General features: G+C 71.0%; 52 protein-coding genes and 3 pseudogenes. 15 read left to right on the top strand and 40 right to left on the bottom strand.

Annotated features, from left to right (window positions below; all coding sequences use genetic code 11):
• Positions 1–23 precede the first annotated feature (23 nt).
• Complete coding sequence (locus tag Vlu01_RS22100; protein ID WP_204002722.1) at positions 24–779, bottom strand: isocitrate lyase/PEP mutase family protein; 756 nt, start codon at positions 777–779, stop codon at positions 24–26.
• The gene (locus Vlu01_RS22095) at positions 776–1,438 is read right to left on the bottom strand and encodes a hypothetical protein (RefSeq protein WP_204002720.1); all 663 of its coding nucleotides are present in this window, start codon (positions 1,436–1,438) and stop codon (positions 776–778) included. The genes Vlu01_RS22100 and Vlu01_RS22095 overlap by 4 nt, the downstream gene beginning before the upstream one ends.
• Before the next feature lie 63 nt (positions 1,439–1,501).
• Here Vlu01_RS22095 and Vlu01_RS22090 point away from each other — a divergent pair, with 63 nt between their 5' ends.
• Complete coding sequence (locus Vlu01_RS22090) at positions 1,502–2,194, top strand: ArsR/SmtB family transcription factor (RefSeq protein ID WP_239096050.1); 693 nt, start codon at positions 1,502–1,504, stop codon at positions 2,192–2,194.
• A gap of 27 nt (positions 2,195–2,221) precedes the next feature.
• Here Vlu01_RS22090 and Vlu01_RS22085 read toward each other — a convergent pair whose 3' ends face one another.
• Genes Vlu01_RS22085 through Vlu01_RS22065 form a run of 5 tightly spaced genes read right to left on the bottom strand, consistent with a single transcriptional unit; the run spans position 2,222 to position 7,298 of the window.
• Entirely contained in the window at positions 2,222–3,181 is a 960-nt protein-coding gene (locus tag Vlu01_RS22085) for a carbohydrate ABC transporter permease (RefSeq protein ID WP_204002959.1), read from the bottom strand.
• 13 nt (positions 3,182–3,194) lie between these two features.
• The gene (locus tag Vlu01_RS22080; RefSeq protein WP_204002718.1) at positions 3,195–4,136 is read right to left on the bottom strand and encodes a carbohydrate ABC transporter permease; all 942 of its coding nucleotides are present in this window, start codon (positions 4,134–4,136) and stop codon (positions 3,195–3,197) included.
• Between the two features lie 23 nt (positions 4,137–4,159).
• A complete protein-coding gene (gene ngcE / locus Vlu01_RS22075) occupies positions 4,160–5,563 on the bottom strand; it encodes an N-acetylglucosamine/diacetylchitobiose ABC transporter substrate-binding protein (protein WP_204002716.1) in 1,404 nt (467 codons plus the stop codon).
• A 26-nt stretch (positions 5,564–5,589) separates the two neighbouring features.
• Positions 5,590–6,339: a sugar isomerase domain-containing protein gene (locus Vlu01_RS22070; RefSeq protein WP_204002714.1), complete on the bottom strand. Its 750-nt coding sequence runs from the start codon at positions 6,337–6,339 to the stop codon at positions 5,590–5,592.
• Complete coding sequence (locus tag Vlu01_RS22065) at positions 6,336–7,298, bottom strand: MurR/RpiR family transcriptional regulator (protein WP_204002712.1); 963 nt, start codon at positions 7,296–7,298, stop codon at positions 6,336–6,338. Before Vlu01_RS22065 ends, Vlu01_RS22070 begins: the two co-directional genes overlap by 4 nt.
• Positions 7,299–7,580: 282 nt before the next feature.
• Between Vlu01_RS22065 and Vlu01_RS22060 the strand changes: the two genes are divergently transcribed.
• Entirely contained in the window at positions 7,581–8,945 is a 1,365-nt protein-coding gene (locus tag Vlu01_RS22060; RefSeq protein ID WP_204002710.1) for an acyltransferase family protein, read from the top strand.
• A 9-nt stretch (positions 8,946–8,954) separates the two neighbouring features.
• Here Vlu01_RS22060 and Vlu01_RS22055 read toward each other — a convergent pair whose 3' ends face one another.
• The 3 genes from Vlu01_RS22055 to murD all read right to left on the bottom strand — a co-directional run bounded on the left by Vlu01_RS22055 (position 8,955) and on the right by murD (position 12,062).
• On the bottom strand, positions 8,955–9,710 hold the full coding sequence (locus tag Vlu01_RS22055; RefSeq protein ID WP_204002708.1) for a hypothetical protein: 756 nt from the start codon (positions 9,708–9,710) through the stop codon (positions 8,955–8,957).
• 7 nt (positions 9,711–9,717) lie between these two features.
• A complete protein-coding gene (locus Vlu01_RS22050) occupies positions 9,718–10,563 on the bottom strand; it encodes a hypothetical protein (protein ID WP_204002706.1) in 846 nt (281 codons plus the stop codon).
• Between the two features lie 149 nt (positions 10,564–10,712).
• On the bottom strand, positions 10,713–12,062 hold the full coding sequence (gene murD, locus Vlu01_RS22045; RefSeq protein ID WP_204002705.1) for a UDP-N-acetylmuramoyl-L-alanine--D-glutamate ligase: 1,350 nt from the start codon (positions 12,060–12,062) through the stop codon (positions 10,713–10,715).
• 83 nt (positions 12,063–12,145) lie between these two features.
• Between murD and Vlu01_RS22040 the strand changes: the two genes are divergently transcribed.
• Complete coding sequence (locus Vlu01_RS22040) at positions 12,146–13,501, top strand: MurL-like N-terminal domain-containing (RefSeq protein WP_204002704.1); 1,356 nt, start codon at positions 12,146–12,148, stop codon at positions 13,499–13,501.
• A gap of 235 nt (positions 13,502–13,736) precedes the next feature.
• Here Vlu01_RS22040 and Vlu01_RS28080 read toward each other — a convergent pair.
• The 7 genes and pseudogenes from Vlu01_RS28080 to Vlu01_RS22010 all read right to left on the bottom strand — a co-directional run.
• Positions 13,737–14,702 (bottom strand): annotated as a pseudogene (locus Vlu01_RS28080) (PucR family transcriptional regulator); the annotation flags it as partial.
• Positions 14,703–14,819: 117 nt separating this feature from the next.
• Positions 14,820–15,536 (bottom strand): annotated as a pseudogene (locus Vlu01_RS28075) (PucR family transcriptional regulator ligand-binding domain-containing protein); the annotation flags it as partial.
• 46 nt (positions 15,537–15,582) lie between these two features.
• Complete coding sequence (locus Vlu01_RS22030; protein ID WP_239096049.1) at positions 15,583–16,452, bottom strand: TrmH family RNA methyltransferase; 870 nt, start codon at positions 16,450–16,452, stop codon at positions 15,583–15,585.
• A 46-nt stretch (positions 16,453–16,498) separates the two neighbouring features.
• Positions 16,499–16,885 (bottom strand): VOC family protein, encoded by a 387-nt coding sequence (locus Vlu01_RS22025; RefSeq protein ID WP_204002957.1) that lies wholly within the window; start codon positions 16,883–16,885, stop codon positions 16,499–16,501.
• Positions 16,885–17,181, bottom strand: coding sequence for an ArsR/SmtB family transcription factor (locus tag Vlu01_RS22020; protein ID WP_373307491.1), 297 nt, complete (start codon positions 17,179–17,181; stop codon positions 16,885–16,887). The genes Vlu01_RS22025 and Vlu01_RS22020 overlap by 1 nt, the downstream gene beginning before the upstream one ends.
• A 33-nt stretch (positions 17,182–17,214) precedes the next feature.
• Positions 17,215–17,760 (bottom strand): RNA 2'-phosphotransferase, encoded by a 546-nt coding sequence (locus Vlu01_RS22015; protein WP_204002701.1) that lies wholly within the window; start codon positions 17,758–17,760, stop codon positions 17,215–17,217.
• The gene (locus Vlu01_RS22010; protein WP_204002699.1) at positions 17,757–18,620 is read right to left on the bottom strand and encodes a LysR family transcriptional regulator; all 864 of its coding nucleotides are present in this window, start codon (positions 18,618–18,620) and stop codon (positions 17,757–17,759) included. Before Vlu01_RS22010 ends, Vlu01_RS22015 begins: the two co-directional genes overlap by 4 nt.
• Before the next feature lie 70 nt (positions 18,621–18,690).
• Between Vlu01_RS22010 and Vlu01_RS22005 the strand changes: the two genes are divergently transcribed.
• Complete coding sequence (locus Vlu01_RS22005; RefSeq protein WP_204002696.1) at positions 18,691–19,215, top strand: hypothetical protein; 525 nt, start codon at positions 18,691–18,693, stop codon at positions 19,213–19,215.
• Between the two features lie 14 nt (positions 19,216–19,229).
• Here Vlu01_RS22005 and Vlu01_RS22000 read toward each other — a convergent pair whose 3' ends face one another.
• From Vlu01_RS22000 to Vlu01_RS21970, 7 genes are all read right to left on the bottom strand, one after another.
• Entirely contained in the window at positions 19,230–21,470 is a 2,241-nt protein-coding gene (locus tag Vlu01_RS22000) for an ATP-binding protein (protein ID WP_239096047.1), read from the bottom strand.
• 175 nt (positions 21,471–21,645) lie between these two features.
• The gene (locus Vlu01_RS21995; protein WP_204002689.1) at positions 21,646–23,103 is read right to left on the bottom strand and encodes a hypothetical protein; all 1,458 of its coding nucleotides are present in this window, start codon (positions 23,101–23,103) and stop codon (positions 21,646–21,648) included.
• Positions 23,100–24,464, bottom strand: a complete 1,365-nt coding sequence (locus Vlu01_RS21990; RefSeq protein WP_204002687.1) for an MFS transporter — start codon at positions 24,462–24,464, stop codon at positions 23,100–23,102. The genes Vlu01_RS21995 and Vlu01_RS21990 overlap by 4 nt, the downstream gene beginning before the upstream one ends.
• On the bottom strand, positions 24,419–25,159 hold the full coding sequence (locus Vlu01_RS21985; RefSeq protein ID WP_204002684.1) for a sulfotransferase family 2 domain-containing protein: 741 nt from the start codon (positions 25,157–25,159) through the stop codon (positions 24,419–24,421). Before Vlu01_RS21985 ends, Vlu01_RS21990 begins: the two co-directional genes overlap by 46 nt.
• Before the next feature lie 4 nt (positions 25,160–25,163).
• Positions 25,164–25,640: a glycine-rich domain-containing protein gene (locus tag Vlu01_RS21980; RefSeq protein ID WP_204002681.1), complete on the bottom strand. Its 477-nt coding sequence runs from the start codon at positions 25,638–25,640 to the stop codon at positions 25,164–25,166.
• An 80-nt stretch (positions 25,641–25,720) separates the two neighbouring features.
• Complete coding sequence (locus tag Vlu01_RS21975) at positions 25,721–25,858, bottom strand: hypothetical protein (RefSeq protein WP_204002679.1); 138 nt, start codon at positions 25,856–25,858, stop codon at positions 25,721–25,723.
• A 243-nt stretch (positions 25,859–26,101) separates the two neighbouring features.
• Positions 26,102–27,190 (bottom strand): DNA glycosylase AlkZ-like family protein, encoded by a 1,089-nt coding sequence (locus Vlu01_RS21970; protein WP_204002677.1) that lies wholly within the window; start codon positions 27,188–27,190, stop codon positions 26,102–26,104.
• A 112-nt stretch (positions 27,191–27,302) separates the two neighbouring features.
• On the opposite strand from Vlu01_RS21970, the gene Vlu01_RS21965 reads away from it, so the two are divergent.
• A complete protein-coding gene (locus Vlu01_RS21965; protein WP_204002675.1) occupies positions 27,303–29,147 on the top strand; it encodes a thiamine pyrophosphate-requiring protein in 1,845 nt (614 codons plus the stop codon).
• 147 nt (positions 29,148–29,294) lie between these two features.
• Here the strand turns inward: Vlu01_RS21965 and Vlu01_RS21960 are convergent, their stop codons facing one another.
• The 6 genes from Vlu01_RS21960 to Vlu01_RS21935 form a co-directional block, all read right to left on the bottom strand.
• The gene (locus tag Vlu01_RS21960; protein ID WP_204002673.1) at positions 29,295–31,490 is read right to left on the bottom strand and encodes a transglycosylase domain-containing protein; all 2,196 of its coding nucleotides are present in this window, start codon (positions 31,488–31,490) and stop codon (positions 29,295–29,297) included.
• A 157-nt stretch (positions 31,491–31,647) separates the two neighbouring features.
• The gene (locus Vlu01_RS21955) at positions 31,648–32,457 is read right to left on the bottom strand and encodes a hypothetical protein (protein WP_204002671.1); all 810 of its coding nucleotides are present in this window, start codon (positions 32,455–32,457) and stop codon (positions 31,648–31,650) included.
• A 168-nt stretch (positions 32,458–32,625) separates the two neighbouring features.
• The gene (locus tag Vlu01_RS21950) at positions 32,626–33,735 is read right to left on the bottom strand and encodes an SPFH domain-containing protein (RefSeq protein ID WP_204002669.1); all 1,110 of its coding nucleotides are present in this window, start codon (positions 33,733–33,735) and stop codon (positions 32,626–32,628) included.
• A 4-nt stretch (positions 33,736–33,739) separates the two neighbouring features.
• Complete coding sequence (locus Vlu01_RS21945) at positions 33,740–34,210, bottom strand: NfeD family protein (RefSeq protein ID WP_204002667.1); 471 nt, start codon at positions 34,208–34,210, stop codon at positions 33,740–33,742.
• Between the two features lie 135 nt (positions 34,211–34,345).
• Positions 34,346–35,629 (bottom strand): AI-2E family transporter, encoded by a 1,284-nt coding sequence (locus Vlu01_RS21940; RefSeq protein WP_204002665.1) that lies wholly within the window; start codon positions 35,627–35,629, stop codon positions 34,346–34,348.
• Between the two features lie 75 nt (positions 35,630–35,704).
• Positions 35,705–36,517 (bottom strand): DUF3097 domain-containing protein, encoded by an 813-nt coding sequence (locus Vlu01_RS21935; RefSeq protein WP_204002663.1) that lies wholly within the window; start codon positions 36,515–36,517, stop codon positions 35,705–35,707.
• A 204-nt stretch (positions 36,518–36,721) separates the two neighbouring features.
• On the opposite strand from Vlu01_RS21935, the gene Vlu01_RS21930 reads away from it, so the two are divergent.
• A complete protein-coding gene (locus Vlu01_RS21930; protein ID WP_204002661.1) occupies positions 36,722–37,516 on the top strand; it encodes an Rv1486c family protein in 795 nt (264 codons plus the stop codon).
• Positions 37,517–37,534: 18 nt separating this feature from the next.
• On the opposite strand, the gene Vlu01_RS21925 is transcribed toward Vlu01_RS21930, so the two are convergent.
• From Vlu01_RS21925 to fabG, 4 genes are all read right to left on the bottom strand, one after another.
• Entirely contained in the window at positions 37,535–38,314 is a 780-nt protein-coding gene (locus tag Vlu01_RS21925; protein ID WP_093407638.1) for an HAD-IIA family hydrolase, read from the bottom strand.
• A gap of 37 nt (positions 38,315–38,351) precedes the next feature.
• A complete protein-coding gene (locus tag Vlu01_RS21920) occupies positions 38,352–39,383 on the bottom strand; it encodes a ferrochelatase (protein WP_204002660.1) in 1,032 nt (343 codons plus the stop codon).
• A gap of 132 nt (positions 39,384–39,515) precedes the next feature.
• Entirely contained in the window at positions 39,516–40,283 is a 768-nt protein-coding gene (gene fabI / locus Vlu01_RS21915) for an enoyl-ACP reductase FabI (RefSeq protein ID WP_204002659.1), read from the bottom strand.
• 26 nt (positions 40,284–40,309) lie between these two features.
• Entirely contained in the window at positions 40,310–41,014 is a 705-nt protein-coding gene (fabG, locus tag Vlu01_RS21910) for a 3-oxoacyl-ACP reductase FabG (protein ID WP_204002657.1), read from the bottom strand.
• Positions 41,015–41,374: 360 nt separating this feature from the next.
• Between fabG and Vlu01_RS21905 the strand changes: the two genes are divergently transcribed.
• On the top strand, positions 41,375–41,584 hold the full coding sequence (locus Vlu01_RS21905; protein ID WP_204002984.1) for a hypothetical protein: 210 nt from the start codon (positions 41,375–41,377) through the stop codon (positions 41,582–41,584).
• Positions 41,585–41,685: 101 nt separating this feature from the next.
• Here the strand turns inward: Vlu01_RS21905 and Vlu01_RS21900 are convergent, their stop codons facing one another.
• The 3 genes from Vlu01_RS21900 to Vlu01_RS21890 are packed head-to-tail and all read right to left on the bottom strand — an operon-like array spanning position 41,686 to position 44,734.
• Positions 41,686–42,636 (bottom strand): VWA domain-containing protein, encoded by a 951-nt coding sequence (locus Vlu01_RS21900; protein WP_204002656.1) that lies wholly within the window; start codon positions 42,634–42,636, stop codon positions 41,686–41,688.
• On the bottom strand, positions 42,633–43,649 hold the full coding sequence (locus Vlu01_RS21895; protein ID WP_373307490.1) for a DUF58 domain-containing protein: 1,017 nt from the start codon (positions 43,647–43,649) through the stop codon (positions 42,633–42,635). Before Vlu01_RS21895 ends, Vlu01_RS21900 begins: the two co-directional genes overlap by 4 nt.
• Positions 43,628–44,734, bottom strand: coding sequence for an AAA family ATPase (locus Vlu01_RS21890; RefSeq protein WP_204002654.1), 1,107 nt, complete (start codon positions 44,732–44,734; stop codon positions 43,628–43,630). Before Vlu01_RS21890 ends, Vlu01_RS21895 begins: the two co-directional genes overlap by 22 nt.
• Before the next feature lie 237 nt (positions 44,735–44,971).
• Here Vlu01_RS21890 and Vlu01_RS21885 point away from each other — a divergent pair, with 237 nt between their 5' ends.
• From Vlu01_RS21885 to Vlu01_RS21875, 3 genes are all read left to right on the top strand, one after another.
• Entirely contained in the window at positions 44,972–45,238 is a 267-nt protein-coding gene (locus Vlu01_RS21885; RefSeq protein ID WP_204002652.1) for a hypothetical protein, read from the top strand.
• Positions 45,228–45,755: a PH domain-containing protein gene (locus tag Vlu01_RS21880; protein WP_204002650.1), complete on the top strand. Its 528-nt coding sequence runs from the start codon at positions 45,228–45,230 to the stop codon at positions 45,753–45,755. Before Vlu01_RS21885 ends, Vlu01_RS21880 begins: the two co-directional genes overlap by 11 nt.
• A gap of 77 nt (positions 45,756–45,832) precedes the next feature.
• A complete protein-coding gene (locus Vlu01_RS21875; protein WP_239096061.1) occupies positions 45,833–47,170 on the top strand; it encodes a PH domain-containing protein in 1,338 nt (445 codons plus the stop codon).
• 32 nt (positions 47,171–47,202) lie between these two features.
• Here the strand turns inward: Vlu01_RS21875 and Vlu01_RS21870 are convergent, their stop codons facing one another.
• Complete coding sequence (locus Vlu01_RS21870; RefSeq protein WP_204002643.1) at positions 47,203–48,231, bottom strand: phosphatase PAP2 family protein; 1,029 nt, start codon at positions 48,229–48,231, stop codon at positions 47,203–47,205.
• Between the two features lie 124 nt (positions 48,232–48,355).
• Here Vlu01_RS21870 and Vlu01_RS21865 point away from each other — a divergent pair, with 124 nt between their 5' ends.
• A complete protein-coding gene (locus Vlu01_RS21865) occupies positions 48,356–48,760 on the top strand; it encodes a thioesterase family protein (RefSeq protein ID WP_204002642.1) in 405 nt (134 codons plus the stop codon).
• The gene (locus Vlu01_RS21860) at positions 48,757–49,593 is read left to right on the top strand and encodes an MBL fold metallo-hydrolase (protein WP_204002641.1); all 837 of its coding nucleotides are present in this window, start codon (positions 48,757–48,759) and stop codon (positions 49,591–49,593) included. The genes Vlu01_RS21865 and Vlu01_RS21860 overlap by 4 nt, the downstream gene beginning before the upstream one ends.
• A 95-nt stretch (positions 49,594–49,688) precedes the next feature.
• Here Vlu01_RS21860 and Vlu01_RS21855 read toward each other — a convergent pair whose 3' ends face one another.
• Positions 49,689–50,624 (bottom strand): PfkB family carbohydrate kinase, encoded by a 936-nt coding sequence (locus tag Vlu01_RS21855; RefSeq protein WP_204002640.1) that lies wholly within the window; start codon positions 50,622–50,624, stop codon positions 49,689–49,691.
• Positions 50,625–51,023: 399 nt separating this feature from the next.
• Between Vlu01_RS21855 and Vlu01_RS21850 the strand changes: the two genes are divergently transcribed.
• Positions 51,024–52,133: a lytic polysaccharide monooxygenase auxiliary activity family 9 protein gene (locus Vlu01_RS21850; RefSeq protein WP_204002639.1), complete on the top strand. Its 1,110-nt coding sequence runs from the start codon at positions 51,024–51,026 to the stop codon at positions 52,131–52,133.
• A 69-nt stretch (positions 52,134–52,202) separates the two neighbouring features.
• Here the strand turns inward: Vlu01_RS21850 and asnB are convergent, their stop codons facing one another.
• Positions 52,203–54,164 (bottom strand): asparagine synthase (glutamine-hydrolyzing), encoded by a 1,962-nt coding sequence (gene asnB / locus Vlu01_RS21845; RefSeq protein ID WP_204002637.1) that lies wholly within the window; start codon positions 54,162–54,164, stop codon positions 52,203–52,205.
• Between the two features lie 133 nt (positions 54,165–54,297).
• Here asnB and Vlu01_RS21840 point away from each other — a divergent pair, with 133 nt between their 5' ends.
• Positions 54,298–55,779: an aminopeptidase P family protein gene (locus Vlu01_RS21840; protein WP_204002951.1), complete on the top strand. Its 1,482-nt coding sequence runs from the start codon at positions 54,298–54,300 to the stop codon at positions 55,777–55,779.
• A gap of 302 nt (positions 55,780–56,081) precedes the next feature.
• Positions 56,082–56,411: pseudogene (locus tag Vlu01_RS21835) on the top strand (hypothetical protein); the annotation flags it as partial.

The following is a 56,411-nucleotide window of genomic DNA, read 5'->3' as shown; positions in this document are numbered from 1 at the left end:
GCGCGGCTGACCGTGCGACGGTCTCACCGACACTGCAGGCCGGAACGCCCGTCAGACCCGACGTTCACCTCGGCGTACGGCGGGAGGTCGGGGCGTACGATGCGCCCGTCGCGTACCGCTGTCGCGGTGTCCACGACGGCGGCCACGGCCGCCCGGAACAGCAGGGAGCCGCTGCTGATCCGCCGCACACCCAGCTCGGCCAGGGCGGCCACGGTGTGCCGGTCCGGCAGGAACAGGATGTTCACCGGTACGTCCACGGCGGCGACGACCGCCGCGATGTCGGCGGGCTCGGCCAGACCGGGGACGAAGACGCCGTCCGCACCGGCGTCCGCGTAGCGTCGGATTCGACTGATCGCCTCCGTCAGGTCACCGTTCCGCTGCCAGTGCGTGTCGGTACGGGCATTGACGAACAGTCCCGGCGCTTCCCGCTTCACCGACCGGATCAACGCCGCGTGCTCGGGTGCCGGGCCCATCGCGTCCTCCACGTTGACGCCCACCGCGCCGGCCTCGGCCACCGCGACCGCCATGGCGACCGATCCGATCTCGATGTCAACGGTGAGGTGTACCGGCAGTGCCGCCAGCCGGCGCACGAGCGCCAGGGTCTCGGCGCCGGTGGCACCCGCGCCGTCGGGCAGGCCGTTGGTGGCCGCGACGCCGAGACTGGTGGTGCCGAGTGCGGCGAATCCGGCCTCGGCCAGCAACCGGGCCGACGCGACGTCCCAGACATTCGGTAGCACCAGCGGATCACCGGTGCGGTGCAGCGCCGCGAAGCCGCTCATTCGTGTGCTCCAGCCACCAACGCGAGGGCGTGGTCGCGGCCGGGGCAGCGTCGGGGTCCCGCGCCGAACGCCAGGTCACCGGCCAGGGGTACCCGCACGACCTCACCGGCCTCGACGGTCACGCCGGCCACGGTGACGGTGACCGTCGCCTGCCGCCTGGTCGCCGGCACCGGCGGATCGTCGCGCAACACATCGTCGACGCGACGGTACCGGCTCCGGTCGATCAGGGCGGCCGTCGCCTCGCACGCCTGGACGAGTACGCCGATGCGGGCCGCGGTCGGCTCGTCGAACCTGCCACCGAACACCGCCACCAGCCGGTGCACGGCGGCGTCGGCTCGCGATTCGTCGCCGGTGCCGGGCTGGTACGCCTGCGCCACATCGCGGATCAACTCCAGCACGGGATGGGTGACTCCCAGCCGGCGAGCCAGGACCGCCACCGGGTGGGAGTCACCGGCATGGCGTAGCGGCTCCAGCGGGATCGCGTCCAGGATCGCGACGGACAACCCACGCCGCCGCTCGTACTCGATACCCGAACTGAACCGGCCCACCGTGGCGCGCAGCCAGGCGACGCCGGTGGACGCGGGTGGGACGGGCGGCACCACGAAGGTCGGGTCGGTCAACACCGCGCGGGCGGCCGTGCGGCCGAGGATCTCCTGCATGCGGCGAGGCTACGGTCACGATGCTTCGGTGGGCACCGAACTGTCGTACCCGACAATGGGTCGGTGATCTCCGCTGCTGACCTCGCCGGGCTCGCGGCGCTGCTGGCCGACGAGACCCGCGCGGGGATCTGCCTCGCGCTGCTCGACGGTCGGGCGTGGACCGCGAGCGAACTCGCCGCACACGCGGGCGTCGCGCCCTCCACCGCCACCGGGCACCTGCACCGTCTCGTCGAGGGCGGCCTGCTGGTCCAACGGCGTCAGGGTCGGCACCGGTACGTGCAGCTCGCCGACCCCTCGGTGGCGCAACTGCTGGAGGACCTGGCGGCCCGGTTCGAGCCGCGTCCCGCCCGGACCGGTGGGTTGCGGGCGGCCACCGCCAGCGCGGCCCTGCGCCGGGGCCGGACCTGCTACGACCACCTGGCCGGACGCCTCGGCGTGACGGTGACCGAGGCGATGATCGGGCGAGGGCTGCTGGACAGCGTCGGCTTCGCCCTCACTCCGGCCGGCCGGTCCTGGCTGATCGAGCTGCTCGGTTGGGATCCGGCGCAGCCCCGGCCAGGCCGCCGCCCGCTGGTACGAGCTTGCCTCGACTGGACGGAACGACGGGAGCACCTCGGCGGGTTGGTCGGCGCGAAACTGTGCGAGCGGCTCCTCGGCAACGGCTGGGTGGTGCGGATCGGATCCGGCCGTGCCGTACGCCTCACCGCCGCCGGGGATGCCGCCCTCCGCGACCGGCTGGGAATCACCGTCGGCTGACGTGCCTGCCTTCGGCTGCGTGCCGGTTCACTTCCCGACGCCGGCGGTGAGGCCGGACTGCACCTGACGCTGGAAGACGATGTAGACGATGAGCACCGGCAACATCGCCATGGTGACCCCGGCGAACAGACCTGACCAGTCGGAGCGGTAGCCCTGGTTGACCGAGAGCTCGATCAGGCCCTGGGAGATGACCTGGTTCTTCGGCTCGCCGGCCACCGACTGCATGAGCAGGGTCGGCAGGTACCACTGGTTCCACTGGCCCAGGACGTTGAAGATGCCGATGCTGATCAGGCCGGGTTTGGCCATCGGCAGCATCACGCTGAAGAACAACCGGCTGTGCGACGCGCCGTCGACCATGCCCGCCTCGGCGATCGCGTTGGGCAGGGTATGGAAGAACGAGTGCATGAAGAAGACGGTGAACGACAACGACCAGGCCACGTAGACCAGGATCAGCATGATGTGGCTGTTCGGGCCGAGGAACGGCAGCACCACGCCGGTGTTGTAGACGCCCTTGAACAGCGGCACCGCGGCAAGGTAGATCGGCAGGGTCAGCCCGGACAGGAACATGTAGTAGATCAACCGGTTGCCGGGGAAGTCGTAGCGGGCGAGCACGTACGCAGCCATCGAGCCGAGCAGCATGGTGAGAAAGACGCTGCCGGTCAGCACCAGGACGGTGTTGAGGAAGAACGAACCGATCTGCCCCTCGGTCCAGGCGCGGGCGAAGTTGTTCCACTGCAACTGCTCGGGGATCAGCGACAGCGGCTTGCGGATGACCTCGGAGTCGGTCTTGAGCGCCGACATCACCACCCACAGCAGCGGGTAGACCACCATGATCGCCCAGACGGCGAGGAACAGGTGCGAGAAGCCGTTGAAGAACCGTGCTCCGGCCCCGCCGCCGACGGCGGCGCGCGGTGCCGGCGTACGGGTCGGTGGCGGAGTCTGGTCGGGGCCGGCCAGGCCACCCGGGGTGTGGGTCACCGTGCTCATCGTCCAGGTCTCCTCAGTACTCGATCCGCTCACGACGGGTGATCCTCAGCTGGAGAGCGGCCAGCAGGATCGTGAAGATCGCCAACGCCACACCCATCGCGCAGGCGTAGCCGAACTGGCCCTTCTGGAAGGCGGTGAAGTTCAGCACCGACGCGAAGATCTCACTGGCATGGTTGGGGCCGCCCTGGCTGGGCGTCATGACGAACACCAGGGCGTACATGTCCAGGGCGATGAAGCCCAGGTAGACCCAGGCCACCGAGACGGTGTCCCGCAGCAGTGGCAGGGTGATCCGGAAGAACGTGTGGAACCGGCCGGCGCCGTCCAGGATGGCCGCCTCGTAGACGTCCTTCGGGATGGACTGCATCGCCGCGGAGAAGAGCACCATGTAGAAGCCGGCGCCGCTCCAGACCGCGATCAGCAGCAGCCACCACAGCACCGCCGGTACGCCGAGGAACGGCTCCGGGTCGTACATGAAGGTGATCGGGTCGTCCTCGCTGACCAGCCCGATCTTCATCAGCATGCCGTTGATCAGACCCTGGCCGTCGGCGCGGTAGATCTGCTGCCACATCACCGCGATGACGACCAGGGACAGCACCTGGGGGAAGAAGAAGATCACCTTGTAGAGACCGGAGCCGAACACTCCCCGGATGCCGGCCTTGTCCTCGCGTCCGCCCACGTTGAGCAGGAACGCGAGGAACAGGGCCAGCGCGATGGTGAACAGCGGCACGGTGATCAGGAAGAAGACGTTGTGCCAGAACGCCTTCCTGATCAGCTCGTCGGAGAAGAGCCGGAGGTAGTTCTCCAGCCCGACGAACTGCTGCCTGTCGGAGTAGCCTCCCCAGTCGGTCAGCGAGTACCCGGCGGCCTGCAGGAAGGGCCACACCACGTAGAAGAGGTACAGCCCGACCGGCAGGGCCAGGAAACCCGTGACGAAACGCGCAACACCGTGCCGCATGGGACTCACTCTTTCCGTTCGGATCAGGCGTCGCGGGTCTGCTTGGTGATCGACGAGTCCTTGGCGACCTTGTCGGCGGCGGTCTGCATCTTGTCGACGAACTGCGCGGCGGTCAGCCGGCCGGCCATCAACTCGGCGGACAGGTTCTGGCTCTCCTTGTCCAGGTCGGCGTAGAAGTTCCAGAGCTTGATCGAGATCAGGTCCGAACCCGCGTTCTTCATCAGCTCGTTGGCGCTGGCGAGGGCGGCGTCCTGCACGTTGTCGCCGGAGCCCTTGGTCGAGGCCAGGGACTTGGTCAGCTCGGCGAACTTCGCCGAGCCGGCCTTGGAGAGCACCGCGCGGAGGAACTCCTTGGCGGCGGCCTTGTTCGGCGCCTTGGCCGGGACGACGATGCCCTCGCCGGCACCGGCGTAGACGTCGTTGGGCGCCTTGTCCGTGGCCCCGAGACCCCAGTAGTCCGAGATCTTCATCTCGAAGCCCGGCGGGATGGTCGCCGCCATCTCGTTCTTCAGCCAGGTGCCGACCTGGATGAAGGCCGCCTTGCCGTCGAGCCACGCCTGCTGCGACTGGGTGTGGTCGAGCTTGCCGGGCAGCAGCAGCTTGTCCTTGACCAGCTTCTCCCACGCCTCCAGCGCCGGCAGGACGCCCTCGGCACGCCAGGCGTTCTCCTTGAGGTTGTCGATGTCGATGACGGCCTGCTTGCCGGCGGACTTCCAGACCGTCGCCATCAGCGCCCAGCGCGGGTAGTAGCCGTGCACCGCGTCGTACACGTAGGGGGCCATGCCCTTGGCCTTGATCTTCGGGGCGAGGGCGAAGAACTCGTCGAAGGTCTTCGGCGGGGTCCAGCCCTCCTTGTCGAACAGGGCGGAGTTGTACCAGTTGCCCCAGACCGTGTAGGCCACGTTCACCACGAAGAACTTGCCCTGGTAGGTGCCGTCGCCGACGGTGCCCGGCAGCAGGCTGTCGGCGACCGTGCCCTCGCCGTCCCAGGCCGGGGCGGCGAGCAGGTCGTCCAGCGGCTCGATGGCACCCTCGTTGACCAGGGTGCTGATGTCCATCATGTCGGCGCCGGAGTTCATGACGACGTCGCTGGGCTGCGTCGCCATCTTCGGCTGCTCTTCGGTCTTGATCTTCTGCGTGGAGCTCATGTTGACGGTGACGTTCGGGTACTTGGCGTTGAAGATCGCCTGGTCCTCCTTGGCCCAGGCGTCACCCAACCCACCGTTGAAGATGACCACCTTCACGGCGCTGCCGTCCTGCACGCCGAAGGGGTTGTCGTCGCTCTTCTCCCCGGCGCTGTCGTTGTTCTGGCTCGGTGTGCTGCCGGCGCAGGCGCTGAGCAGACCGGCGGCCGGGGTCACCAGGAGGCCCGCGGCCGCCGCGCGGCGCAGCAGGGTCCGGCGGTCGAGATCGGGGGTAACGGACATCGTGTGACTCTCCTTGTGATGTCGGGTCAGGCGGTACGCCGGAGACGCCCGGCGTAGCGCGACTCGAGGGCGAGGTTGTGCTCGTCCCCACCGGGGACGTTGGCGGAGAGGTAGACAGGGGGTACCTCTCCGGCCTGGTGGAACCGTCGTACGACCTCCGCGGTCAGCAGCTGCGCCAGCAGCGCCGAGGTGACCGAGGAGACCGCACAGACCGCGCCGCCGCCCTCGAGCGGCAGCAGTGCGTCACCGTACGGCGCGCCGTTGTCCAGCACGACGTCGGCGAGATCGACGAGCCGCCGGCCGGAGGGGTGCCGCGGTGCCACCCGCCCGGTGTGCTCGACCGAGGTGACCGCGATCAACGGGTGACCGCGCCCGGTGGCCAGCAGCGCCAGTTCGACCACCGAACCGTTGATGCCGGACTGGGACGCCACCACGAAAACGTCCTGCGGCTGGGGTGCGGCGATCGCGTAGAGCTGATGCGCGACGGCCGGGTCGCGTTCCAGCTTCGGGTCGGCGAGCACCTGACGCGAGGCGTCGCCGTACAACACCAGGTCGTGCAGAGAGATCCGGTTGGTGGGTACCAACCCGCCGGCCCGGGCGACCAGGTCCGCGGCGAAAAACTCCGAGTGCCCGGCGCCGAACGCCTGGAGCACCCCACCCTGGCGCAGGCTGGCAGCGATCAGGTCGGCCGCCCGGCCCAGCGACTCGGCTCCCCGCTCGACCACGCGGTCGAGGACCGGTCGGACCGCGTCCGCGTACCCCTGGGCGCTGATCATGCGCTGGCCTCCCTCGCGGCCTTGTGCCCGTCCACAGCCTGGGCGGTACGCCGGAAGGCCGCGTGCGCGCGGTCGTGGGTGCGCTGGGCGACGGCGATGTAGAGCAGGTCGAGCACGACCAGTTGGGGGTGCCGGGCCGAGAGCGCGTCCGGCCGGAAGGTGGTGGCCTGACTGGCGGTGAGCAGCACGATGTCGGCCAGTTCGGCCAGCGGTGACCGGCGGAATCCGGTCAGCGCGATGGTGGTGGCCCCCCGGCTGCCGCCCTCGGCGAGCATCTCGATGGCCTCGCGGGTCTGTCCGCTGTGCGAGATGCCCAACGCCACGTCGCCGGGGCGCAGCAGCGCGGCGGCGGCCAGCCCCGAGTGCACGTCGTTCCAGGCCCACGCGGCCACGCCGATGCGGTGCAGGCTGAACTGCATCTCCTCGCCGACCAGCGCGCTTCCGCTGGCACCGAAGATGTTCACCCGTTCCGCACCGGCGATGGCCACCGCCGCCCGTTCCACCTCGGTCAGGTCGAGCAGGGCGGCGGTGTCGTGCATGGCCCGGGTGTCGGCGGCGATGATCTGCTCCAGCACGCGCTCCAGCGGGTCGCCGGGCTGGATCTCACGTCCGATGTCGACGGTCCAGCCGGCCGAGCGCGCCCGGCCGGTCTCGACGGCGATGCCCAGTCGCAGGTCGGCGTAGCCGTCGAAACCCATCGCCCGGCAGAACCGGGTGACCGTGGCCGGCGAGGTGCCGCTGCGCTCGGCCAGTTCCACGATGGTGGCCCGGGCCGCCGCCTCCGGGTCGCTGAGCACATGCTCGGCGACCCGACGCAGCGCGCCGGTCAGCTCGGCGGCACCGGTGCGGACCCGGGCCAGTGTCCCGTCGGAGGCGACGCCGACGGCACCCCGCCGGTCGATCCCGTCGGCGTCGGCCACCGCGGTGCCCGCGGAGGTGTCCGACTCGTGATCAACCATGGGACGCCTTTCGGAAAAGACTGTTAACTGTTAGTGGTAAAAGTTCTTACTGAAGCCCCCTCCGTGTCAAGACCGTGGGCGAAGTTTTCAAACTGTTACCTGGCGCACAGCCCGGCGTGGACTCCGTCTCTTGCCCGGCATCACTGCCATGACCTGCATGAACGCACAGTGGACCGGGCAGGTGGGGCAACTGTGCGACACCGCGTGGTCGGCCTCCGGGCCCGGGCAGCGGCCCCACCGTTACCGGCCCGACCCCCACCGGCACTGGCCTACGCTCGGAGGATGCGCCGCCTGGCCCGACTCGCCGCCCGTACGCCGCCGGACCGGGAGCGCTACCTCGACCTGCTCCGGGCGCTGGCCATCATCCTGGTGGTCCTCGGGCACTGGGCGATCGCGGCAGTGGAGTACGACGAGAGCGGTCGACCGGACGGGCACTCGGCACTGACCGCCATGCCCTGGGCCTACCCGCTGACCTGGGCCGTCCAGGTCATGCCCGTCTTCTTCCTGGTCGGCGGCTACGCCAACGCCGCCTCGCTCGCCGCCCACCAGCGCCGTGGCGGCGACGCGATCGGATGGCTGCTCGGCCGCAGCGCCCGCCTGCTGCGTCCGACCAGTGCCCTGGTGCTGGTGCTCGCCGGTGGCGCGCTGGTGGCGCGGCTGGGCGGCGCCCAACCGGACGAGGTCCGCCCGATCGTCTGGTTCGCCACCATCCCACTGTGGTTTCTCGCCGCCTACCTGGCCGTGGTGCCACTGACCCCCGTCATGTACGCGCTGCACCGCCGCTTCGGGTTGCTGGTGCCGCTGACGTTGGCACTGCTGGTCGCCGCCGGTGACCTGGGCCGCGCGCTCGGGCCCGCCGGGCTGGCCCTGCCCAGCTACCTGCTGGGCTGGCTCGCCGTCCACCAGATCGGCTTCGCCTGGTACGACGCCCGTCAGGGGCGGTGCCGCCCCACCGGCCTGCGTACCCGGTGCCTACCGATGTCCCGCCGAACCGCCACCCTCATGCTGCTCGGCGGTCTCGCCGTGGCGGTCCTGCTCACCGGCCCCGGCCCGTACCCGACAAGCATGATCAATCTTCCCGGTCAGCGGCTGGCGAACGCCGCCCCACCCAGCGTGGCCCTCCTCGCGGTGACCACCGCCCAACTCGGACTGATCCTGTTGGTGCGGCGACCGGCGGAACGGTGGCTGCACCGCAGCCGACCCTGGCAGGCGGTGATCGCCGTCAACTCGGTGGTGCTGACGGTCTTCCTGTGGCACCTGAGCGCGGCCGTGCTGCTGGTCGGCGCGCTGCACGGGCTCGGCCTGCTACCCACCCCGCAGGCCGGCACGGCGGCCTGGCTGGCCTGGCGGCTGCCATGGCTGCTGATGCTGGCGGTGGTACTGGCCGTCCTGGTCGCCGTCTTCGGCCCGATCGAGGCGTCCACCGGTCGCCCTCGACACCTGAGGGCGCCGGCCGGACGGGCGGGTGCCCGCACCGCGCTCACCGTCGCCGGATTCGCCGCCGTCGTGTACGCCCTGGCAGCCAACGGCGCGGCGGCCAAGACCGCACCGGAGCCGCTCGGATGGCCGGTGAACGCCCTGGTGGCCTATCTGGCCGGCGCCGGCACGCTGCGCCTGCTCAGGTCCGGGTGGGGAAGCCGACGTTGACCCGCCGTCTCACCGACCCGACACCCGGTGGTGATCACGCTTTTCGCTCCGGTAGCCGGGCAGGTGCAGCACCGCCGCGACCAGACCGAAGCCTGCCCAGCCGGCGGTCAGGGCCACCGCGGCCGACACGTCCTGGCCGAGGCGTACCCCGACCAGGAACCCGAGCAGCGCCAGACTGTTACGGGCGAAGTGCCACCAGAAGGCCGGCAGCTCCCGCCGCACCTCGACGGCCACCAGCACCCCGGCGTACGGGAACGTCACCACCAGCCCTCGCAACAGCTGGCCCAGCAGCCCGGTCAGCACCGCACCGGCGAGGATCAGCAGCAGGCGCGCCACCACCGGCATCCGCGCGCCGTCTCCCGCCGCCGCGTGCCGCGCAGGTACGGCTGTCGCCACAGCCGGATCGCGGCGCAACACCAGCATGGCGAGTAGCCAGAGGGCCACCGTCACGGCCAGCGTCTGCCCGAAAGGCAGTGCGAACGGACGCAGCGCCGCCGCGAGCGCCAGGTAGCTGGCGACACCCGCCAGGTCGGCCAGCAGGATCGGCCAACCGAATCGGTGGTACGCGAACGCCACGACGCCGAAGAACAGGTTGAGTCCGACCACCCCGACGAGTTGCGTGCCGTCGACGGCAACGCCGGTGGTGAGCAGCGCGGCGGTCATCGGTAACGGCAGCGCGGCCACGAAGGTCCGCCACCGGATTGGACGGATCAGGCCCACCACCCAGACCACCACGGTAACCAGCAGGACGCCCTGGGCAGTCATCCGTTCGTCACGGGTCGAAGGTAGCCCGGCTCAGGCAGCCCTGAAACGTCTCGCCGGCCCGGGCGACGTCGGCGGCGTTCACCGAGAACCGGTTCTCGTTGATCTCGCCGTGCGCGCTCATGCCGGCCGTCCAGCACGCGGTGCCGTCCCAGCGGATCAGGTTCACGTGCAGGTCGGCCGGAACCGCTACGGTCGACAGCAGACCCACCCGCACACCCGCCCGACGCTGTGTCGCCACCAGTTCCGCCAGCTCGTCGGAGAACTCGGTGTAGGTGAAGATCCGGGTGATCTGCACCCCACGGGCCAGCGCAGCGAGGTTCTCCGACCAGTACCGCCGGCCGATGTCACCGCTCCACCAGGCCAGCCGGGGCAGCACGTTGGTCAGCGCCTCCAACTTCCGTACGCAGTCCCGGGTGGCACCCAGCATGTCCTGGTAGTCCGTGCCCGGCCGGATGATGCGTCCCTGTCGAAGCTGGCCGAGGTCGGCGTGGAACCGCTCGAACCGACGCTGGGTCTCCTCCGCGACCCGGGTGCCCGGATGGCGATCGACCGCCTCGGTCGCGGCGGTGGCGAGCTCCGGGACCGTCCGCACCAGCCAGTGCGGGCCGGCCAGCAGCGCCCGCAGATGGAACCGACGCTCGGCCCGGGCGATGGAGTCCACCAGCAACGAGATGGTGATGCCCATCAGACCGGCCAGCAACGACTCCACACCGGTGGCGGCACCGGTCAGGTCGAGCGTCACGGATAGCGAGATCGACAGGGCGAGGCCGATCAGTGCGACCGGGTCGGTGTGCGCCATCAGCCGCGCGATGCCGACCGCGTGCGTGCGCGGGCGGCGCAGCAGTTGGACCATCAACCACCTCCGGTACCGGCTCCCGTCAGGGTAGAACCCCGCGACCACACTCCCGGCACCCGCCGTGATCACGAAGTGGTCGGTTGGGAATCGGACAACAGTGGCGGACACGTCATGGACGACGACGGCCGACCGGGGTGGGTGGGCGGTCAGGCGGGGGCGGTGGTGCGGATGGCTTCGGCGAAGACCTCGGAGCGGTGTTCGAAGTTGCGGAAGCGCCCGTAGCTGGGGGCGGCAGGCGACAGCAGCACCACACCACCGGCGGGGGTGACCTGGCGGGCCAACTGGACGGCGGCGGCGAGGTCGTCGACCAGTTCGGTGCGTACCTTCGGCAGCCCGTCGAGCGCCTCGACGATCCGTGCGCCACTGTCCGGGATACCGATCACGGTCAGCTCCCGCTCGGCCAGGTGCTCGCGCAGTGGCGTGTAGTCGACCCCCCGGTCGTTGCCGCCGACGATCACGGTCAACGGCCGACCGTCGTACGCGTCGATGGCGTGGATGGCCGCGTACGGGCTGGTCGCCAGGGTGTCGTCGACGAAGGTCAGGCCGGACGGGTCGACGATCTCGGTGAGCCGGTGGGCCAGTCCCTGGAACTCGGCGACCGCCACGGCCAGGGTGTCCTTACGGTCGACCAGGTCGATGCCCAACGCGTCGAGCACGGCCAGGGCCACGCAGAGGTTGCCCTCGTTGTGCCGCCCGACCAGCGGCAGCACCGACCGGGGGAAGAGCGGCTGGTCCACCCGGTGGAACCAGGGCGTACCGTCCGGGCCTGCGGCGACGTTCACCGAGTCGGCGGTGCCGGCGCGCACCGCCGCGCGGTCGCCCAGCTCGAACGCCAATCGCGGGTCCGTGCCGTTGACCACCACCGTGCGCGGCCCGTACGCGAGCAGGTTGAGCTTGTCCCGGTAGTACTCCCGTTCGCCGCCGTGCGCGTCGAGATGCTCGGGGAACAGGGCGGTGACCACCGCCACCCGGGGCGAGTCGGTCAGGTCGCTGCACTGGTAGCTGGACAGCTCCAGCACGTACAGCTCGGCATCCGGCAGGTCCAACGTCGGTACGCCGATGTTGCCGCCGAAGACGTTCGGCCGGTCCACCGCCGCCAGCAGGTGGCTGATCAGGCTGGATGTGGTGCTCTTGCCCTTGCTGCCGGTCACCCCGATGGTGCGTTCGCCATGGTCGGCCATCCAGAGCGAGGTGCCCTGGGTGACCGTCACACCCTGGCGTCGCAGCTCGATCAGCCAGGGATGCGTCTGCGGCACACCGGGCGAGCGGACCACCACGTCGGCGGCGGCCAGCCGGGCGAAGCCCTCGTCGCCGGTGACCAGTGGGGCGGCCTCCGCCAGTGGCCCGTCCCAGGGCAGGGAGAGGAAGTTCGCGCTGTCGTCGACGGCGACGAGGTCAGCCGGGCCGTGAGCGGCGATGGCCGTCACCGCGGCCCGACCCTCCCGGCCGGCACCCCAGACGGCGACTTTGCGTCCGCGCAGGTCAGACAGGCGCACAGGCTCTCCTCGGGTACGTCGGCAGCAGGTCACGGTCCAGCCGAGCCGGGCACGGCCGGACGAACCAGGGCCTAGTATGGCGTGTGCTCAACACGCAGCTGGCGCGGATGGACGCCTTCACCTTCCCGTCCTACTCGATCGACCTGTCCACCGGCGAGGCGTTGTTCGACTACGCCCTGACCGGGCCCGATGGCGAGCAACGATTCACCGAGGTGATCACGTTGCCGGTGCCGGAGGAGTCCCCGTCGGACGCCGCCGTGGCGGCGCTGGGCCGGGTGTTGGAGCTGCTGCACCTGGTCGCCGGGGTCAGCTACTACAAGACGGCCGCGCCGGGGCAACTGCTGCTGCCGGCACCACTCGGCCCGGCCGCCGTCGAGTTCGTCACGGCCGTCTACACCGAAGGTCTCGCCGAGTACGCGTACCGCAACCAACTGCCGCACGTGCTGGAGCTGACCCCGCGCGTGCCCGACGGACGGGTGCAGCCGGCCGCCGAGTACGACAACTCCGACCGACGCCCGCTGTCGGCGGTGGGCGGCGGCAAGGATTCGATCGTCAGCCTGGAGGCGCTGCGCCGGGCCGGTCTCGATCCGGTGCCCTTCTCGGTCAACCCGAACCACGTCATCAACGCGGTGAACGCGGCCTCCGGGCTCACTCCCCTGGCGGCCCGGCGGCGCATCGACCCGGTGCTGTTCGAGCTGAACGCGGCCGGCGCCCGTAACGGGCACATTCCGGTTACCGCAATCAACTCGCTGATCGCGGTCGCCACCTCGGTCCTGCACGGACTGGGTCCGGTGGTGATGTCCAACGAACGCTCGGCATCGGACCCGAACCTGATCTGGAACGGTCACGAGATCAACCACCAGTGGTCCAAGGGGGTGGTGGCCGAGGGGCTGCTGCGGGCGGCTCTCGCAGAGCATGCCGGGCTGGCCGAGCCATACTTTTCGCTGCTGCGCCCGTTGTCGGAGCTGCACATCGCCCGACTGTTCGCCACCATCGACCGCTACGACGATGTGGTCACCAGTTGCAACGCCGCGTTCAAGCTCCGCGACGCCAGTGAGCGGTGGTGCCGCGACTGCCCCAAGTGCCGGTTCGTCTTCCTGGCGCTGGCCCCGTTCATGCCCCGCGAGCGGGTCAGCCGGATCTTCGGCGGGAACCTGCTCGCCGACGAGGCGCAGATTCCGGGTTACCGCGAACTGCTCGGCATCGACGGGCACAAGCCGTTCGAGTGCGTCGGCGAGGTGGAAGAGTCGGTGGTCGCACTGAGCCTGCTCGCCCAGCAGCCCGAATGGCGCGACACTCCCGTGGTGACCGCTCTGGTGGCCGCAGTCCCCGACAGCGCCTGGTCCACCGCCGCCGATTCCGACACCTTCACCCCCGCCCCCGCCAACCACCACATCCCCCCCACCTACCAAAAAACCCTCCAAACCCTCACCCCCTAACCGCCCCACCCCCACCCCCACCCACCCCCACCCCTGCCCCACCCCCACCACACCCGCCCCGCGCCCGCGATCATGCAGTTGTGGCACCCGTTTTGTGTCGTTATGACGCATTTGTCACGTGCCACAACTGCATGATCGGCGAGGGCGAGGGCGGGGCAGGGGGCGGGGCAGGGGGCGGGGCAGGGGGCGGGGCAGGGGGCAGGGGGCGGGGTGGGGGTGGGTGGGGGTGGGGCGGTTAGGGGGTGCGGATGGCGTCCAAGGCGAGTAGGGCCACGTGGAGGGAGAGGCAGGCGTCGACTGCGTCGAGGTCAGCGTCGAGGATCCGGCCGATGCGGGCCAGCCGTTCGTAGAACGCCGGGCGGGACAGGTGGGCGGCGGCAGCCGCCGCCGACTTGTTCCGGCCCTGCTCCAGGTAGGCCCGCAGGGTCCCGAGCAACTGCTCCCGGGGATGCTGCGCGTCGTAGGCCAGCAGCGCGCCGAGTTGCCGCTCGACGAAGGTCTGCACCCGGGGCTCGTCGCGGAGCAGGTGCAGCAGTCCGGCCAGCCCGACGTGCGGCAACCGGAAGATCGGCAGGTCACGTCGGTCGCGGCGGGCGGCGTCGGCGACCTGACGGGCCTCGATCAATGACCGGCGTGCCTCCCGCAGGCTGCCCACGCCGGATCCGGCGGCCACCAGCAGCCCGGGTGTCCAGGTCCCGGGCCGGGTGTGCGGGTCGGGGCGGGACCGGCGTAGCGCGGCGGCGAAGGCGGACAGCGCCCGCTCCTCCGCCACCGTGTCGGGCAGGGCGAGCAGCACACCCACGGTCTGGTCGTCGAGGGCACTGGTGAGTCCGGTCAGATTGGCCTCGCGCAGCGCCTGTCCGACGGCCTCGGCGAGGTCGCGCAGCCGGGCGGACCCGGCGTCCGACACGGTGTCGAGTGCCTCGCCGGGAGGTCCCGGCTCGATGAGCGGCCCGCTTCCCGCCGGGTCGTCCGCCCGGTGGCGGACCACGACACCGATGAGGTGACGACGCTCCAGCACCACCCCGAGCGCCCGCGCCCGCAGAGCCACCTCGTCCACCGGCCAGGAGTGATCGAGCAGGGCGGTGAGCAGCGTCCGGTGGATTTGACGTTCCAGCCCTTCGGCGTCCCGACGGATCAGCCGACCGAGGGCCAGCGTGGACGCCGCCCGCTCCACGAGGATGGTCAGTCTGGTCGGCGCTGCCGAGAACGAGCCACCGCGCCCGGGCGGAGCCGACGCGACCTGCCCGGGAGCCGACACCGGGGCGGGCCGGCCACCGGCCGACACCGACTGCCCACCCGGCAGGTCACCGCCGGGCGGCCAACGCAACAGCAGCCGACCCCAGTCCTGTCCCCGGGCGCCCACCATGGTGACCAGCCAGCCACGATCGGCGTCGTACGTCGTGCGCCCCTCGGGGCGGATCCGTCGTGAGTGCTGCTCCCATCCGTCCAGCAGCAACTCGGCGCTCTCCCCCGCCGGGTCGTACGCGAGCACCTGGCGGGACAGGTTCTCCAACACCACCGGACAGCCGGACAGCTCGGCTGCCTGCCGGACCACCTCTCCGGGCTCGGCGCCCTCCACCGACAGTTCGGTGAACCGCTGGTGGATCTCCTCCGTCGCTCGTAGCTCGGTGAGCTGGGCATCCACGATCAGGGCGTGCACGGCCTCGGTGATCCGCACGAACGGGGTGGCCCGTCGCAGCTCCACCAACGGCAGGTTGTGGCGTTCGGCGGCGGCGATCATCACCCGGGGTACGCCGTCGAGGTAGCGACGGCCCAACTCGACCACCAGCCCGGAGACACCTACCCCGGCCAGGTCGCCGATGAAGGCCCGCAGCCCCGCGTCGTCACCAGGCAGTCCGATGCCCGTGGTGAGCACGAGTTCGCCACCGCCGAGCAGGGTGGCGATGTCGGGTACCTCGGCGACGTGCACCCAGCGCACCCGACGGTCCAGCCCGACCTCCCCCGCGACCAGGCGCGGCGCGCCGTGGCGGACCGGGTCCAGGGCGAGGACCTCACGCACGGTAGGGAACACTCGCGACACGCTACCGTCCGTGACCTGATTGGTGCTCGACGGTGCCTCAGAGCGGATCGTCGCGGCCCAGCTCCCAGCAGGCCACGGCGGTGGCGGCGGCGACGTTCAGCGAGTCCACGCCCCGTCGCATCGGGATCACCACCCGGGCGTCGCTGGCCTGCATCGCCGCGCTGGTCAGCCCGGCGCCCTCGGCGCCGAGCAGCAGCGCGGCCCGGGACCGCTGCGCCGGGTCCAGCCGCTGGATGGGCACCGCGTCGGGTGCCGGCGTCATCGCCAGCACGGTGAACCCGGCGGCCCGCACGTCGGCCAGGGCCGCCGGCCACGGTTCCAGCTTCGCGTACGGCACGGCGAAAACCTCACCCATGCTGACCCGTACGCTGCGCCGGTAGAGCGGATCGGCGCAGGTCGGCGAGAGCAGCACGGCGTCCACCCCCAGCCCGGCCACGGCCCGGAAGATCGCGCCCAGGTTCGTGTGGTTGTTGACGTCTTCGAGGATCACCACGCGCTCGGCGCCGGCGAGCACCTCCGTGGCGGTCGGTAGCGGCTTGCGCCGGAACGAGGCGAGCACGCCCCGGTGCACGTGGAACCCGGTCGCCTCGCGCAGCACGTCCGGAGTGGCGGCGTACACCGGGGCGTCGCCGGTGTCGAGGTCGGCCAGTTGGTCGACCCGCTTGGCGTCGACGAGAAAGGACCGGGCCGGGTAGCCGGCCCGCAGCGCCCGCCGCAGCACCAGCTCGCCCTCGGCGATGAACAGTCCGTGCGGCGGCTCCCAGCGGGTACGCAGCTCGACGTCGGTCAGCGCCCGGTAGTCGGCGATCCGTTCGTCGTCGGGCTCGGTGATCAGGTGGACGGGCACCCGCCGATTCTGCCGGACCCCGCGGCGCCGGGAGCTGACAGGCCCGCGCCCGACCGGCACGACGGCCGCGCAAGGCCGCGCCCACCGACCGAGGACACGGTACGGGCTACCTCATGGTGGCGATCTGGATCAGGTTGCCGCAGGTGTCGTCGAGCACGGCGGTGATCACCGGGCCCAGGTCGGTCGCCTCCTGGGTGAACTCGACGCCCAGTCCCTTGAGTCGCTCGACCTCGGCGTACACGTCGTCGACGGCGAACGAGGTGAACGGAATGCCGTCGGCGACCAGGGCCTGCTGGAACGGACCCACCGCCGGGTGGCCGGCCGGTTCCAGCAGCAGCTCGACACCGTCGGGGTCGGCCGGCGAGACGACGGTGAGCCAGCGGGCCTCACCGGCGGGTACGTCGGTCTTCTTGATGAACCCGAGCTTCTCGGTGTAGAAGGCGAGCGCCTTGGCCTGGTCGTCGACGAACACGCTGGTGACGTGGATACGGATCACGGATCTGGTGCCTCTCGGTCGATGGGCCACCGCTCGACGATCGAGCGCAGCGGGCTCGTGTCGATGTGGTGGAACTTGTACCGGCCCTGTCGCCGGGTGCGGACCAGGCCGGCCTGTTCGAGCACCGCGAGGTGCTGTGAGATTGCCTGGCGCGAAGAGGCCAGGTGGTACTTCATGGCCAGTCGGCCACAGATCTCGAAGAGCGTCTGACCGTCCCTGTCGATCAACTCGTCCAGGATCACGCGTCGGGTCGCGTCACCGAGGGCCTTGAACAGGTCAGGGTCGGCGTCCACAGGCACAGTTATAGGCAAGTGGTTACTTGCATGTCAAGCTGACCCGCTGAAGGCGATCCAGTCGGGTGGGACGTGGTCGGTGAGCCAGACACCGTTCACGGCCCGGTAGAAGACGAACCCGTGCCGATGCATGCCCGCAGCGTCCACGGTCAGCACGACCGGGTCACCGCGACGCGCACCGACCGTGACGGCGGTCTCCCGGTCCACCGACAGGTGGACGTGGACACGACCGCGGGCCCGCAGCCCCTCGACACGGATGCCGGACAGGTGGCGGGCCACCGTGCCGTGGTAGAGCAGCGACGGCGGCACGACGGGTTCCAGGCGCAGGTCGACAGCGATCGAGTGGCCCTGCGCGGCCCGGATCCGCCCGGCGCGCAGCTCGAAACGCTGTTTGTCGGGGTCGGCGACCAACTCGGCCAGCACCTGCCGGGTGACCGGACGACCGTGTTCGGCGAGCGCGGCGAGCAGCACCTCCACCTCGACCCAGCCGCCCTCGTCGAGGGTGATGCCGACGGCGTCCGGACGGTGCCGGAGCACGTACGCGAGGAGCTTGCTGGCGGAGGTGAGTCGGCCGGTCACGGGTGGGCACCGAACTGGTCGAGAAGGACCTGCACCACCGCCCGTCGGGGCCGCCGCCAGGTGGCCCAGTACCGGATCTCGGACAGCCCGTGGATCGGAACCGCACGGAGTCCCTCAGGAAGCCCGACGCAGCCGTTGACCACGGTGGCGCCGACCCCCAACGCGGCCAGATGCACCAACAGGTCCCACCCGTCGACTTCGGCGGCGACCTGCCAGCGCACTCCCGCGTCGAGCAGAGCGCGGTCCAGCGCCCTGCGATGCGGACGCCCCGCCGGGGGTACGACGAGATCCAGACCATCGAGATCGCCGAGCCGGACCTGTCGACGTGCGGCGAGCGGGTGCCCGTCACCGAGGACGAGCACCTGGCGGTAGGCGGCGATCTGCGTCGCCTCGACCTGCCGGCCGGGCGGATCGTGGGCGACGACGGCGAGGTCGGCCCGTCCGCTGGTGAGGGCGGCGAGAGCGGCGTCCCGGTCCGCGGTGATCACGTGCACCCGACGCCCCTGGCGGCCGACCCGCTGGATCGACTCGCCGATCACCCACCGCAGCGCGCCCCGCCCGGCCGCGATGGTCAACGTCGGCGTGGACTCGTGGTGCAACTCAAGCAGGAACTCCTCGACCCGTCGCCGCGAGTCAAGTGCGTACGCGGCGAGGCGTTCACCGGCGGCCGTCAGCGTCAGCCGACGACCGTCGCGTTCGTACAGGTCGACGCCGAGTGCGGTGGCCAACTTCCGGATCTTCACGTGCAGGGAGGGTTGGCTGATGTGCAGTTCCTGCGCGGCGGTGGTGAAGTTGCGGTGCTCGGCGAAGACCGCGAACGAGCGCAGTGCGTCGGCTTCCAGCAGGTCCCGCCCACTCATAGCTTGTAACTATAGGGCTTGCCTTGAATAATAGTTCCGCGCCGGGTAAGTGCGCCGCATGCTGGGCCGCATGACGGAAAAACTCCCCCGGCTCGGCATCGACATCGGCCGGGTCATCATCGACGGCGCCGCGCACCCGAATGGCGGCGACACCGCCTTCTTCAGCGGGGACGAGGCGACCATGCTGGCCACCCCCGAGGTGTCCGGTGCCGTCGAGACCATCGCCCGCCTCGTTCCGCTGTTCGACGGTCGGGTGTGGCTGGTCTCCAAGTGCGGCCCGCGCGTGCAGGCCCGTACCCTGCGTTGGCTCGCCGCCCACGACATCCATCGACGCAGCGGTATCGCCCGCGACAACGTCCGATTCTGTCGGGCCCGGGCCGACAAGCGGGCGCACTGCGTCGACCTCGCCCTCACCCACTTCGTCGACGACCACCCCGAGGTGCACGCTGCCATCCGGGGCACCGTCGCCCACCAGTACTTCTTCGGACCACAGCGTCGCCCGGTGCCCGATTACGGCCAGCCCGCTACCACCTGGGCCGACGTCGAGCGCCACATCGTCGGCACGCTGCGCACCGGGAGCCCGGCCCGACCGTGAAGCGGCACCGGCAGTCAGGATGGCGACAGCCGCGACACCACGCGGTGGGCGTGGTCGGCCGCCGGGTCACCGAGATCGTCGAGGATCCGCGCCGCCCGTTGCCATGCGTCGACGGCTCGGGCGATGTCGCCCATCGCCTCCCGTGCCTCACCGAGCCGCTGCAGGGTCTCGGCCTCGTGGTAGCGGTCCGCGGACTCCCGGAACAGCGCGATGGCTTCCTCGTAGCAGTCGGCCGCCCGATCGTGCTCGCCCAGGCGGGCGTGGGCGTAACCCAGGCTGTCCAATGTCGCCGCCTGGCCGTTGTGGTCGCCGCTGGCCCGCTGCTGGGCGAGCGCCTCGGTGCAGCTCTTGATCGCCCGTGGAAAGTCGCCCGTGGCGGCGTAGAGCCAGCCGACCGCGTTCAGCGCCCGGGCCTCCCCGGCGCGATTGCCGACCGACCGGTACAGCCGCAACGCATCCTGTCCGTGGCGGAGCCCCTCCTCGGGTCGTCCACGCATGTAGCAGACCTCGGCGTGGTTGTGCAGCGTCTGCGCCTGGCCGGTCGGATCGTCCAGTCGCCGGTGCAGGTCCAGGGCGCGCAGCAGCCGCTGCTCCGCCACGTCGAGGTGACCGAGGCGGGCCTCCGCGCGGGACAGCAACCGGTTGGCGACGGCCTGCCCGGCAAGATCGTCGACGCGTTCCGCCGCGGCGAGCGCGACCTGCTGGACAGCGTGCTGATCCCGCCAGAGGCCACGTGGGGCGAAGAAGGTGGTCAACGCCCAGGCCAACTGCCAGGCGTACGCCTCGAAGCCGGTGTCGGCGGCCTGGCGCACCGCGCGCAGCAGCACCTGGCGTTCCGCTGCGAACCAACCGAGCGCCGCGTCGTGGTTCTCCGACGGGGATCTCACGTTCGACGGCACCGGAGGAAGCGGGTCGATCGCCGGCCACTGCGGCTGCAGCAGCACCGCTGCCGGGTAGGAACTGTGCAGGTAGTAGTCGAACAACCGGTGGCGTGCCTCCCGTGACTCGTCGGCCTCCCCGGCGGTCCGCGTCAGTTCGGCCGCGTACGCGCGAAGCAGGTCGTGGAAGGCGTACCGGCCGGGCAGGTGTTCGGTCAGCAGGTGCAGCCGGGTCAGCTCCCGCAACGGCGCGGCGACGGTCGCCGGGGTCTGCCCGGCCAGCGCCGCTGCGGCCTCGGCGGTCAGGTCGGGCCCGGGGTGCAGCCCCAGCAGGCGGAACAGCCGGGCCGCCGGTCGGCTCAGCGCCAGGTAGGACCAGGAGAAGACGGCTCGTACGTCGCCGTCGGCCAGCGCGTCCAGCATCGCCTCGTCGGGGCGCAGGCTGGCGGCGAAGGCGTCGAGTGGGAAGCCGGGATGCAGCGCCATCCGCGCCGCCACGATCGACAGCGCGAGCGGCAGGCGGCCGGTCGAGTCGATGATGTCCGCCGTGGCGGCCGGCTCGGCGGCCAGTCGACGGACGCCGAGCCGGCTGGCGAGCAGGCTCATCGACTCGGCGCTGGTGAGCACGTTCAGCCGGATCGGGTGGGCGCCTTCGGCGACGATCAACCCGGACAGCTCGTCCCGGCTGGTCACCACGACCACGCAGCCGCCGGCACCGGGCAGCAGCGGTCGTACCTGCGCCGAGTCGCGCGCGTTGTCGAGCACCAGCAGCATCCGGCGGTCGGCCAGCAGGCTGCGGTGCAGCCCGACGCGGGCTTCCAGGCTGGCCGGTATCCCGGTGGCCGGCACACCGAGCGCCTCCAGGAAACCACGGAGGGCGTCGCTGGGATCGACGACATCGGCCTCGTCGTAGCCTCGGAGATTGACGTAGAGCTGGCCTTCGGGGAACCACTCGGACGCCCGGTGTGCCCAGTGCAGGGCGAGGGCGGTCTTGCCCACCCCGGCCATGCCGGAGATCGTGAAGATGGACACCGCCGCCTGTTTCGCCGGTTCCGTGGGCCGACCGGCGTCGAGGGCCGCCAGTTCGCCGCAGCGGCCGACGAAGCCCGGTGCCGCCAGCGGCAGTTGCTGGGGTCGTTCCCCGGCCGGCCCGGCCAGGTCAGGGTCGGCGGCGTGGATGAAGTGCACCCGGTCGGCGGCGGACAGGTCGAACGCCTCGGCGAGCAGCCGGACCGTCGACGCGCGGGGACGGGCCACCCGTCCACTCTCCACGTCCCGGATGCTGCGGACGGCGAGGCCGGTGGCGGCCGCGACATCCTCCTGGGTCATCCCGAGCCGCCGCCGGTGGGCTGTCACCATCTGACTAAACCGGGCCATGCCCATCCGTTCATGGCCTACCAGGTCCAGAATGGACCCGTCGGCCTCTCGACGGGGAAATGGATGTCCGGTGATGGTTTCTACTGGATGGCGTCCTCCTTGTCGAGCCGAGGCTCGACGGCCGGGACGGTGGGCCAGGTGACGGCCGAGATGGCGGGCGGGCCGCTGGTGTTGGTCAGGGCGTGATCATGCTGTCGGTCAGGTTCTCCGCCACCGCGTCCAGGCTCAGCGGCGGTGCGACCCAACGGTCGATCGCCTCGGCCGCGGTGTGGCTGACCCCGACCCGCCAGTGCTCCACCAGCCATCGCCCGGCCTGTGGGTCACCCGGCCACTCCGGGCCGATCTCGTGCGCGAGCAGCCCGGCGATGGACGTGCCGAACTCCCAGGAACGCAGCCGGGTGGCGCTGACGAAGTCGCCGCAGAGCACGTCCAGGTACTCGATCGGGCCAGGCCGGGCGGCGAGGTGCTCGGCCATCAGCTGGTCGTACCGGGACCGCAGTTCCGCCGGGTCGGCCGGGCGGCGCGCGGCGTCGACGGCGAACAGCAGCCGGACGCACTGTGCGCGGGTGACGATCAACAGCCGTTGCGCGGTGTCGTTGCCCAGGGCCGCCGCGGTGCCTGCCGGGAACGACCGGTTGAGCCAGCCTGGGTGCAGGAACATGTTCTCGGTGACCACACCCCAGCCCTCGACCAGGCCCTCGTCGCCCATCCGGCGGCCGTCGACCGGCAGTTCCGCGCAGGTGTACGCGAAGTGCAGCGCATGCCCGACCTCGTGGAACAACGGTCGGCAGTCACCCACTCCACCGCCGGGTGACACGGCGACGACGATGTCGTCGGGAACCCGCACCGGCAGGCAGTACGCGCCGGGCACCTTGCCGGGCCGGGCTTCCAGGTCGAGCCGGATCCGGGGGGCGAATTCCAGCCCCAGTTCGCTGACCAGGAGGCGCAGCAGCGGCAGGCAGGTCGCCAGGTCGACCGGGTCGACGAAGGTGGTACGCGCCGCGCCGATGAGCTGGGCGACGGTGAACGAACCGGCGGCGAACCGGGGACGCCGGATCGACTCGTACCGCGCCCGGGTCGAGTCGAGAAACGCCCGCGCCTCGCGCTCCAGCCGGCCGAGGTCGTGCCGCTGCACCCGGTCGGCGTAGTCGATCAGATCCCGGTAACCCGCCGCCTTGACGACGGTCAGGCGTCGCTGCTCCGACTCCAGCCACAGTGGGGCGATCTCGCGGTCGTACAGGTCGTGCAGGGTGTCACGCGGGACCCCGACGTCGGGTGCGGTGGCGGCGAGACGCCGGGCGCGGGCGAGATCGATTCGGCCGCCGTTCCCGTCGGTGACGGTGACCGTCTTCTCGCGCTCGGCGATGCGGGTGCGCAGCGGAGTGGTTTCCGCCTCCATCAGCGCCTGGAGCACCAGACCGACGAAGGGACGCCCCGACCCGTCCGCGATGCCGGCGGCCCGCAACGCGGTGACCGTGTCCGGTCCGAACACGTCCGGCCACGCTGCGTGGATCTTCGCCGGCTCGAACGTGGTGGCCTCGCCGAGGCAGTACCGTGCCTCGGCCTCGGCAATCGTGTCCAGGATCGTGTCCACCGGTGGACGCAACGATTCGATCAGGGGGTGAGTGCTCATCGGGATGGCCCTTCTGCTTGCGCCCGCCGCGACAACATCGCGATCGCCACCGCGACCGGCACACCGGCCAGCATCAGCAGCTTGTAGGCGTCGATGTGGATCGGGCCGTAGGCGGCGGCACCGAGGGTGGCGGTGGCGACCAGTACCCCGCCGCCGGCCGCCGAGTAGAGCTGGAGTTTGGACGAGGCGATCACGTCCCGCAGCGTGAACATCGCTCGGGAGTGGCGATCGGGTACGGCGTCGTACCAGGTGGTCAGGTTGGCGTTGCCGTAACCGGCGGCGCAGACCGCGGACCCGACCACGATGACGGCGAAGCAGGCGATGCTCGCTCCGCTCGCCGCGCCCTCGGTCGTCGGCACGAAGACCCACAGCAGGCGCGTGAGCACCGTGCCGGCCATCGTGTAGACGATGAGGCGGTACGCACCGAGCCGGTGCGCGACGCGACTCCAGCCCAGCAGGCTGATCGGCGCGGCCAGTCCGCGTACGCCGAGGATCACCGCCACGGTGCCGGCGGGGATGCCGAGGTGGAGCACGGCGTAGATCGCCAGCAGCGGCGTGACCAGCACCGTGTCGAGGAGAAAGATGACGCTGAGCCGGCGGAGCGGGCCGTCGGCGACCAGTCCCACCGCAGCGGCGCGCAGCTCGCCGAGGGCCTGGGGGTGGGTGCCGGCCGGCGCCGGCGTGTGCGGCATGCGGCCCAGCGTCGTGATCGAGACGACGAGCAGCACCGCGAGCACCCCGAGGAGGATCCGGTACTCGGTGCGGTCGACGACTGCGCCCGCCAGGAGGCCGAAGCCGAGCAGCAGCACCACGTTCAGGATCTGGGTGGCGAACTGCATCCGGGCGACGAACCGCGGACGACGGTCGGGCGAGACCAGTGTCCGCATCCACGGGTGCCAGGCCACCCCCCAGCTCACCGAGATCGCCACCTCGATGGCGAGCAGCACCGCCACGAACGCCGCAAAGACGGCAGCGGTGCCCCAGCGGTCCAGCTCCGGCACTGCGGCCAGCGCCACCAGCAGGAGCAGCACGCCCGCGTATCCGAACCGCATCGTCCGCCGGAAACCGAGACGCCGGGGCAACCGCACCGCGAGCAGTTGAGCGGGCACGCTCAGCACCAGCAGTCCCAGTGCCGTACCCACCTGCGCCGGCGTGAGGCCGAGCGTCTGGACGCCGTACAACTGGACGAGGTCGGCGCTGAGCCGGCCGGTGGCGAAACAGAGCGGGACGATGACCATGTTCGCCACGATGGCGAGGCGTTCGACGCGCGGCTCGCTCGACGGCGCGACGGTGGCCGGGGCGGCAGTGCCGCCGGTCAGCTCCGCCCGAGCACCGACGGCAGGTAGCTTCGCGTCAACCATTGATAGAGTTCCATGTCTCGGGTGTTCGCGGCGCGGAATGTGTCGATGGCCTCGGCCGGCAGCAGCCGCTGATCGTCGCGGTCGCCGCTGTTCAGGTGGAACGTGGCCGGCCGCTTCCAGGACAACATCCTGCCGAGCAGGGCCTGGCACTCGGCGAACCGCTCGACCGTGCCGACGAAGGCGCAGCTCTCCTCCACGGCCTTCATCGCCAGGGCCAGGTCGTCGTCGGTGGTCTCGACGTTCGTCGTACCGGACAGGAAGCGCACCTGGTCGTCGCGGAACTGAAGCGGCAGACCGGCCACGCCGTCGGGCAGCCCGGCCTGCAGGGCGGCCCAGAGATTGCCGGTGTCGCGCTTGCGGTAGGCCCAGTACCAGTAGGAGACGCAGCGGTCGACCGGCTCCCGCAGCATGGTGACGTACCGGACCGGTCGTTCGATCCTGCGGTGGATGCCGACCGGCAGGTTGAGCGCGATCGCGTCGTGGCGGTACTGGTTCTCGTGAATCTCCGCGACGATCCGCCGCACGTCCTCGTCCGGGCTGTCGACGGTCTTGGCGCCCGGCTGCCCGGCGCTTCTCCGACCGGAGACGAGGTACTGCTTGAACCGGCCGGGATAGTTGTTGAGCAGGGCCTCGATGATGCTGTTGCCGGCATTCTTGTTGATGTGCACGTAGCACAGCAGCGGGTCGGACGTCACCGTTCTACTCCACGAAGTCGTAGATGTACTCGCCGAATTCGGCGCGGTACCTGTCCTGGGTCTGCTGCCAGGCGTTCGAGAGATTCGTCCGGTCGGCCGGGCCGCGCGTGCCGAAGTAGGGGAAATGGTGGAAGTAGTAACCGAAGATCCGGTCGCAGTGCGCGAAGTACGCGTGCGTGTCGAGGATGTGGCCGTGCCAGAACTCGTCGATGTCGATGTGCGGCGGCAACAGTTCGCCCTCGTACCGACGACGCAGGTACAGCCAGTTCTTGTAGAGCCGTTCGTAGTAGTCCGCGCGGGCCGGGCTCCATTCGCTGCCGAGCACGTCACGTCCCTGGGTGAGCCGGTGCTTGAGCGGCCCGAAGTCGATGGCGTCGATGTACCGCCGAACCTCGGCGAGGTCGGCGATGCGGTTGGCGGAGGTGTCGAGGGGAACCTCCCAGCGAAGTTCCTCGGCGGGCTTGACGACGATCTCAGTCATTTCGCAGCCAATCTCGATCGGTCGACGGGGTTGCGGTGGTGGTCCGGGACCGCACCGCCGCCCCGGACCACCGGTCCACGTCAGACGGCCTGGTCGCAGCACATCACGCGGGTCGACGGCTGGCGGACGTCTGCCGCCTCGGTCGCGTCCTCGACCTGGGGAGCCGGGGTGGCCTGCTCGGTGATTTCGGTCTCGACGACCTCAGTGATCTCCGACATTGTGCTCTCCCTTCCTGATGCCCGCACCACGGTCGCTGACCGATCGGTACGAACAGGTGTTGGATGGTCCGCTGCGGAAGGGTCCCGTTAATAAAAATGTCATCCGCAGCGGCTACCAGGAACGCTATTTCCACGCCCTCGGACCCTCCAGGAGATTGACCGGCAGTTGACCGGCAGGTCTCCGGTGGAGCGCAACTACTCAAGCGCTCAAGCACGGCAAACGTGTGCCCGGATGTGCGGCGACTACGGCTGGGATCGGGTGGTCTTCAGACCCAACCAGGTGGCGAGCGCTTCGATCTCGGCGTCGACCTCGGCGGCCATCGCCCGAGTGAACGGCACGTCCTCGTGCAGGGCATTGACGACGAGGACGCCCGCCTTGCGGTCGGCGGTCGCGTCCAGCTTGCCCACCAGCCGGTCATGATGGAGTACGGGCAGAGCGAAGTAGCCCCACCGACGCTTCTCCCGAGGCTTGTACATCTCCAGGAAGTACTCGTAGCCGAACAGTTGCTCGGTGCGTACCCGATCGTGGATCAGCCGGTCGAACGGCGACAGCAGCGCGGTGCGCCCCTCGAACGGCAACCCGAGGTACGCCGGGTCGACCCGGAAGGTTCCCGGCACGCCCTCGACCACGGCCTCCTCCCCCGCGATGCCGACGAACGGTGACTCACCCGGGGTCACCGTGCCACGGGACCGGGCGATGCCCAACGCCGCGAGCCGACGCTCGTCCCGCAGCCGGGTCGCCTCGCCCGGATCGAGGTCGGGCAGGCCCACCGGGTACACCCGCTCGGGGAGATCCCAGCAGCGCTGCCGTCCCCTACGTCCGGAGATCGCCACCTGGCCCTGCCGGGCCAGCAGTTCGAGCATCCTGGTGACGTTGCGATTGTTGGTCCAACCGCTCGACGGCCACGGCACCACACTGGTGTCGGGGATGTCCCGCGACAGCAGCGGACCCCTCTCCGCCAGCACCGCCAGCACGTCCCGACGGAACGAATCGTTCTGCTCCATCCAGGTTCGGGCGGACGGATGAATCGCGGCGCGGGCCTCGGCGATCACGGCGGGCAGGTGGCCCGGTGGCCGGATGTAGGCGACGGTCTCGACCAGGCTGCGCTCGACCTCGATCGCCCTGGTCAGTTGCGCGGGATCGTAGGCCGGACCGAGTCGGCTCCACAGCACGAGATCGGCGCTGGGAGCGATGGCCGCCGTGGGGTCGAGTTGCAGAATCGTCAGGCGCTCGACGACGGCCACGAGGTCGCTCGGGCGCGGCGCGGCGAGCAACTGGGTCCGGATCGCGATCCGACGGGCTTCGACCAGGCTCAGCCGATGAACGACCATGCCACCGACCCTAGTGCCCTCGAAATCCGCACGCCCCCGGCGGGGTTTCGCCGCAGGGAAGTGGGGAATGCCGGGCGACCGTTTCGAGTGGTCCAGCCGGAGAGGCGATCAGATGACCGCAGCGCACATCGGCACCAACGTGCCGGCTGACCCGTGGCCGTTGCGTCGTGACGCCACGGTCGCGGACCACATCGTGCAACGGCTCGCCTGCTGGGGCGTACGCCGGTACTTCGGCTTTCCCGGCGACGGCATCAACGGGATGACCTCGGCCCTGCAACGCACCACCGAGCAGGTGCAGTTCGTCCAGGTGCGCCACGAGGAGACCGCCGGATTCGCCGCCTCGGCGCACGTCAAGTACGGCGGTGGGCCCCTCGGCGCGGTGCTGGTCACCAGCGGTCCGGGCGCCATCCACGCGCTCAACGGCCTCTACGACGCGAAGCTGGATCACCAGCCGGTGGTCGCCCTGGTCGGGCACACCGCACTCACCGCCGAGGGTGGCGGCTACTACCAGGAGGTGGACCTGCTCGCCCTCTACAAGGACGTGGCGGCGGCGTTCCTGGCCCAACTCGACCACCCGTCCCAGGTACGCCACCTGGTGGACCGGGCGTGCCGGACGGCGCTGGCCCGGCGTACCGTCACCGCCCTGGTGCTGCCGCTCGACGTGCAGGACCTGCCGGCGGTGCCCAACCCGCCGCACGCACACGGCTTCTACCACACCAGCAGTGTGCCGAGCAGCGGCCCGACCGTGCCGCCGGAGGCGGACGTCCGGCGCGCCGCCGAGGTGCTCGGCAGCGGCGAGCGGGTGGCCATGCTGGTCGGTCAGGGTGCGCTCGGCGCCGAGAACGAGGTACGCGAGGTCGCCCACCGGCTCGGCGCGGGCGTGGCGACGGCGCTGCTCGGCTTCACCGCCGTGGACCATCGGGAGCCGTGGGTGACCGGTGCCATCGGTCTGCTCGGCACCCGGCCCAGCTGGCAGCTGATGAACGAGTGCGACCGGCTGCTCATCGTCGGCAGCAACATGCCGTACTCGGAGTTCTACCCGCCACCCGGGCAGGCGCCGGCGGTGCAGATCGACCACGACGGCACCCAACTGGGACTGCGCTACCCGACCGAGGTGAACCTGACCGGTGACGCCGCGCCCACCCTGCGGGCGCTGCTGGCCGCGCTCGGCCCCGGCCCGGGACCGACCGGGTGGCGACAGACCATCGCCGGGGCCACCGCCGCCTGGCGACAGTCGCAGCGGAAACTGGCCGAACAGAGCGCCGACCCGGTCAACCCGCAGTTGCTCTTCGCCAGCCTCAGCGAGCGGCTGCCCGACGACGTGATGCTCGCCGTCGACTGCGGCACCACCACCGCCTGGTACGCCCGGCACGTCAAGGTCCGGCCGGGGATGCTGGCCAGTCTGTCCGGCACCCTGCTGTCCATGGGTGGCGCGATGCCGTACGCCCTGGCGGCCAAGTTCGCCCACCCGGACCGCCCGCTGGTGGCCCTGATCGGTGACGGCGCCATGCAGATGAACGGGGTCAACGAGCTGATCACCGTGGCGAAGTACTGGCAGAGCTGGGCCGACCCACGGTTCGTGGTGCTGGTGCTCAACAACCGGGATCTGGCGTTCGTCAGCTGGGAGCAGCGCTCCAGCGAGGGCGCCCCGATGTTCCCGGACAGCCAGCAACTGCCCGACATCGCGTACCACCGCTGGGGCGAGGTGCTGGGGATGCGCGGCGAACTGATCGACCATCCGGACCAGGTGGCCGACGTGTGGCAGCGGGCGCTGAACGCCGACTGCCCGACGGTGATCAACGCGCTGGTCGATCCCGCCGAATTGATGATGCCCCCACACTTCACCGTCGACCAGGCCCGCAACACGGCGGCGGCGGTGCTGCGCGGCGACACCGACTGGGCCGGCATCATCCGCCGCGGCATCCCCAGCGTCCTAACCACCTACCGCCCCCGCTGACCCACCCACCCCCTTCGCCCCCTTCGCCCCCTTCGCCTCGTTGATCATGAGGTTGTTGTCACGCCACGCCGGGCGGGGCGACAACAACCTCATGATCAACGAGGCGGGCCGGGGGGTCGGGGTGGGGAGCGGGGTGGGTGGTGGGGGTTAGCGGCGGTTTTGGAGCCAGGGGCGGAGGAGGTCGAACACGGGGTTGTCGGGGGTACGGCGGCGGGGATCGGTGAACGGGTCGCGTTCGACCGGGCGTCGGGGGGTGCCGACCAGTTCCCGGCTGGGTGCGGTGAAGGCCTGCTCCGGCTGGCCCTCGACCGCCGTACCGATGATCCGGGCGACTGCGTCGATCACCCGGGCCTGCACGGCGGCACCGACGGACTCGGTGGGGTCGTCCGGGTTGGCGGCGATACCGGCGACCGCGACCTGCGGGGTGTACGCGACGAAGCTTTCCGTGGCGGCCTGGTCGGAGCTACCGGTCTTGCCGGCCACCGGACGCCCGCCCAGGATCCGGTTCACCGCGGTGGCGGTGCCGCCGTTGCACTGCCCGAAGGCGGACTGCTGACCCACCGGGCAGCGCGCCGCGTCAGTGGCGGCACGGGCCACGTCGGCGTCGAGCACCCGCCGGCAGGACGGGTCGCCGACCGGCAACCGTGCACCGTCCGGCGCGGTCACCGACACCACCGGCACCGGCGCGCAGTACGTCCCCTCCGCCGCCACCGTGGCGTACGCGTTGGCCAGGTCCAGCGGGGTGGTGGCGGCCACGCCCAGGGTGAACGCACCCCAGTTGGCGGCGTCGTTGTCGGCGAAGTCGGCGTCGGACGCGGCACGGAAGGTGATGCCCAGCCGCTGCGCCATCTCGACCACCTTCTCCGGCCCGACCTGCTCGGACAGCCAGACGAAGTAGGTGTTCACCGAGCGGCCGAAGCCGTCCCACATCATCCGGTAGCCGTCCATCCACGTCGGGTTGGCGTTGGCTGGGCACCAGCGGCCGTCGCAGCTGCTCGCCCCGTCGGCGGCGTACCGGGTGGGCAGCCTACTGGGCGCGTCGAAGCCGGTGGACAGGCTCCGCCCGGATTCCAACGCGGCGAGCATGGTGAACAGCTTGAACGTGGAGCCGGCCTGGTAGCCGGCCACACCCGGACCACCGGAGATCAACGGGTTGACGGTGTTCGGGTAGTTGACCTGCCCGTCCGGGTTGGCGTCGAGGCTGTAGTGCCGGTTGACCGCCATCGCCAGGACCCGACCGGTGCCGGGCTCGACGGCGGCGATCGGGACCGCACGCGGGTTGTCGTACCCGTAGATGCCGGTGGCCTGGCGCTGTGCGGTGGCCTGGACCTGCGGGTCCAGCGTCGTCACCACGCGGTAGCCACCGCGCCGGAGTGCCTGCTCCCGCTCCTCGACGGTGTCGCCGAACTCGGGCTGGGCGACCCACCAGCGGCGCAGGTAGTCACAGAAGAAGCCCCAGCCGTCGCCTCCGCCCGCGGTGGCGGCACAGCCGTTGGCCTGCTCGCTCGGGTCCAGCGTCAACTTCTCGGCCCGCGCCCCGGCGGCCTGCTCAGCGGTGATCGCACCGGTGGCGACCATGGAGTCCAGCACGTACGCCCGCCGGGCCAGCGCCGCGTCGGCGTCACCGTCGATCGGGCTGTACGCCTCCGGCGACTGCACCAGGCCGGCCAGCAGGGCCGCCTCGGCGAGGGTCAGATCGGCCGGTGCCTTGGAGAAGTAGCGCTGGCTGGCGGCGGCGATCCCGTACGCCCCGGAGCCGAAGTACGCGATGTTGAGGTAGCGGTTGAGGATCTCGTCCTTGCCGAGGCGCTGCTCCAACGCGTTGGCGTACCGGATCTCCTGGATCTTGCGCCCGATGGTCGGTTCGGTGGCTGCGGCCCGCTCCTCCGCGGTCCGGCTCGGGTCGGTCTTGAGCACGTTGCGTACGTACTGCATGGTCAGCGTCGAGCCGCCCTGCCCGGTGCCCTCGGTGACGTTGCTGACCACAGCGCGCAGCATGCCGCGCGGGTCGACCCCACCGTGGTCGTAGAAGCGCCGGTCCTCGGCGGCCACGATCGCCTGGCGCATCACCGGTGCGATCTCCGCCAGCGCCACGTCCCTCCGGTTGATGTCGTAGAACGTGGTGATCAGCGTCTTGCCGTCGTTGGCGTAGAGGTAGGACCGCTGCGGGGTGGCCGGGGTCCGCAGCGCGTCCGGCAACGCGGCATAGTTCCCGAGCGCCGCCTTCGCAGCGAAACCGAGCAGGAGGTTGCCCGGCAGCGCGGCGACCGCCAGGACCAGGCCGGCGAGCACGCCGGTCAGCACGACGGTGAACAGCCGCGACAGCGGCGTAGGGGTGGCCATGGTCACCAGGATTGCCGCGAAAGCCGCGATCCGGCCACCACAATTGGCCAGTTGTCAGGCAATTCACCGTGAGTTGCCAGCCAACTCGGCCATGGGCGGCGGCAGCATCGGGGCCGCATCCGGACACCGGGGACAGCCGGTCGCAGAGTCCGCATCCTCAGACCGTTCCCAACGGACCCGTGCCACCCGGGCCCATCGGCGCGCTCGGACCGGCGGTCGCGACGCTGGCACTGGTGGCGTCCCGGAGGATCTCCCGGGGCAACAGGCGGCCCGAGCGGTAGCAGATGCCGATGCCGGCGATCAACACGAAGATCGCCCCGAAGGTCTGCAGCGATCCGATCAACGCGCCGCCGAGGCCGAGCAGCGGACTGGCGATCATCAGCATCGCCCCGTCTCCGATGCTGAACATCCCCGAGCGGGCCACCGCCCACCCGGTGAGCAGCCAGCCGGCGCTGTAGCAGGTGGCACCCACCAGCACCAGCGACCGGGCGGTGGCGCCGAAGACCGGGGTCTGCTCGGACAGGCCCGCGAAGGGCAGCATGAGCACCGTGCCGGCGATGCTGACCAACAGGCCGGCCGCCGCGGCGTGCCGGCTGCGGGTGGCGGCGAGCAGCCCGGTCAGCCCGAGCAGGGCCAGCAGGCCGAGCCAGACCGCGGCCACCCAACCGATCAGGTACAACGCCCGGCCATCGGCCGGATACGGGTCGTTGCCCACCCCGCCGTCGCTGGCCATCGCCACCGCGCCGTAGAGGATCGCGTACGCCGGCAGCAGCCAGACCGCGGCCCGGGCCAGCCGCCGCAGCGACCAGGCCCAGCTGGCGTTGGTGGCGGGTCCGGGCGGTGCCGGGTCGTCGACGAACGGGAGTACGCCGAACCCTCCACCGGTACGCCGGGTGCCGATCGGCCCTTTCGGGTCGTGGGCTCCGGGCGCCTCCGGCGTGGACCACAGCCGCCGCACCGGCTCCATGCGTCACCTCGCTCATCCACGAGCGGTGCCGGGACACGCCGAGGCGCCCCGATGCCTGGTCACCACCCGCACTAGGACCGATGGTGGCAGGCACCGGGGCGCCCTGTGAGGCTTTTTCGCATCCGCCCGACGCCGACCGGGCGGGTGACCCCCGCCCGGTCGCCGGGATCAGCCGCGTTCGCGCTGGTCCGAGGTGTCGTTGAGCAGGCTCGTCGGGGAGACCGGCTCCGGTGCCGGCAGCCCCTGCGGGTTGTTGCCGCCGGAGGCCTGCGCCTCGGCGACGCGTACCTCGTTGTGGATCTCCTGAGCGGCGAGCGCGGCGGCCTGCGCGGCCTCGGCGGCCTCCCGCTCGACGGCGCTGGCGTCCTCGGACGCCTCCTGGCTCGGCGCGTCGCCGACCATCTGGCTCAGCCCGCCCAGTGCGCCGCCCATGCCCTCCAGGGCCTTGGTCAGCTCAGCCGGCACGATCCACACCTTGTTGGCCGTGCCGTTGGCGATCTGCGGCAGCGCCTGGAGGTACTGGTACGCGAGGACCTTCTGGCTCGGGTTGGCCTGGTGGATGGCGTCGAACACGGTCCGGATCGCCTTCGCCTGGCCCTCGGCCTGCAGGATGCGGGCCTGCCGGTCACCGTCGGCGCGCAGCACCGCCGCCTGCTTCTCACCCTCGGCCGAGAGGATCTGCGACTGCTTGTGACCCTCGGCGTTCAGGATCGCCGCCCGGCGGTCCCGCTCGGCACGCATCTGCTTCTCCATCGAGTCGCGGATGCTCGGCGGCGGCTCGATCGCCTTGATCTCCACCCGGGTCACCTTGATGCCCCAGCGGCCGGTGGTCTCGTCCAGCACCCCGGAGAGGTGTCGGTTGATCTCCTCGCGGCTGGTCAACGCCCGCTCCAGGTCCAGCGAACCGATCACGTTACGCAGCGTGGTGACGGTGAGCTGCTCGATCGCCTGAAGGAAGTTGGAGATCTCGTAGGTGGCCCGGACCGAGTCCACCACCTTGAAGTAGAGGACGGTGTCGATCGACACGACCAGGTTGTCCGAGGTGATCACCGGCTGCGGCGGGAAGCTGACCACCTGCTCGCGCATGTCGACCTTGGTACGCACCGCGTCGACGAACGGCACGAGGATGTTCAGACCGGGGTTCAGCGTGCGCTTGTACCGGCCGAGCCGCTCGACGACGTCCTGACGCTGCTGCGGCACGATCCGCACCGACTTGGCCAGGGTGACCACCGCGATCAGGGCGATCGCTATCAACAGGGCGGGAACTATGAACTCCATCCGTTCACCTTTCAGCCTCGGGTAGCTCACCGGGAGTAGTGACGTCCCGCCAGACCAGGGCTACCGCTCCCTTGACCTGGATGACCTGCACCCGTTCGCCGGGTGCCAAAACCTGGGTGGCGTCGTAGGCGCGAGCACTCCACACCTCGCCGTCGATCTTCACCATGCCCCGGTCGGCGTCGACCTGCTCCAGAACCAGCGCAGTCGAACCCTCGATCGCCTCGATACCGAAGGTGGTGGTGTCGCTGTCGGAGCTGGTCTGTTTGTGTCGTTGGATGACCGGTCGCGCGGCGAAGACGGTCAGCGCGGAGACGACCGCGAAGACCACCGCCTGCACGGGCACCGACGCGCCGAGCGCGGCGGCGCCCGCGGCGGCGAACGCGCCGACCGCAAACATGATCAAGAATAGGGTCGCCGTGAAGACCTCAGCGACCGCCAGCACCACACCCAGCACGATCCACAGCACGGCATCCACGTAACGATCGTGACATGTCAGTGCACGTGTCATCGAACTGTCATGATCTCAGGCACGCGACCGCCGACCCCGTAGAAGACTTCGTGCCCTTACGCCCCGAACCGGCACCCTGACGGCCCCGGCCGCTCAGGATCATCAGGGCGGGGTGGAGCGGACCACCACCGCCTCCGGCACCGGTGGCGGCGGTGGTGACGTCGGTCGCTGCCGGGACAGCCGGCGCACCGCGGTGTTCAGCACCGCGATCAGCGGTACCGCGACGAGCGCGCCGACGATGCCTTCCAGGACCACCCCGGCGGTCACCGCCAGCACCACGGGCAACGGATGCAGCGCCACCGCCCGGCCCATGATCCACGGCTGCAGGACGTTGCCCTCCACCTGTTGGACCACGATCACGGCACCGAGAATGATCAACGCGGTGACCCAGCCACCGTCGACCAGGGCCACCAGGACCGCGACCGCACCGGACAGCGTCGCGCCGACGATCGGGATGAACGCGCCGAGGAAGACCAGCGCCGTCAGCGGGAAGGCGAACGGCACGTCGAACACCACGAGCGCGATGCCGATGCCCACCGCATCGATGAACGCCACCAGCACCGTGGCGCGTACGTAGGCGACCAGGGTCAGCCAGGAGGCCCGCCCGGCGTCGTTGACCCGCCAGCGGGCGGCGACCGGGAACAGCCCGACCAGGAACCGCCAGATCCGGTTCCCGTCGCGCAGGAAGAAGAACGTGGCGAACAGCACGAGCAGCGTGCCGGTGAACACCTCGACCACGGTGCCGGCGGTCGCGATCGCGTTGCTGGTCAACGCCTGCGAGTTCTCGTTGATCCAGTTCTGCCCGGCCTCGATGTACCGGTCGAGCTGCCCGTCGGAAAGGTTCAACGGACCGTCGCGCAGCCAGTTCTGGATCTGCCCGATGCCGGCCGCGGCACTGGAACTCAGCTCGGGCAGGCCCGCGATGAACTCGTTGACCACCAGGGTCAGCGTGCCGACCACCGCGGCCAGCCCGCCGATGAGCACCACGGCGGTGGCCAACGTACGCGGGAACCGGGCGCGCAGCAGCCAGCCGACGGCCGGTGCCAACAGGGCGGCGAGCAGCAACGCCACCAGCAACGGGACGATGACGACACGGATAGCGCCGAAGACCCGCAACAACGCCCAGCCGACGAGCCCGATGACGATGAGCCGCCACGACCAGGCGGCGGCGATCCGCAGACCTCTCGGCACGTCCGCGTCGTCGCGGCTCGTCGTCGACACGGCCGCGTCCTCCGTCGGCATCACCAGTTCCGGGAGCGGCCGATCTCGCTCGGCCGCCCGCGCGACGCGCCGCGCGCTCTCCCGCTCACGGGCCGAGCGCACCGACTCGCGTCCCGTCGCGTACGCCTGACGCAACCGCTGCCGCAGCTGCCCGAATCGGCTCACGTGCGTACCCCCGGGGTGGTAGGGATCAGGGTGATTCACCGTAACGGCCGCCAGCTCAGCGGCGGGCCCGTCAGGTCATTCCGGCTCGGTCACGAAATCGATCAACCGTTCCATCGCGTTGATCAGCGGTGTCTCCACGTCGGCGAAACTGCTCACCCGGGACAGGATGTGCCGCCACATGTCGGCCGGTTCGGCGACGCCGAGCGCCGCGCAGACCCCCTCCTTCCACGGCTGCCCACGTGGCACCACCGGCCACGCCGGGATGCCCACCGCGGCGGGCCGCACCGCCTGCCACACGTCGACGTAGGGATGTCCGGTGACCAGGACGTGCGGCGAGTTGACCCGGGCCACGATGCGGCTCTCCTTGGAGCCCGGCACGAGGTGGTCGACCAGCACGCCGAGCCGGCGGCCCGGGCCGGGGCCGAAATCGCGTACCTCGGCGTCCAGGGCGTCGATGCCGGACAGCGGTTCCACCACCACACCCTCGATGCGCAGGTCATCACCCCAGATCCGCTCGACGAGGGCGGCGTCGTGCACGCCCTCGACCCAGATCCGGCTGGCCCGGGCGACCCGAGCGCGTACCCCGTCCACGGCGACCGAGCCCGACGCCGTACGCCGCCGGGCCGCCGGCACCGGTGATCGGGAGGGACGGCGCAGGGTTACCGGGCGACCGTCGAGCAGGAACGCCGCCGGCAGCAGCGGGAAGTTACGCCGCCGGCCGTGCCGGTCCTCCAGCACGACCGCGCCGGCCTCGAAGCCGACGACCGCCCCGCAGAAACCGGATTCGGCGTCCTCCACCACGAGGTCCGTTTCGGCGTCGACCTCCGGGGTCACCTTCCGCCGCCGCCAGTCCCCCGCCAACACGTCCTCGCCGTACCGCCGCCCCATCCCGCCACGCTAACCCCGCCCGCCGACCCCCCCAACCCCGACACACCCCACCCCTCCCGCACAACGCCGATCATGCAGGTGTGGCACGTCACAAAAGCCGTGAACATCAATTTACCGCCCGCCACAACTGCATGATCGGCGCGGCGGGGAGGTGGGGGCGCGGCAGTCGAGACACGGACGGGCGTCACCACGTACTCTTTCGGCATGTCCACCCCCGCTGCGGGTGCGGCCATCCTCGCGCCGCGCCGGTCGAGCCGGTTCGTTGCCTGGGTGCGCGCGTGGCGCGCCGGGCTGGTGCCGTTCGACGAGGTCGCCGAGGCGGTCGCCGGCACCGAGGAGCACCTGGTCGCCGACGCGCCCGGCACCTGGACGGACGTGTCGCTTCGGGAAGCGCTACCCACGCTGGCCAAGCTCTCACCGGACGAGATCCGCCTGGTGCTGCCGGCCCCGGGCGACCCGCGCGGCCTGCCCGGCCCGGGTGACTTCGCCGGCGCCGCACTGCTCGCCGGCGAAGCCGTGATAGCTGGCGCGCTGGGGCTGATCCCCGAGGTCCGCGTGCACACCTCCGGCTCCGGCGACACCTTCGAGACGGTGCTCTGGCGGGTCCACCCGCTGCCGGCGGACGCTCCCGCCGCCTGCCTCGCCCTGCCCGGCGCCGCCGAGGCAGAGGCGGAACTGGCTGCCGCGCTGGCCGACACCACCGCCGCGCTCACCCGGCTCGACGTGGCCCAGTGGCGTCCGGAGCTGGCCGGTGCCCTGGAGGCGCTGCGCCGCCCGGACGGCACCACCGACCTGCCACCCGGGTTCGACCCCCGGTCACGTCGGCTGTTCGCCCGCGCCGCCGTGCTCGACCGGGTACTCGCCCTGGCCGGGCACGCGGCACCCGGCGGCGCGATCAACAACTACGAGGCCCAACAGCGCGACGCCGCGCTGCGCCCGCTCACCGCCGCCTGCCGTCAGGCCCTCGTCGCCGCCTGCAACGCCCCCCTGCGACCCTGAGCGCGGCCGGCGGCAGGTTCACACCTCGTCGATCAGGTCGGCGACCGAGTTGACGATCCGGGAGGGGCGGTACGGGTAGCGCTCCGCCTCCACCCGGGAACTGATCCCGGTCAACACCAGGATGGTCTCCAGCCCGGCTTCCAGGCCGCAGAGGATGTCGGTGTCCATCCGGTCACCGATCATCGCGGTGCTCTCCGAGTGCGCGTTGATCGTGTTCAGCGCCGACCGCATCATCATCGGATTGGGCTTGCCGACGAAGTACGGCTCCACACCGGTGGCCTTGGAGATCATCGCGGCCACCGAGCCGGCGGCCGGCAGGGCACCCTCCACCGAGGGCCCGGTGGCATCGGGGTTGGTGCAGATGAACCGGGCCCCGTCGTTGATCAGCCGGACCGCCTTGGTGATCGCCTCGAAACTGTAGGTGCGGGTCTCCCCCAGCACCACGTAGTCGGGAGCGAAGTCGCTGAGCACGTAGCCCACCGCGTGCAGGGCCGTGGTCAGCCCGGCCTCCCCGATGACGTACGCCGTGCCGCCCGGCCGCTGGTCGGCCAGGAACTGGGCGGTGGCCAGGGCGGACGACCAGATCGCCTGCTCCGGCACGTCCAGGCCCATCCGCGCCAACCGGGCCTGCAGGTCGCGTGGCGTGTAGATGGAGTTGTTCGTCAGCACCAGGAAGGGCTTGCCGGAGGCACGCAGCCGCTTGACGAACTCCGGCGCACCCGGCACCGGCTGGCCCTCGTGCACCAGCACCCCGTCCATGTCGCTGAGCCAGCTCTCGACGGGCTTACGGTCCTGCATGATCATCCCTAGGGTGTCGTCGGGTTCGCCGCACCGGTCAGGACGGGCGGCGTGCGGGGACACAGCAGACCGTGGGACAGGTGTCCCACATCGGTAGCTGGCCCAGGCGACGGCGCAGCTGCGCCCCGTCCGGATCGATCCGTTCCCGCACCAGCTCCCGGACCATCGTCACGTAGCGGGGGTCGGTGCCGGGAGTAGCGGCGCGAACGAAGTCCATCCCGAGCCGCTTGGCCGTCTCCAACGCCTCGGTGTCCAGGTCCCACACCACCTCAAGGTGGTCCGAGACGAACCCGATCGGGCTGACCACCACGGCAGTCACGCCCTGCTCGGCGAGCGTCTCCAGGTGGTCGTTGATGTCCGGCTCCAGCCACGGCACGTGCGGCGGGCCGGAGCGGCTCTGCCAGACCAGGTCGTACGGCAGTTCCGGGGCCGCCGCCGCGTGCACCAGTCGGGCCGTCTCGGCGAGTTGGGCGGTGTACCGGCCGCCATGCGGGCCGGCGCTGTCGGCCGCCGACATCGGCACCGAGTGCGCGGTGAAGACGAGCCGCGTGCTGTCCCGCCGCGCCGGGTCGAGCTGGGCCAACGCGGAGCGCACCGCGTCGACGTGTGGCTCGACGAAGCCAGGATGATCCCAGAACTGGCGCAGTTTCTCGATCACCGGCGCGGCCGGGCCGACCGCCGCCCGCGCGGCGGTGATGTCCTCCTGGTACTGCCGGCACGAGGAGTACCCGCCGAACGCGCTGGTGACGAAGGCCAGTGCCCGGCGTACGCCGTCGTCACGCATCTGGGCCACCGTGTCGGCGAGCATCGGCTCCCAGTTCCGGTTGCCCCAGTACACCGGCAGGTCGAGCCCGTTGGCGGCGAAGTCGGTGCGGATCGCCGCCAGCAGGTCCCGGCACTGCTGGTTGATCGGGGAGATCCCGCCGAAGTGCTGGTAGTGCTCGGCGACCTCGGCCAGCCGCTCCGGCGGAACTCCCCGCCCCCGGGTCACGTTCTGCAGGAACGGCATCACGTCGTCGGGGCCCTCCGGGCCACCGAAGGACACCAGCACCACCGCGTCGTACGCCATGGCTCCATTCTTGCCGGTGACCGATGCCACCTCGGCAAGGCCCCCTGACTCCGGCCGGCTTCGGCGTGCCCGGCTGTTAGCAGGGGGCCCCTGCTATACCGCAGGCGTTAGCAGGGGGCCCTTCCTTACCCGCTAGGCGCCGATGGCGTGGTAGCCGCCGTCGACGTGCACGATCTCGCCGGTGGTGGCCGGGAACCAGTCCGACAGCAGCGCGAGACAGGCCCGGGCGGCCGGCTCCTGGTCGGTCAGGTCCCAACCCAGCGGGGCACGCCCGGCCCAGGCGTCCTCGAACTGCTCGAAGCCGGGGATGGACTTCGCGGCCATCGTGCGCAGCGGACCGGCGGCCACCAGGTTGCTGCGGATGCCCTGCTTGCCCAGGTGCAGCGCGAGGTAGCGGGAAGCTGACTCCAGCCCGGCCTTGGCCACGCCCATCCAGTCGTACACCGGCCACGCCTGGCTGGCGTCGAAGGTCAGCCCGACCACCGAGCCGCCCGGCGACATCAGCGGCAGCGCCGCGACGGCCAGGGACTTGTAGGAGTACGTCGAGACGTGCAGCGCCGTCGCGACGTCCTCCCAGGAGGCGTCGAGAAACCCGCCGCCGAGGCAGCTCTGCGGGGCGAACCCGATCGAGTGGACCACCCCGTCCAGACCGTCGACGTGCTCGCGAACCTTGTCGGCCAGTCCGGCGAGCTGCTCGGGACTGGTCACGTCCAGCTCGATCACGGGCGCCGGCTCGGGCAGTCGCTTGGCGATCCGCTCCACCAGTGACAGTCGGCCGTAGCCGGTGAGCACGACCTGGGCGCCGTTCTCCTGGGCCAGCTTGGCCACCGAGAAGGCGATCGAGGCGTCGGTGATGACGCCGGTGACGAGCAGCCGCTTACCGGCCAGCAGTCCGGACATTACGTTCATTCCTCCGTGCTCGGGATTCAGTGACCCATGCCCAGGCCACCGTCGACCGGGATGACCGCGCCGGAGACGTACCCGGCACTGTCGCCCGCCAGCCAGGTGACCACCGCGGCGACCTCCTCCGGGTTGGCCATCCGGCCCGCCGGGATCGACTTGAGGATCTCGGCCTTGCGCTGGTCGGACAGCACCGCGGTCATGTCGGTCTCGATGAAGCCCGGCGCGACGACGTTGGCGGTGATGTTCCGGCCGCCCAGCTCCCGGGTGATCGAGCGGGCCACCCCGACCAGGCCGGCCTTGCTGGCCGCGTAGTTGACCTGTCCGGCGCCGCCGGAGAGGCCGACCACCGAGGAAACGAAGATCATGCGCCCCCACCGGGCCCGCAGCATCTTCCCGGAGGCCCGCTTCGCGCAGCGGTACGCGCCGGTCAGGTTGGTGTCCAACACCCGGGTGAACTGCTCCTCCGACATGCGCAGCAGCAGCGTGTCGTCGGTGATGCCCGCGTTGGCGACAAGCACCTCCACCGGCCCGAGTTCCGCCTCGACCGTCGCGAAGGCCGCGTCCACCGACTCGCCGTCGGTGATGTCGCAGCGCACGCCGAACAGTCCCTCGGGCGCCCCGCTGCCCCGGTGGGTGATCGCCACCCGGTCACCCTGCTTGGCGAAAGCCTGGGCGATGGCCAGACCGATCCCCCGGTTGCCCCCGGTAACCAGCACAGTTCGCGACACGGTGCGTCCCCTCCCAAAGATCGCTGCGGCTTGGAGACTAGGCGCTACCGCACAGTAATCACTAACCGCCGCACGTCACGCCCGGTGCCAGACACCGGACAGCTACGCGAGCCACCCGACGGTCCGCCGGGTGGCCGACCGAGTGCGGCGGGTGCCCGACCCGGGTGTACGATCATCCGCGTTTGCGGGTCGCTCGGCGGCCCGCGTCGCCCGGAACCCGACCGCAGGAGGTGTTCGCTGTGCCAGATAGCGATCCTCCCAGTCGTGGCCGGGTCGACCACCAGCCACGCTGAGCCCCGCTCCGCCTGAGCTGGCCCGCTCTCCCGCCTATCCGTTCCACCGCCCGGCCACGTTGTGCCGGTGGTCGACCGTACGGGTACCGCCGGAAAGCAGCCCGGTCACGACTTCACGTGTGCGCGTCCTGATCCGCCCCTTTCGCGGTCCACCCTGCCCGGACCGCCGAGCCGCCACGTCGGAGCTGTCATGAGCCGCTACGTCGCCCCGCTGGGCTTCACCCTCGCCGCCGTCTGGGTGGCCGTCCTCTTCGTCCTGGCCAGCACCAACCCCTGACCCCACCCCGTCTGGGTTGATCATGAGGTTGGCGGGCGGTTTGATCTCTTGGCGCGACAACAACCTCATGATCAACGGGGACCAGTCGGTGGGTGGGTGGGTCAGATCATGCGGGAGGACCAGAGGAGGCTGAAGGCGCCGGCGCAGAGGGCCAGCAGCAGCGCGATGCCGGCGTACCACTGGGTGACCTCGCGGGGTTCGGTGCGGAAGCCGATCGAGCTGCCCATGTCCTGGTAGACCTGCTTCAGCTCGTTGACCGTGGCCGCCTCGTAGAAGAAGCCCTCGGTGGTCTCGGCCAGCTCGGCCAGCGCGAACCGGTCCACCGGCACCCGCTGCAACTGACCGCCGATGTCGACGTGACCGGCGTCGGTGCCGAAGGCGATGGTGGAGACCGGCACGTTCGCCGCCTGCGCCGCCGCGGCCGCCTCCTCCACCGACCGCCCCGCCGTGCGGAAACCGTCGGAGAGCAACACGATCCGGGCCGGCGGAATCCCTGATGCCCCGTCGGCCGGCACCGACCGGATCGCCTCCAGACAGGTGAAGACCGCCTCGCCGGTCGCCGTCGCCTCGGCCAGCACCAGCCCCTCGATGGCACTGGTCACCGCAGGACGGTCCTTGGTCGGCGGGACCAGCACATTCGCCGACTTGGCGAACGAGACCAGCCCCACGTTGTAGGTCTCCGGCAGTTCGGCCACGAACTGCTTGGCCGCCTCCTGGGCGGCCTCCAGCCGGTTCGGTGGGACGTCGTCGGCCTGCATCGACAGCGACACGTCGATGGCCAGCATGATGGTGGCCCGCTCCAACGGCTCCCGGGTGTCGACCGCAGGCCGGGCCAGCGCTCCAGCCAGCACCAGCAGCGCCAGCAGGAACGCGGTGGCCGGCACATGCCGACGCCAGCCGAGCCCCTTCGGCGCCACGGTACGCAGCAGGTCCACGTTGGTGAACCGCAGCGCGTAGTCGCGCCGACGCAGCTGCCTCCAGACGTACAGCGCGGCGAGGGCGAGCACCGGCAGCACGGCCAGCAGCCACCACGGTTGCAGCAAGCGAATCATCGTGTCGTCCCCCGGGTGCGGGCGTGCCGCTGCGCGGCGACGAAACGCACCATGTCCAGCAGCCAGTCTCGGTCGGTACGCAGTCGCAGGTGGGCGGCGCCAGCGGCGCGTAACGCGGCGGAGATCTCCGCGCGCTGGGCGGCGGCTGCCGCCGCGTAACGGTGCCGCAGGCCCGGGTCGGCGGTCTGCACCTCGTGCAGTTCACCGGTCTCCGGGTCGACCACCGGCAGCACGCCGACGTCGGGCAGCTCCAGCTCCCGCGGATCGACCACCTCGATCGCCAGCAGGTCGTGTCGTACCCGCAATTTGCGCAGGGGACGCGCCCACTGGGCCGGCGGGGCGAGGAAGTCGGAGATGACCACGGCGACACCGCGCCGCCGAGGTGGGCGGTTGAGCATGTCGACGAGCGCGCCGAGGTCACCGCGACCCGGCCGGCTCTCGGTCGCGGCGATGGCCCGCAGCATGCCTTGCGCCTCCTTACGTCCGGACCGGGCGGGCAACCGGACCAGACGCCCCGGTCCCGCCGGCACGGCTGCGGCGCGGCGGCCCCGCCGGGCTGTGGGTGCATCTGCTCCGCTGCCCACGACGGCTCCGATCCGGTTGCCGCCCCGCACGGTCAGGTGCGTGATCGCGGCGGCCGCCGCGATCACCACGTCCCGCTTGAGCCACCGGCCGGTACCGAAGTCCAGGCTCGCCGACAGGTCCACGGCCAGCCAGGTCTCCAACTCACGGTCGGCCACGGTACGCCGCACGTGGGCGGTGGTGGTGCGGGCGGTCACCGGCCAGTCCATCCGGCGTACGTCGTCGCCGGGACGGTACTCGCGCGACTCGCCGGCCTCGCTGCCCGGTCCGGGCAGCAGGCCCGCGTAGTCGCCCTGCAGAAGTCCGTCGAGTTTTCGGGTCACCAACAGTTGCAGCCGGGACAGCACGGCGCCGGACCGGTCGGTGGCCGCCATGCCGTGCGGCTGACCGGGTCGAGGGGTGGTCGAGGTCACGGTCGCTGCCCGGGCCACCCCGAGGTAGGCGCCACCGCCCCGACCGGCGGGGTGGCCTGCTGCCGGGGTGCCACCGAGGGCAGCGGGATCGTCGACATCACCCGGTGCACCACGTGGTCGGCGGGCACGTCGTCGGCGAGCGCGTCGTAGCTGAGCACCAGCCGGTGCCGCAGGATGTCTGGCGCGATGTCCTGCACGTCCTGCGGCAGGGCGTAGTCACGCCCGCGCAGCAGGGCCAGCGCCCGGGTGGCTCGGACCAGCCCGAGCGAGGCCCGGGGACTGGCACCGTACTGGATCAGTTGCGCCACGTCGGGCATGCCGTGTTCCGCCGGCGTACGCGTGGCCAGCACCAGCCGGACCGCGTAGTCGACCAGGGCGTTGTGCACGAAGACCTGGTCGGCCTTGTGCTGCAGGGCGACCAGATCCTCGGTGTCGAACACTGCGGTGGGCTCGGGGGGTGCCACCCCCATCCGGTAGACGATCTCCCGCTCCTCGGCGTCCGTCGGATACCCCACCACGATCTTCATCAGGAAGCGGTCCCGCTGCGCCTCCGGCAGCGGATACACCCCTTCCTGTTCGATGGGGTTCTGCGTCGCCATCACCAGGAACGGATTCGGCACCCGGTGGCTCTCGCCGCCGATCGACACCTGCCGCTCGCTCATCACCTCCAGCAGCGCCGACTGCACCTTCGCCGGGGCCCGGTTGATCTCGTCGGCGAGCAGGAAGTTGACGAAGACCGGACCCAGCTCGACGTCGAACTTCTCACTGGACTGCCGGTAGATCCGGGTGCCCATGATGTCGGCCGGCACCAGATCCGGGGTGAACTGCACCCGGGCGAACGAGCCGCCGACCACCTTGGCGAGGGTCTCCACCGCGAGGGTCTTGGCCACTCCCGGTACGCCCTCCAGCAGACAGTGCCCACGGGCGAGGAGCGCGACGAACATCCGCTCGACCATCCGGTCCTGCCCGACGATCACCCGCTTGATCTCGAACAGCGCCCGCTCCAGCAGGGTGGCGTCCTGCGCCGGAGTGCTCGGCGGTGCGGGCGCCTGCGGTTGCGCCCCGTCCGGTGGCGGGGCGTCGGGCGTGGTCGGCTGGGCCACTGGTCCTCCACAGCGTGATCGGTCGTCGCGGCGTGTGCGGTATCAAGCCTCGCATGCCCGCCTGAGTACCGACGGAGGGAGCGACCGATTTTCGCCCCACCGTTCCGGCGTGGAGGAATCGCCGATCACCAGTGGACAAAAGCCACCCCGGCGTGTGTACCATTCATCCGTCGCCGGGCGGCTTCCCCCGTGGCCGCCCGGCGCCCACTCTCTTTCCGCCGGCCTAGACTGAGCGGGATGACCCACCCCGACGTCCCCACCGATGCGCTGCCCTGTTCGGCCCGTGGGTGTCACGCCCGGGCCTGCTGGGCACTGCGCTGGAACAATCCCCGTCTGCACACGCCCGAGCGGCGCAAGACCTGGCTCGCCTGCGAGGCGCACCGCTCGTCGCTCGGTGACTTCCTCGGCGCGCGAGGCTTCCTGCGTGAGGTCGCCCCGCTGCCGGGATCGCCTACGCTCGAAGAGTGGACGCGTACAACGAAAAGTCAGCCCGGTGAGCGGTGACGCGGCTCAGACCCCACCAGCCGGGCCGACCAGCCCGCTCGAACCGTGGCCGGACACCGTCCAGTGGCAGTCGATATCGACCGACCTGATCTGGGTGGAGCTGCTGCGTCTGGCGGTCGGGGTCGCCTTCGTCTCGATCGTGCTCGCTGTGAGCTGGGCGATGACCGACTCCTGGCCGGTCGGTGCGGCGCTCGGCGTCGTCGGGCTGTTCGCCCTCTGGCGGGCGGTGACCATCGTCCGGGCGGTACGCGCCTGGGGCTACGCCGAACGTGAGGACGACCTGCTGGTCCGGCATGGTCTGCTGGTGCGTCGGTTGTCCATCGTCCCGTACTCGCGGATGCAGTTCGTCGACGTCAGCGCCGGGCCCCTGGAGCGCGCGTTCGACCTGGCGACCGTGCAGTTGCACACCGCCGCTGCGGCGAGCGACGCCCGGGTGCCGGGGCTACGGCCGGCGGAGGCGTCCCGGCTGCGGGACCGCCTGACCGCGCTCGGCGAGGACCGGGCGGAGGGACTGTGACCGGGTCGTCCGATCCGGGTCCGGACCGGATCCCGTCCACCGCGAGCGAGTGGGATCAGGTCGGGACGGCGTCTGACATCCAGCATCCGGATCCGCCGCAGGGCCCGCCGGCACGGCAACGGCTGCATCCGTTGAGCCCGGCGCTGCACGGCGCCAAGTCGCTGGTCGTGGTCATCGCCGGCCTGTCCTGGTCGACCCTGTCCCGGGTCGGGTTCGGCTGGTTCGTCGCGATGGTGATCGTGCTCGCGCTCGGCGCGAGCGTGCTGGCCGTGGTGAGCTGGTACTACACGGGCTACCAGGTGGTCGGGCGGGAGTTGCGCATCCACGAGGGGCTGCTCTGGCGGCGTACCCGGGCGATCCCGCTGGAACGGCTCCAGGCCGTCGAGGTGGTCCGACCGTTACTCGCCCAGCTCACCGGTCTGGCCGAGTTGCGACTGGAGGTGGTCGGCGGCGGCAAGACCGAAGCACCGCTGGCGTACCTCAGTGTCGCCGAGGCCGCGGCGTTGCGGCAGCGCCTGCTGGCCCTGGCCGGCGACGCCCCCGGCGCGGTGCCGGCGGCCCAGGCACAGCCGGCGCCGGCCGGCGTCGAGTCGGTCCCGCCACCCGGCCGGCCGCTGCACTCGGTGAGCAACCGGGACCTCCTGATCAGTCAGCTGCTGACCCCGCAGGCGTTCCTGCTGCCGTTCGGGGTGGCCTTCGTGGCGATCCAGTTCCTGTCGGAAGGGTCCTGGTCCTTCATCGCGGTGGCGAGCACGCTCACCGCGATGGCCGGTGTCCTGCTGCAACCCGTCCGCCGGGTCCTCGACGACTGGCGGTTCCAACTGGCCCGTGACGGCGACCGGCTGCGGATCCGCAACGGCCTGCTGGAGACCCGGTCGCAGACCGTCCCGTTGCACCGGGTGCAGACCGTGCGGGTGACCTGGCCGCTGCTCTGGCGGATGAAGGGCTGGCTACGGCTACGCCTGGAGGTGGCCGGTTACGCCGCCGGTGAGGCCGACGAGCGCAACCGACCGGACCGGCTGCTGCCCGTCGGTGACCGGCCGACCGGAGAGATGATCGTTGCCGAGGTGCTGCCGGGGGTGGCGCTGTCCTCGATGCCGCTGCGGCCTCCGCCCACCCGGGCCCGCTGGGTCAACCCGCTGAGCCGTCAGGTCCTCGGCGCCGGCCTGACCGAGCAGGTCTTCGCGGTCCGCTCCGGCCTGCTCGTCCGCCGACTGACGATCGTGCCGTACGCCCGGTTGCAGAGCGTACGGGTGGTGCAGGGGCCGGTGCAGCGGCTGCTCGGGTTGGCCACCGTGCACGCCGACACCGCGGGCGGGGCCGGTGCCGCGGCGGTGGACCGGGATCTCGCCGACGCGTGGGCGTTGGCGGCGGAGTTGACCGCTCGGAGCCGGGCCGCCCGCCGCGCCGGGTGACCGACCGACGCGACAGGTCGTCGCGGGACGGGTCAGCGGCGGGTGGGAACGGCCGACGACGGCACGGCCACGTCGTCGACGGTGGTGGGTGGGTCGGTCGGAGCGTGGCGGGCTTTCCGGCGGGCCCACCAACGTTCGGCCCAACCGACCGCCACGAAGGTCATCCCGACGTACGCCCAGCCCACCAGCACGTCGATCACGTAGTGCTCGCCGCTGTAGACCAGGGTGAAGGTCATCGCCAGCGGGTAGGCCAGCAGGAGGGGCCACCAGCGGAGCCGGACGCTACGCAGAAAGAACAGCACCACGAACAGGGCGAAGGCGGTGTGCAGCGACGGCATCGCGGCCACCGGGTTCGAGGCCAGTTGCCCGGCGTTGAGCAGATTGCCCGCGCCGTGCATGCCGAACGCCTTCCAGCCCCGGGTGGAGATCCGCGCGACCTCCTCGATCAGCCCGTTCTGCGCCGCCCACCAGGGCGGCGCGGCCGGGTAGAGGAAGTAGGTGATCAGGCCGGTGGCGCAGAGGAAGAACCAGCGACGCATGAACGCCGCCCACCGGCTGCGCTCACGCATCCAGAGCACCGCCGCGGCGGCCAGCGCCGCCACGAAGTGCGAGAAGTACACCCAGCTGACGAGGACGTCCCACCAGCGCACCTCCGGCTGGTACAGGTGCTGCTGCAACCAGACGGTCGGCACCTGGCCGTCCATCGCCCAGCCGAACATCAGGCGGTCCGCCAGGATCAGCTCGTAGGCGTGCGGCACCGTCCCGTCGTGGTAGGCGAACCCACGGGAGAGGTTGTAGGCCACCAGCAGCAGCACCACCGGCACCCAGTCCCGGGCGAAGCGCAGGTGGCTGCGCCACGGGCGGGCGGAGTACCAGGCGATGGTGCCGGCCCAGATCCAGAAGAACGCGTACACCGGGTCGGTGGGCAGGCCGATGACCAGCCAGCCCGCCACGAAGGCGACGCCCCAGACCGACATGGCGATGACACGGCGACGCCCGCCGTCGCGCGGGGCGGGCGCCTCGGTCGGGGCTGGGGGCTGGGGGTCGGTCACGGCAGACATCGCGGACAAGGTTAGCGGCGAGATGCGCACGACCGGACGCAGGAGCACCTGCGGCGTCGTGGCGCACGTGGCGCATCTGCCCGGCCGCGTGGTCCGGGCCTCCCCGAGCACCTACGCTGTGGCCATGCGGGAGCTACCGGATCAAGCCCTGGCCCCGGGTCTGACCGCCCGGGTCGAGTTGACCGTCACCGACGCCGACACCGCTCAGGCGGTCGGCTCCGGTGACCTCCCGGTGCTCGGCACGCCACGGGTGCTGGCCCTGGCCGAGGCGGCGACCGTGACCGCGACCGCCCGCCATCTGCCCGACGGCGCCACCACCGTGGGCACCCGGGTGGAGCTGGAGCACCGGGCCGCGACACCGGTGGGCCGCACGGTCACGGCGCAGGCCCGGCTGACCGAGGTCGACCGACGCCGGCTGGTGTTCGAGATCGATGTCACCGAGGGCGGGCAGACTGTCGCTGCGGGGCGGGTGGAGCGGGTCCTGGTCGACCGGGCCCGGTTCATGCAACGCGCCGGTGGCACGGCATGACGCCGCCGGGCCGGTTCGTCGAGGTCGCCGACCGGGTGCTCGTACTGCGTGAGCCGGTGCTCGCGGTCAATGTCACGCTGGTGCTGGGCGACGGCGCGGCGCTGCTGGTCGACACCCTTTCCACCGCCGGGCAGGCCGCCGAGCTGGCCACTGCGGTACGCGTGGTCACCGCCGACCCGCTGACGCTGGTGAACACCCACCACCACTTCGACCACTGCTTCGGCAACGCCACGCTCGCCGGTGACCCGCCCCGGCCGGTCTGGGCGCATGAGCTGGCCGCCACGGCGATCCGCGACGAGGCGGACCGGTTGCGCCGGGAGGCGTACGCGGAACTGCACCCCGGGCATCCTGAACTCGCCGCCGAACTGGCCGACACCGTGCTGCTGGCACCCACCCACACCGTGCGTACCGAGGCGGTCCTCGACATCGGTGGCCGTCGGGTGGTGCTGCGTCATCCCGGGCGGGGACACACCGATGCCGACCTGGTCGTGCAGGTGCCCGACGCCGACCTGCTGATCGCCGGTGATCTGGTCGAGCAGGCCGGTCCCCCGGCGTTCGAGGACTCGTACCCGCTGCAGTGGCCCGACGCGCTGGCCGAGCTGTCGCGGTCGATCTCACCTTCGACGGTGGTCGTACCCGGACACGGCGAGCCGGTCGACGCGGAGTTCGTTCGGGCCCAGCACGCCCAACTGGTGGAGTTGGCCTGGCTGATCCGGGCCGGGCACACCGGCGGCGCACCGCCGGAGCGGGTCGCCGCCGACGCCCCGTTCCCGGCCCGCCACGCGCTGACCGCCGCCCGGCGTGGGTACGCCGAACTCGACGGCACCGCCTGACCTCGCCATCGCGTGCCACGGGGTCCTGTCGACAGCGGCACCGGGCCACCCTCGGTGTGGTGCCGCGATCAGTGGCCGCGAGCCGGGGCGGCCGGTCAGTCGCCGAAGCGTTCGCGCACCTCGGCCCGGGTGGGCATGGCGACCGCGCCGCCGGGACGCTCACAGACGAGGCCGGCGACCCGCAGCGCGTAGCCGACCCGGGCGTGCCAGCCGGACGGCTCGACCGGCTCGCCGCCGGTCAGCAGGTCGGCGACGAGGGCGGCCATCACCGAGTCACCTCCACCGGTGGCGTCGACGGCGGCCACCTTCGGTGCGGGCACGCGTACCGGATCGGCATCTGCGGCGGCGACCACCGCGCCGGCGGCACCGAGGGTGACCACGACGGTGGCCGCGCCCAGTTCGCGCAGGTAGACCGCCACCGACTCGACCGGCTCACCGGGGTAGAGCTGTTCCGCGTCGGCGGCGCTGAGCTTGACCAGGTGCGCTCCGGCGGCGAACTCGGCGACCACCTCGCGCAGTTCGGCCAGCGCGTGCGGGCCGGCCAGCAGCCGGGGACGGACGTTCGGATCGAACACCCGCAGCCTCGGTGCCGCCGCCCAGGCCCGGCGGGCAGCGGCCAACGTCTTCGGCGCCAGCAGCACGATCGAGCCGCAGTACAGCACGTCGGCCTCCTCGACCAGGGCGACGTCGAGTTCGTCGGGTCCGAGCAGCGAGTAGGAGGGCGGCTCGCCGTAGAAGCGGAAGTCCGGCTCCGCACCGGAGAAGGTGGCCACGGCCAGTGTGGTCGGTACCGCGACGGTGGCCACGCCGGCCAGTCCCACCTGTTCGGCGGTGAGGAAGGCGCGGATCCGGTCGGCGAGCACGTCGTCGCCGAGCGACCCGACGAACTGCACCGCGCCACCGAGCCGAGCGACACCGACGGCGACGTTCAGCGGCCCACCACCGATCGCCTGCCGGTAGACCGGCGCACCGTCGCACTCGGTGTCCAGCAGGTCGACGAGCGCCTCGCCGAGCACCACCGCGTATCCCATCGTCAGGTCCTTCCGTCTGCCGTACGTGATGCCCAGGCTGGCACAAGGGGCACGTGCGAGGGCGTGGAAGCCACGGTATTGGCGAGACCTGGTCGGTGCGAAACCGGCCGTTTTGACACATCGAGGTATGACTATTGCGCCGAGCGACGCGGCATGGTGGGATGTGGATGCCGGGTGGCGCGGGGGCTGCGCGTTCACCGGCGCCGGGCATCACATCACGCGAGGGCATTCACGCGTCGACACTCCGCTGGCGACAGCGTGCCGGCCGGGCCATCCAACCCCGTCCGCACGGTCGCCGCGTAGTCGTATTCGCCCGCAGCAGCGGGGGCGGCACCATTCCGCCACCCGCGCATTCGGCGGGGCGCACCACGCAATGCGCCCTGCGAGTCAGGAGAACCCGTGCACCGTCCACGCTTGGCCGCACTGATCACCGCGGCTTTCACTTTTCTCGCGGGCGCGGTCGTTGTGACCGCCAGCCCCGAGCCGGCCGCCGCGCACGGCGCGGCGATGACGCCGGGCGCCCGCACCTACATGTGTTGGCGCGACGGCCTCACCCAGACCGGTGAGATCAGGCCGAACAACCCGGCCTGTGCCGCCGCCGTCGCGCAGAGCGGGACGAACTCGCTCTACAACTGGTTCAGCGTGCTGCGTTCGGACGCCGGCGGTCGGACCACCGGCTTCATCCCGGACGGCCAGCTGTGCAGCGGTGGAGCCACCGGCTTCCGCGGCTACGACCTGGCCCGCAACGACTGGCCGCTGACGCACCTGACGGCCGGTCGCAGCATCGAGTTCCGGTACAGCAACTGGGCGCACCACCCGGGCACGTTCTACTTCTACGTGACCAGGGACAGCTGGAGCCCGACCCGGGCGCTGGCCTGGAGCGACCTGGAGGCCCAGCCGTTCCTGACGGTGACCAACCCGCCGCAGCGCGGTGCGGTCGGCACCAACGACGGTCACTACTACTTCACCGGCAACCTGCCCTCGGGCAAGAGCGGCCGGCACATCATCTACTCCCGGTGGGTCCGCTCGGACAGCCAGGAGAACTTCTTCGGCTGCTCTGACGTGGTCTTCGACGGCGGCAACGGTGAGGTGACCGGCATCGGCGGCAACCAGACCACGCCGCCGCCGAACCCGACCACGCCTCCGCCGAACCCGACCACCCCGCCGCCGAACCCCACCACCCCGCCGCCGAACCCGACCACGCCGCCGCCCGGCAACGGTGCCTGCACGGCCACCTTCAAGGTGACCAACAGCTGGTCCGGTGGGTTCCAGGGTGAGGTCGAGGTCAAGAACACCGGCACCGCGGCGTTGAACGGCTGGACCGCGAGCTGGACCTGGCCCAGCGGTCAGCAGATCAGCCAGGTCTGGAACGCGACCCACTCCGCGTCCGGATCGTCGGTGACGGTCCGCAACGTGGCGTACAACGGCAACCTCGCGCCCAACGCCAGCACGACGTTCGGCTTCCTCGCCAGCGGCAGCAACGCAACGCCCACGGTCACCTGCAGCTGACCGTGATCAGGTGTTAAAAAGGGCCCCCTGTTATACGCGAGGCGTTAACAGGGGGCCCTTCCTTACACCTCAGCGCACCATCGAGCCGACGACGGGCTTGGTCAGCAGGGCCGACTGGTTGCGCTGGATGCCCGGGTCGAGGGTCTTCGCGACGAAGATCGCGTGCCAGATGCAGAAGATCAGCACCGTCCACACCTTGCGGGAGTGGTCGGCCTCCTCCCGCTTGTGCTCCTCCAGCAGCCGCAGCGCGTAGGACAGGTCGAGCAGGTCACCGGCACCGGAGGTGGAGAGCACGTGCCGGGCCCACTCGTACATCTCACCGCGCAGCCAGACCCGGGTCGGGGTCGGGAAACCCAGCTTCTTGCGGTTGACGATGGCCGGCGGCACCACACCCTGCAACGCCTGGCGCATGGCGTACTTGGTGGTGTCGGAGCGCGGCGGCAGCTTCAACTCGACCGGGATCTTCGCCGCCACCTCGAACACCGCCCGGTCGAGGAAGGGCACCCGCACCTCCAGCGAGTGCGCCATGGAGATCCGGTCCGCCTTGACCAGAATGTCGCCGCGTAGCCAGGTGTAGAGGTCGACGTACTGCATCTTGGTGACGTCGTCGAGCTCGGTGCACTCGGCGTAGATCGGCGCGGTCACGTCGGTGTAGCGCACCGAGGGGTCGTAGCGGCGCAGCAGGTGCTGCTTCTCCTCTTCGGTGAACATCCGAGCGTTGCCGTAGTAGCGCTCCTCGATCGGCGTGGTGCCGCGCTCCAGGAAGCTCTTGCCCTTGACGCCCTGCGGAATTGCCTTGGAGACCGCCCGCAGGCCCTTCTGCACGCCACCGGGCAGGCCGTTGACGCTGCTCAGCGAGAGCGGCTCCCGGTAGATCGTGTACCCGCCGAAGAACTCGTCGGCACCCTCGCCGGAGAGGACCACGGTGACGTGCTCGGCGGCCTTCTTGGCGACGAAGTAGAGCGGCACCAGCGCCGGGTCGGCCACCGGGTCGTCCAGGTGCCACACGATCTTCGGCAGCGCCTCGATCATGTCCTGCGGACCGATCTTGGTCGGGATGGTGGTCACGTCGAGGTGGCGGGCCGACTCCTGGGCGACGTCGATCTCCGAATACCCCGGCACGTCGTAGCCGACGGTGAAGGTGAGGATGTTCGGGTTGAACTCCCGCGCCAGGGCGACCACCGCGGTCGAGTCGATCCCGCTGGACAGGAACGAGCCGACCGGCACGTCCGAACGCATGTGCATGCGGACGCTCTCGCGCAGCGTCTCCCGGATCTCGTGGTAGAGCTTCTGCTCGTCGTCGACCGAGGCGGGCCGGAACACCGGCCGGTACCAGCGCCGCACGTCGATCCGACCACCCGGGGCCCAGGTGAGGTACTCGCCGGAGCCGATCCGGCTGATCCCCTTGTGCAGGGTGCCGGGCTCGGGCACGTACTGCAGGGTCAGGTAATGGCTGAGGTTGGCCGTGTCGACCCCGGCGTCCCCGGCGTACGCCGAGTGGGCGAAGGGCAGCAGGGCCTTCTTCTCCGAGGCGAGATAGAGCCCGTCGGCGGTCTCCAGGTAGTGCAGCGGCTTGATGCCGTAGTAGTCGCGGGCACCGAACGCGCGACGTTGCTGCCGGTCCCAGATGACGAAGGCGAACATGCCCCGCAGCCGGGTGAGCACCTGCTCACCCCAGTAGTGGTAACCGGCGACGATGACCTCCCCGTCGCCGTTGGTGGCGAACCGGGCACCGAAGTCGCGGATCAGCTCCTCGCGCAGCTCGATGTAGTTGTAGATCTCGCCGTTGAAGGTCAGCAGGTAACGCCCGTCGGCGTAGGGCAGTGGCTCGTGGCTGAGCGCGACGTCGATGATCGCCAACCGCTTGTGAGCGAACACCCCATCCGCGTACCGGCCGGAGGCGTCGCCGACCACCTCGACCCCGGTCTCGTCCGGGCCGCGGTGGTGCAGGCATTCCAAGGCCGCGGCGATGTTGTCGCGGTGGGCGGCGGCGTCGCCGCGCGCACTGAAGAAAGCCAGGAGTCCGCACATGTCCGTCATCTTTCCACGGGTGCTGATCGGCCGTCGCGGCACTGCCGGGCTCACCACCGCAGGCACCGAGGGCTCGACCTTCGGCGGGTTCGCGGTACCGTCGGGATCAGCAATGAGGCGAAGGGAGCGGGGCATGACCGAGGAACGCACCGACGGCAAGCCGGCTGACGGCACGGAGTCGCATGACCCGGATTTCCCCCAGGCGTTCCTGGAGTTCATGCGGCAGGGCTGGCGGGACACCACCCTGCCGGTCGGCCCACGGCCGGAGGTGCCGAACTACGCCAAGCGCCGGGCCGCCCTCTCGGCGGCCTTCCCGGGCGAGACGCTCGTGATCCCCACCGGCGGTGAAAAGGTACGCGCCAACGACACCGAGTACCGGTTCCGGCCGGGCAGCGACTTCGCGTACCTCACCGGGGACCACGACCCGGACAGCGTGCTGGTGCTGCGGCCGACCGGCTCCGGCCACGACGCCACGCTGTACATGCGTCCTCGCTCGTCGCGGGAGAACGACGAGTTCTTCCGCAGCCGGCACGGCGAGCTGTGGGTGGGCCGGCGGCACACCCTGACCGAGAAGTCGACCGAGCTGGGCCTGCCCACCGCCGACCTGACCGAGCTGGACGCGGCGCTGGCCGGGCTGGCCCCCGCGCGGACCCGGGTGCTGCGCGGCTTCGACACCCGGGTGGACGCCGCGGTGCGGCCCTGGGACGGCCCCCGCGAGGAGGACCAGCCGGCCCGCGACCGCGAGCTGGCGATCGCCCTCGCGGAGCTGAAGCTGGTCAAGGACGAGTGGGAGATCGCCCAACTCCAGGAGGCGATCGACGCCACGGTACGCGGCTTCGAGGACGTGGCCCGGGTGCTGCCGGCCGACCGGGGGATCTCCGAGCGGCTGTTGGAGGGTGTCTTCGCGCTGCGCGCCCGGCACGACGGCAACGACGTCGGCTACGGCTCGATCGTCGGCGCGGGCGAGCACGCCACGATCCTGCACTGGGTGCACAACCACGGCGTCACCCGTCCGGGTGAGCTGCTGCTGATGGACATGGGCGTGGAGGGGCGCAACCTCTACACGGCGGACGTGACCCGGGTGCTGCCGGTCAACGGTCGCTTCACCCCGCTGCAACGCCAGGTCTACGACATCGTCTACGCCGCACAGCAGGCCGGCATCGAGTTCATCAAGCCGGGGGTGGCGTTCAAGGAGGTCCACCTGACGTGCATGCGGGTGCTCGCCGAAGGGCTGGCCGACCTGGGACTGCTGCCGGTGAGCGTGGACGAGGCGATGGACGAGAAGTCCATGGTCTACCGGCGCTGGACGCTGCACGGCTTCGGGCACATGCTCGGCATCGACGTGCACGACTGCTCGAACGCCCGCAAGGAGATGTACCGCGACGGCACCCTGGGCGAGGGGTACGTGCTCACCGTCGAGCCGGGGCTGTACTTCCAGCCGGAGGACGAGCTGGTGCCGGAGGAACTGCGCGGCATCGGTATCCGGATCGAGGACGACGTCCTGGTCACCACCGGCGGAGCGGTGAACCTGTCGGCGGGCCTGCCGCGCCAGGCCGACGAGGTGGAGACCTGGCTGGCCGAGCAGCGCGAGGCCGGGCCGCGCCTGCCCGGCTGACCCCGGACGGTACGACCAGAGGCGGGCCCCGGGCCGGCGGCGACATTGATCGCCCGGCACGGGGCCCGCCCCCGTCTGTCCCCGTCAGCGACGTTTGCGCTGGTCAACCCGCTTTCGCCCGAACGTGCCGCGACGGATACCCGATGCCCGATCGGGGCATAATGCGGGCTTTCTTCGTATACGCCCTTCTCGCGAGGAACCTTCTCATACGGTGGTCGTCGGAGGCTCCAACCCTTTTGTAGCTTCCAGCACCAATTCGCATGGTGCATCCCGATCCGGTAGAGGAAGGGCGGAAGGCTTTGATGTCCAGTTACGCGACGCCACCCGACGACAGCACCCCCCAGCCCCGCATGTCGGCTGGACGCCGGAAGCTGTGGGTCGCCACGGGAGTGGTTGGCCTGACCGGCGTGGTCGGTCTGGCCGCCGTCGGCGGGGTGGCCGCACGAGACGACAAGTCCGGCGGCGCCCAACAGGGCGCGGAACAGCAGGCGGCCAGCGCGCGGCAGAACCTCAGCGACGGCGGCCCCGCCGAGAAGGCGAAGGACGACCGTGACTCCAAGGGCGACAGCACAGGCCGAGATCCCGACCAAGGGGAGACCTGGTCGGGTGGACCTGGACCCTGGTCGCACGAT

The sequence above is a fragment of the Micromonospora lutea genome, assembly GCF_016863535.1.
In the GTDB taxonomy this organism is placed as follows: domain Bacteria; phylum Actinomycetota; class Actinomycetes; order Mycobacteriales; family Micromonosporaceae; genus Micromonospora; species Micromonospora lutea.
This window is presented reverse-complemented; position numbering and strand designations above follow the sequence as displayed.

Bases quoted from the DNA above. Each gene is read 5' to 3' on its own strand.
- Vlu01_RS22100 (WP_204002722.1), bottom strand. From the start codon at position 779: ATGAGCGGCTTCGCGGCGCTGCACCGCACCGGTGATCCGCTGGTGCTA.
- Vlu01_RS22095 (WP_204002720.1), bottom strand. From the start codon at position 1,438: ATGCAGGAGATCCTCGGCCGCACGGCCGCCCGCGCGGTGTTGACCGAC.
- Vlu01_RS22085 (WP_204002959.1), bottom strand. From the start codon at position 3,181: ATGAGCACGGTGACCCACACCCCGGGTGGCCTGGCCGGCCCCGACCAG.
- Vlu01_RS22080 (WP_204002718.1), bottom strand. From the start codon at position 4,136: ATGCGGCACGGTGTTGCGCGTTTCGTCACGGGTTTCCTGGCCCTGCCG.
- ngcE (WP_204002716.1), bottom strand. From the start codon at position 5,563: ATGTCCGTTACCCCCGATCTCGACCGCCGGACCCTGCTGCGCCGCGCG.
- Vlu01_RS22070 (WP_204002714.1), bottom strand. From the start codon at position 6,339: ATGATCAGCGCCCAGGGGTACGCGGACGCGGTCCGACCGGTCCTCGAC.
- Vlu01_RS22065 (WP_204002712.1), bottom strand. From the start codon at position 7,298: ATGGTTGATCACGAGTCGGACACCTCCGCGGGCACCGCGGTGGCCGAC.
- Vlu01_RS22060 (WP_204002710.1), top strand. From the start codon at position 7,581: ATGCGCCGCCTGGCCCGACTCGCCGCCCGTACGCCGCCGGACCGGGAG.
- Vlu01_RS22055 (WP_204002708.1), bottom strand. From the start codon at position 9,710: ATGACTGCCCAGGGCGTCCTGCTGGTTACCGTGGTGGTCTGGGTGGTG.
- Vlu01_RS22050 (WP_204002706.1), bottom strand. From the start codon at position 10,563: ATGGTCCAACTGCTGCGCCGCCCGCGCACGCACGCGGTCGGCATCGCG.
- Vlu01_RS22010 (WP_204002699.1), bottom strand. From the start codon at position 18,620: ATGAGTGGGCGGGACCTGCTGGAAGCCGACGCACTGCGCTCGTTCGCG.
- Vlu01_RS22005 (WP_204002696.1), top strand. From the start codon at position 18,691: ATGACGGAAAAACTCCCCCGGCTCGGCATCGACATCGGCCGGGTCATC.
- Vlu01_RS22000 (WP_239096047.1), bottom strand. From the start codon at position 21,470: ATGGCCCGGTTTAGTCAGATGGTGACAGCCCACCGGCGGCGGCTCGGG.
- Vlu01_RS21995 (WP_204002689.1), bottom strand. From the start codon at position 23,103: ATGAGCACTCACCCCCTGATCGAATCGTTGCGTCCACCGGTGGACACG.
- Vlu01_RS21990 (WP_204002687.1), bottom strand. From the start codon at position 24,464: ATGGTTGACGCGAAGCTACCTGCCGTCGGTGCTCGGGCGGAGCTGACC.
- Vlu01_RS21980 (WP_204002681.1), bottom strand. From the start codon at position 25,640: ATGACTGAGATCGTCGTCAAGCCCGCCGAGGAACTTCGCTGGGAGGTT.
- Vlu01_RS21975 (WP_204002679.1), bottom strand. From the start codon at position 25,858: ATGTCGGAGATCACTGAGGTCGTCGAGACCGAAATCACCGAGCAGGCC.
- Vlu01_RS21970 (WP_204002677.1), bottom strand. From the start codon at position 27,190: ATGGTCGTTCATCGGCTGAGCCTGGTCGAAGCCCGTCGGATCGCGATC.
- Vlu01_RS21965 (WP_204002675.1), top strand. From the start codon at position 27,303: ATGACCGCAGCGCACATCGGCACCAACGTGCCGGCTGACCCGTGGCCG.
- Vlu01_RS21960 (WP_204002673.1), bottom strand. From the start codon at position 31,490: ATGGCCACCCCTACGCCGCTGTCGCGGCTGTTCACCGTCGTGCTGACC.
- Vlu01_RS21955 (WP_204002671.1), bottom strand. From the start codon at position 32,457: ATGGAGCCGGTGCGGCGGCTGTGGTCCACGCCGGAGGCGCCCGGAGCC.
- Vlu01_RS21950 (WP_204002669.1), bottom strand. From the start codon at position 33,735: ATGGAGTTCATAGTTCCCGCCCTGTTGATAGCGATCGCCCTGATCGCG.
- Vlu01_RS21935 (WP_204002663.1), bottom strand. From the start codon at position 36,517: ATGGGGCGGCGGTACGGCGAGGACGTGTTGGCGGGGGACTGGCGGCGG.
- Vlu01_RS21930 (WP_204002661.1), top strand. From the start codon at position 36,722: ATGTCCACCCCCGCTGCGGGTGCGGCCATCCTCGCGCCGCGCCGGTCG.
- Vlu01_RS21925 (WP_093407638.1), bottom strand. From the start codon at position 38,314: ATGCAGGACCGTAAGCCCGTCGAGAGCTGGCTCAGCGACATGGACGGG.
- Vlu01_RS21920 (WP_204002660.1), bottom strand. From the start codon at position 39,383: ATGGCGTACGACGCGGTGGTGCTGGTGTCCTTCGGTGGCCCGGAGGGC.
- fabI (WP_204002659.1), bottom strand. From the start codon at position 40,283: ATGTCCGGACTGCTGGCCGGTAAGCGGCTGCTCGTCACCGGCGTCATC.
- Vlu01_RS21900 (WP_204002656.1), bottom strand. From the start codon at position 42,636: ATGATTCGCTTGCTGCAACCGTGGTGGCTGCTGGCCGTGCTGCCGGTG.
- Vlu01_RS21885 (WP_204002652.1), top strand. From the start codon at position 44,972: ATGACCCACCCCGACGTCCCCACCGATGCGCTGCCCTGTTCGGCCCGT.
- Vlu01_RS21870 (WP_204002643.1), bottom strand. From the start codon at position 48,231: ATGTCTGCCGTGACCGACCCCCAGCCCCCAGCCCCGACCGAGGCGCCC.
- Vlu01_RS21865 (WP_204002642.1), top strand. From the start codon at position 48,356: ATGCGGGAGCTACCGGATCAAGCCCTGGCCCCGGGTCTGACCGCCCGG.
- Vlu01_RS21860 (WP_204002641.1), top strand. From the start codon at position 48,757: ATGACGCCGCCGGGCCGGTTCGTCGAGGTCGCCGACCGGGTGCTCGTA.
- Vlu01_RS21855 (WP_204002640.1), bottom strand. From the start codon at position 50,624: ATGGGATACGCGGTGGTGCTCGGCGAGGCGCTCGTCGACCTGCTGGAC.
- asnB (WP_204002637.1), bottom strand. From the start codon at position 54,164: ATGTGCGGACTCCTGGCTTTCTTCAGTGCGCGCGGCGACGCCGCCGCC.
- Vlu01_RS21840 (WP_204002951.1), top strand. From the start codon at position 54,298: ATGACCGAGGAACGCACCGACGGCAAGCCGGCTGACGGCACGGAGTCG.